The organism is Aequorivita xiaoshiensis, assembly GCF_022008395.1.
In the GTDB taxonomy this organism is placed as follows: Bacteria; Bacteroidota; Bacteroidia; order Flavobacteriales; family Flavobacteriaceae; genus Aequorivita; species Aequorivita xiaoshiensis.
Window position 1 is genome coordinate 1 of sequence record NZ_JAIRBB010000002.1, and the last position, 57,671, is coordinate 57,671.

Sequence of the window (57,671 nt, forward strand, 5' to 3'; positions counted from 1 at the left end):
TTGGAGGTGATCAAAACTTCTTTTGCCCTAAACTGACAGTGTGGGTGGTGATTGCAGCGTTACCCAAGTAACCCTGCAAGAACCGTTTTTAACTCTTTTAGCCGCTATCTTTTTTTGTAAACCTTTTAGTATTGGAGGTGATCAAAACTTCTTTTGCCCTAAACTGACAGTGTGGGTGGTGATTGCAGCGTTACCCAAGGAACCCTGCAAGAACCGTTTTTAACCCTCAAGCCGTTATACTTTTTTGCAAACCTTATAGTATTGGAGGTGATTAAAGCTTTTTTTGCCCTAAACTGACAGTGTGGGTGGTGATTGCAGCGTTACCCAAGTAACCCTGCAAGAACCGTTTTTACTCCTCCAGCCGCCTTCCTTTTTTGCAAACCTTATAGTATTAAAAGTGATTAAAACTTCTATTTGTTCTAAAATGACAGCGTGGGTGGTAATTGCAGCGTTACCCAAATAATCCTGTAAGAACCGTTTTTAACTCCTTAAGCCGCCTTTCTTTTTTGTAAACCTTTTAGTATTGGAGGTGATTAAAATTTTTTTGTTCTAATCTGAAATAACAGGAAGCATAATAGAGGTTGCAGCATAACCAAAATAGTTTAGGTGCTATTCTTAAGGTTCAAACCACTAGTTTATAAATAAAAAAGCCACTATAAAGATATATATTGGCCTCTTTTAAATATGTAAACTTTATCTTCTTATATATAATAAGCAGGAATAAAAGCTAGAATGAATTTGTCATAAATGAATACAATTTTAAAATATAGATTTCATGATTGTATTTATACCTTTGAAACATAGGAATATTGCTCCTACACATGTAATAAGAGCCACAGGAAGAATCATATAGATAATATTAGTGTCTTTATTCAAAAATGCTAAAGTAAGTAAATAAGGACCTAAAAAGAGCAATGGTAAGGCAATTGCCATATATTTTAATCCTTTTTTCAATAAATTAAAATCTGTGTGTCCTTTACTCATTGTGGTAATTATTTAAAACGTTTCTAACATTATTATATTTCGTTAAAAGTTTTTCAGCTTCTTCATTCGAGATATTTAGTTCAGCAGTAATCATCTTAATAGCGCGATTTACAAGTTTATTATTACTCAATTGCATATCTACCATTTTATTTCCCTTAACTCGTCCTAACTGAATCATTGTAGCAGTTGAAATCATATTTAAAACAAGTTTCTGGGCTGTACCAGCCTTCATACGTGAACTTCCTGTAACAAATTCTGGACCTACAGTAACAACTACTGGAAACTGTGCAGTTAAGGCTAATGGACTTCCTTCATTACAAGTGATACAACCTGTAGCAATATTATTTTTATTGCATTTTTCTAATGCACCAATAACATAAGGTGTGGTGCCAGAAGCAGCAATTCCTATCACTATATCTTTTTCATTAATGTTTTCTTTAGTAAGATCTTCCCAACCTTGGTTTTCAGAATCTTCAGCAAATTCAACAGCGTTTCGTATGGCTGAATCTCCTCCCGCGATTAACCCAATAACCAAGTCGGGAGATACTCCAAAGGTAGGAGGACATTCACTTGCATCTACAATTCCTAATCTACCGCTTGTTCCTGCTCCTATATAAAACAATCTACCACCAGTATTTAATTTTTCAACTATCTTTTCGGTTAAAGTTTCTATTTCAGGTAGCGCCTTCTCAACAGAAAAAGCTACTGTTTTGTCTTCGTTATTTATATTTTGAAGCAGTTCTTGTACCCCCATTTTTTCTAAATGATTGTATTTTGAATCTGATTCAGTGGTTTTTAAAAAATTCATCTATAAACTTAAGGCTAATATTAATGTTATTGAACTATATAATTGAGTGTTGATACTTCAGATATTCTAAAATATCCTAACGGATAGTTTTCAGGATTTGTTTCATTAATTATATTTCCTCTTACAGTCGCTGGTTGCGTGTCAAAAGGTCCACTCCCTCCACCGGTTTGTTGTAAAAGAACAAACATATAATTATAAAATTCTTCATCAACACCATAAAGATTAAAAATAACACTATCTCCAGGAGCTAAATCTTCTACTACAAAATATCCAAAATTTAAATTTCCGTTAGAAAACTCATCGTTGTAAACGCTACGTACAGTCCCTTTTTCTGTAATTCCGGTAAAATAATAAAAATTCTCTTCGTTTATAGGATCATTAAAAAAGACTTTTAGTTCGATATCCTCTCCACTAAAACCTCCGTCGTCACGCTGATTAACATATTCTAAGGTAGCTGTTGTTTGAAGTTGTGTTGTAGCTGTATAAACTTCGTTGTCGTAAATTATTTTAAGGGAATAGTCTATGTCTTCTTGTGGTAGAAAAGTTCCTTGATAAAGTCCTTCACCGCGGTATTCAAACGGATATTCAACGCCATTTTCATCAGTAATTAGAACAATTGCATCTTCAACTATAGGGACAACATTATCAAAAAATGGAGCTGTAGTTGTAAGTTTCACCAAACTACTCAATGAAGAGCCATCTTCTAGAATATTAATATTGGCTTCAATAACTAATCGGGGAGGAGCGTCATTAAGTTCAACTTCTATAACATCTTGACAAGAAGTAAGAATTCCGAAGAAAAAAACTAATAAATATATTTTTTTCATAGTATTAAAATTTGAAATTATAAGTAACTGACGGAATTATACCAAATATAGATAGTCTAACCGCTTCATTTTTTCCGATATCTGTATTTTCGCTAAATCTAATAGACGCTGCATTTTTACGATTGTAAGCGTTATAGACGCTAAACACCCATTCGCCTTTCCAGCGTTTTGTACTTTCAGGTTTTGGAGTCCAAGTGGCTGATAGATCTAAACGATGAAACGGAGATAGACGACTACTATTACGGGCTTCATAAACTGGAACAACCATTCCGTTATATACATATTGTCCTTCTGGATAAGTGGTTGGTATCCCTGTTTGGAAAATAAAATTGGCACCAAAAGACCATTTTTTTGAAAGTTCATATTGTCCTGTAACCGATATATCATGCGATTTATCCCACGGACTATTATACCATTCACCATTATTTATACCGCTTTCAAATTCCGTACGCCCAGGTGTTCTTTGTTCACTTTTAGACAATGTATAAGCTAGCCAACCTTGAAACCTACCAGTTGTTTTTTTGAATAAAACCTCTAATCCATAAGCTCTTGCTTCCCCGTTTAATACAATTTGCTCAATGGCATTATTTGCAATTAAATCGGCATCATCTATATAGTCTAGTCTGTTTTTTACTTCCTTATAAAAAGTTTCAACCTCTAAAGAATAATTTTTAAAATTTCTGAAATATCCCAAAGCTACCTGATCTGCCAATTGTGGGTCAATATACTTTCCACTTGGTGCATAAATATCAAAAGGAGTAGGAGAGGTAGTATTACTTATTAGGTGAATATATTGCGACATCCTGTTGTAACTCGCCTTTATAGAAGAATTTTCATTTAATAAATAGGAAATAGAAAATCGAGGTTCTAAGTTTATAAATGATTTAATAGTTTCACTTCTACTATATGATACTGTATCGATAGGTTTTGCTTTTCGGTATATCTTAAGATTAGAATCGTAATTTAAAGGATTGTTGTTTTCATAAAGAAACAATTCATCTTGTCCTAAACGATTAAATGTAGATAGTCGAAGTCCAGCCTGTAATGAAATTTTATCGGAAAATTCTATTTTAGCATCTACGTAAGCCGCGTTCTCCCATGCGTATTTATCGGTTAGCTTAAAAGGATTAATTCCTGAATCTTCAGTGGTTGGATTTACATCTCCTGGATTAAACTTGTAGTAAATACTATTTAGTCCGTAACGCAAATCGATATTATTTGATATATAATGTGTGAAATCGTATTTTAAGTTGAAATTACGAATACCACTATCAAAATCGAACTCAACAAATTTCAGCGCTAGGCCGTAATAATAATCTGAGTAGATTAAAGATAAATTTGAAAACAACTTATCGGAGTAAAGGTGATTCCAACGAAGATTTAAAGTTGTGTTTCCAAAGTTATTTGTAAAACTATCTGAAATTTCAAAAACATCTCTTCCAAAATATCCGGATAGGAAAAGACGATTATTGTCGTTTATATTATAGCTTAGTTTTGTATTTAGATCGTAGAAGTAAGCAATGTTATCGTTATCAAATAACGGAAGAAATAAGTGTGCATAACTACTTCGGCCACCAATCAAAAAAGAAGCTTTGTCTTTTTTTATTGGGCCTTCTAATAATAATCTGCTTGCAACTAAACCAATTCCTCCACTTGCGTGATATTCTCGTTTATTACCATCTTTTTGATAAATATCTAAAACTGAAGATGCTCTTCCTCCATATCGAGCAGGAATTCCCCCTTTATACAATGTAAGGTCTTTAATAGCATCTGGATTGAAGACAGAAAAGAAACCAAATAAATGTGAGGAATTATAAATGGTAGCTTCGTCTAATAGTATTAAATTTTGATCAGACGCACCACCTCTAACATTAAAACCGCTAGCTCCTTCACCCGCACTGGTAACTCCAGGAAGTAATGTAATGGCTTTTATAACGTCAACTTCACCTAGAACCACTGGGATTTTTTTAATTGTTCTCGATGAAAGAGTGTTTGCGCTCATTTGAGAACTGCGAACACTTAAGCTTTCTGCATTTGCTTTAATAACCACTTCATCTAAGTTTTCAGTATCTGTAGCAAGTTCTAAGTCTAACTTTATGTTTTCTGAAAGAGCAACATCAATAGTTTGGGATGCGAACCCTATATTACTGTAGGTAACATTATAATTCCCTTTAGGAAGTGTAATTGAATAATATCCATATTGATTAGTTATCGTCCCTGTTTGTAATTCGGGAATAATAACGTTTACTCCAAAAAGTGTTTCGCCAGAACTTGCTTCTGAAACAGTCCCACTAAGTGTAAATTTTTCTTGAGAAAAGATTACAACAGTTGTAAAAAAAAATAGGAATACGAGTATTTTTTTCAATTGAAATATTATTAGGTATAAAAAACCTCCAGCAATGCTGAAGGTTTTATAACGTTTTATAATCTTAATTTATTTTTGAAAGTATATTATTAAAAGTTTTGCTTGGTCGCATAGCTTCAAATACTAATTTTTCAGTTGGCTCGTAATAACCACCTATATCAACTAAATGCCCTTGAACCATTGTCAATTCTTCATTGATTTTGTTCTCGTTTTCTTTTAATTGTTCAGCAATTGGAGTGAATATATCTTTTAATTCTTGGTCCTTATCTTGCTTAGAAAGTGCTTCTGCCCAATACATAGCTAAATAGAAGTGACTTCCGCGATTGTCAATTTCCTTAACCTTACGTGAAGGAGACTTACTGTTGTCTAAATATTTTTCAGTTGCTTCATCTAAAGCTTCAGCTAAAACTATTGCTTTATGATTGTCATTCTTATTTCCAAGATGTTCTAAAGATACGGCTAAAGCTAAAAACTCTCCTAGAGAATCCCAACGTAAATGGTTTTCTTCTAAAAATTGGTCAACGTGTTTAGGTGCAGAACCTCCAGCTCCAGTTTCAAATAATCCTCCTCCGTTCATTAAAGGAACGATAGAAAGCATTTTAGCACTAGTTCCTAATTCTAAAATAGGGAAAAGGTCTGTTAAATAATCACGCAATACGTTTCCAGTTACTGAAATAGTATCTTCACCAGCTTTCACGCGCTCCAGAGTATATTCAGTTGCTTTTTCTGGAGAAAGAATTTTTATTTCTAAACCTTCAGTATCGTGATTTGGAAGGTAAGTATTTACTTTTTTAATTAATTCAGCATCGTGTGCACGATTTTCATCTAGCCAGAAAACAGCAGGACTTCCTGTTGCACTAGCACGAGAAACTGCTAATTTAATCCAATCTTGAATCGGTAAATCTTTTACTTGACACATTCTCCAAATATCACCTTCTTCAACAGTGTGTTCGATAATAACCTCACCGGAGTTATTAATAACTTGAACTTTTCCATTTGCTGGAATTTCAAAAGTTTTGTCGTGACTTCCGTACTCTTCAGCTTTTTGAGCCATTAATCCCACATTTGGTACTGTTCCCATTGTAGTAGGATCGAAAGCACCATGTTTTTTACAGAAATCTATAGTAGATTGATAAACACCTGCGTAACTACTATCAGGGATTACCGCTTTAGTATCGTGGCTTTTTCCATCGGGACCCCACATTTTACCAGAGTTACGAATCATAGCTGGCATAGATGCGTCTATAATAACATCGCTAGGAACGTGAAGGTTTGTAATTCCCTTGTCACTGTTTACCATTGCCAAATCAGGATTCTTGTCGATTATATTTTTAATATCGTTAAGAATCTCGTTTTTCTTATCTGTAGCTAATTCTGAAAGTTTATTTTCAAGATCTCCAAGACCATTGTTTGCATCGATACCTAACTCTTTAAAAGTTTGAGCGTGCTTTTCGAAAAGGTCCTTAAAGTAAACTTTTACAGCATACCCGAAAATAATAGGGTCGCTTACCTTCATCATGGTAGCTTTTAAATGCACAGAAAACAGAACGCTTTTCGCTTTTGCATCTTCAACTTGAGCTTCTAAGAATGAAATTAAAGCTTTTTTGCTCATCACCGTTGCATCGATGATTTCGTCTTTTAAAACTTTTAAGTTTTCTTTTAAGACAGTTTTATTACCGTCGTTTTCAACCAATTCAATTTTTAAAGTATCGTCTGAAGCTAAGGTTAGCGATTTTTCATTGTGAAAGAAGTCACCCTCTTGCATTGTTGCAACGTGGCTTTTGCTATCACTGCTCCAAGCGCCCATGCTGTGCGGATGTTTTTTAGCATAGTTTTTTACGGCTTTAGGAGCACGTCTGTCGCTATTACCCTCACGAAGAACTGGGTTTACAGCACTTCCTTTTACTTTATCGTATTTTGCTTTTATTTCTTTTTCTTCTGAAGTTTTTGGGTCTTCAGGATAATTTGGAATCTTAAATCCTTTCTTCTGTAATTCTTCAATTGCTTCTGTTAATTGTGGAATAGAAGCACTGATATTTGGAAGTTTAATAATATTTGCCTCTGGAGATTTGGCAAGTTTTCCTAAATAAGCAAGATCATCACTTACTCGTTGCTCTTCAGTAAGAACTTCTGGAAATACAGCTAAAATTCGAGCAGCAAGTGAAATGTCGCGACTTTCTATTTCTATATTTGCTGGAGAAGTGAATGCTTCAACTATTGGTAAAAACGAGTGTGTTGCCAAAGCCGGTGCTTCATCGGTTTTGGTGTATATAATTTTTGAAGAATTTGTCATTGAAATGTTTTTTATAAGAAATAAATATCTAAAATTTTCGGAATGCAAATATAGCGATTTGATGGTGGTTTTAAAAGAGAGTACAGTAGTTTAAAAGTTAAGGATTCACAAAATTTTAAAATCCAACTTTAAGATTGTCTACAGAAGAGGGTTTCTATAAATAAAAAAGCCATATCAAAGTATAAATACTAATGATATGGCTCCTTGTATGTAAACTTTTACCAACCAATATACTCTATGGTATATTATAAGCAAGGTTATTATATTCTTGCAGTTGTAGTTTACTTACACGGGTTTCGTTTTACCATTTTAATTTCCCCGAAGGTCAATTTAAATTTTAAAACTTACCCAACACTTTTTTTAATCTAAGTACTAATAATCTAAAGATCGTGAATACTTCAAACAATTAAAAAAAGCTAATAAAGTGTTTTCAGTTACTCTTTTAAAATTTAAAAACTAAACATCCATTAAGGTTGATAGCTTCATATTAAATTAGAAAAGAATAGTGTAAAAGAACGTTACTTTATATCAATAAAAAGTTTTTAAACTTTATTTGATATTGCTAATATAAGACTCTTTATCGGTATTGTAGCAATTTGTAACTCATTAAAAATTCACTGTTTACGAACAACAGTTGTTAACAATTGTTCATAATAAAAGCCCTGTTAAAACAGGGCTTTTGAGAGTTTTCAACAAAGAATACCTTATGAACGCTTTTCTTTGATACGGGCTTTTTTTCCAGTAAGGCCTCTAAAGTAGTAAATACGAGCTCTACGCACGCTACCTCTTTTATTAACCTCGATTTTTTGAAGTGCTGGCATATTGATTGGGAAAATACGCTCTACACCAATAGTTCCACTCATTTTACGGATTGTAAAAGTTTTTGTAGTTCCAGTTCCTTTTACTTGGATTACAACACCTCTAAAAAACTGAGTTCTTGTTTTTTCACCTTCACGGATTTCGTAGTACACAGTAATAGTGTCTCCAGCTCCGAATTCAGGAAATTCGTTTTTTGTAACAAATTCGTCTTCAACAAATTTAATTAACTCTTCCATTTTGTTAAATTGATAGGGTTTAATTTAAAGCAACATTCGCGGTTTTCGCCAGAGGTTGAATTAAGTGGGTGCAAAAGTAAGCAATTTATTATATGTGACAAGTTTTTTTGAGTTTAAAACAACATCTTTAATTAGTATTAAACGAGTTAAGTTGTCAAAAATTCAATCAGCATTATCGCTTTAAATATGAAAAGCTTAGTAAAGACTTCAAAGATACTTCTTATCTATTCACAAGTTTTATAATCTTATAATAGGACTCTTATTGTTAAAAGAAGTTTAGTGATGATAAATCTTTAACCGATTTGTTGTTTAGAAATATAGCTGATGTTAGTTTTAACAAAAAATTAATAACAATAAATCAAACTTAAATTTTATGATTAAAAACTCCCTTCTAACTCTAGTAACTTTTCTTGCTATATTTTGGCAAGCAAGTGCTCAACAATCCCCACATAATGTTGGTACTTGGAAAGACAAAGCTCCTACGTAACCTTTGGAAACGTTCAACTTTTAACAATTCTAAAGCGCTTTTATTAGATTTAAATATGTCTCCGTTTACAGCTCTTGTAATCAAATTACTTCTGTACCCCCAGTTATTGAGGAGGGTATTCCAATTATAGGAGAAGTATAAATTGCCAACAACTTAATGGTTCCGAACAATGGACTATTAAGCTGCAAATTTACTATTCCATCAAATCAGGATTTAGGAATTTTTTATATTGTAGAATTATCTATTTTTTTTCTTTTTCTCGTTCCTTTTTACGTTCGTAATAACTGCTTCTAAAGGATTTATTTCTGCGATTACGCAGTTTGGAAGCGTTGCTCTTATTCCAGAAATATAGCAATGCAAGTAAAAGTACACCTCCAACAATTAATACGATAGGATTTGAAAGATCAATCATATTGGTGATATTTAATAAATTATAGCTGTTCAGTTATAACTTCTTTTCTAGTGTCGCTTTCCACTTTTCCGTCACGAAGCCTAATAATTCTATGCGCATTATCGGCAATATCTTCTTCGTGCGTAACTAGTATAACAGTGTTTCCTGCTTTGTGAATTTCATTAAAGAGATTCATTATTTCCACAGATGTTTTAGAATCCAAATTTCCTGTTGGTTCATCAGCAAGAATAATAGAAGGTCTATTTACTAATGCTCTTCCAACAGCAACTCTTTGTCGTTGTCCACCCGAAAGCTGATTAGGTTTGTGGTCCATTCTGTCTGCTAAGCCTACATTGGTAAGCACTTCTTTAGCCCTTTCGGTACGTGCTGCTTTTGATGCTCCCGCATATATCATTGGCAAGGCTACATTTTCAAGGGCAGTTGTTCTAGGTAGTAAGTTAAAAGTTTGAAATACAAAACCAATTTCTTTGTTTCGAATTTCGGCAAGTTCATCATCACTCATACTGCTAACGTCTTTTCCGTTAAGCTCGTAGCTTCCAGAAGTAGGAGTGTCTAAACATCCAAGTAAATTCATTAATGTAGATTTTCCAGAACCAGATGGTCCCATTAACGCTACGTATTCACCACGTTCTATGTCTAAATCTATTCCTTTTAAAACTTTTACAGTTTCTGATCCTAAAGGAAAATCTCTAGTTATATTTCGAATTTTAATTACTAAACTCATATTTTATTAGTTCTAGATTTAGGAGCTATGTTTATCGCGACTATAGGACGCAAAGTTAAGATATCTGTTACAACTTCTGTTTTTAAATGTTTTGAGCGAGCTTTAGTGAGTCTATTTTATACTCTAATTACAAAATGTTGCTTAAGCTGTTCTTTTCTAAAAAACACTAATCCCCATTGAAAGGTGTCGATACTTACGGTAACCTTTTCATTCTTTATAATTTTTTCCCAAGCTTCGGTCATTCCTTTACTCCAATAAATATCATCAAAAACAATTACAGTGTCATTATGTGTAAAAGCTAATAACTTTTCAAAATACTTTAAAGTGCGTTCCCCATTATGATCACCATCAATAAAAATTAAGTCGTATTTATCTTGAGAAGGAGTTGATAAAAAATTAATAAAAGTGTTTTGCTCAAGTTGAATATTATTCAAATTAAATTCTTCAAATAAACCCTCTGCTTTTTTAGCAGTGTTTGGGCATCCTTCAACAGTTAAAATTTTTCCTTTTTTGGTTCCTAAAGCTAAGGCTGCTGTGCTAATCCCTAATGAGGTTCCTAGTTCTAAATTATTTTTAGTTTCTAAATAGGAAGCTAGGCGAAATAAAAGCTTTTGGCGCTTTAATTTCATTCCAGCTTGCTTTGCTACTCTTGAAGTTTTCCTCCTAGTTCCTTTAAAAACTCTTGAGCCTTGCCCGAAATCTGTCATGTTGAATTCAGACTTATCTTGTTTCAAAGTTTTTTTATACTGTCTTAAAATCTTGTATTCAGGATGCTTAGTTTTATCATTAAAACATTTCGTGATAAGGTCGAACACAAATGGGGAGTGAACCCCGTGCTTGTTCTTAGAACGTCTTAAAAACTCAAGATAGCTTTTTGATTGGTGAATCATTGTGGAAAAATAATCCGAATTAAGTTTCTGTTTAAATGAATTGGTAGATTTTTTCAAATTTAATCTAGGCTACAAAGTAATTCTAACCGTGGCATTGCGCCAAATTTTCTTGAAGAAGATTTATTTCAAGATTAAAAATGGCTGTTGTTTTTGCTTCATACTCTCGCCTGTTGCCATAGATTAATGATATTTTTTTGCTAATTTCCCCGATTCAAATTATACACGCTTTATTATGCAGTTTAACTACAAAAAGTTACTTCCACATTTAGTTGTCTTCGTGTTATTCATAGTGACTTCCTTGGCCTATTTTAACCCGGTTTTACAAGGTAAAAAAATATTCCAAAGTGATATTGTTCAATATACTGGAATGGCCAAACAGCAAAATGATTTTCGTAAAAATACCGGGGAAGAAACTTTTTGGACAGACGCTGCTTTTGGTGGAATGCCAACTTATCAACTTGGTGCAAAATACCCGAATAACTATATAAAAGAGCTAGATCTTGCTATTCGATTTTTGCCGAGACCTGCAGATTATCTATTCCTTTATTTTATAGGAATGTATATTCTTTTCCTAGTGTTGAAAGTAGATTACAAACTTGCTTTTCTAGGGGCTTTAGCCTTTGGGTTTTCAACGTATTTAATAATAATATTAGGTGTCGGGCATAATGCTAAAGCACACGCTATAGCTTATATGCCATTGGTATTAAGCGGTATATTTCTCACTTTCCAGAGTAAATATCTTTGGGGGTTTTTATTACTAACAGTTGCTATGGGATTGGAATTGACTGCAAATCACTTCCAAATGACATATTATTTAATGCTTCTGGTGATTATAATAGGTATTGTATATTTAATTGATGCTTATAAAAAGAAAGAACTACCTCATTTCTTTAAAGCTGTTGGGTTAATGTGTATTTCGGTTATAATAGCCATTGGATTAAATGCGACTAATATTCTAGCAACAAAAGAATATGCCGACACTTCAACTCGTGGAAAATCGGAATTAACTATCAATGCAAACGGTACTCCAAAAGATAATAAAACTGGTTTAGATTATGATTATATAACTGAATACAGCTACGGAAAGCTTGAAAGTTTCAATCTCTTTATCCCTCGTTTTATGGGAGGAAGTTCAACTGAAGACTTTCCTGAAGATTCGAAAACTGTCGAAACCCTTCTGCGAATGGGCGCTTCACCTCAAGAAGCAAATCAAATGTTAAGTCAGATACCTATGTATTGGGGAGATCAATCGTTTGTTGGTGCACCTGCATACATTGGGGCGGTTATAATATTTCTTGCTGTCTTGGCTCTGTTTTTAGTTAGAGGTAGATTAAAATGGTGGTCTGTTTCTGCTTTTATTTTAATCTTACTACTTTCATGGGGTAAGAACTTTAGTGGGCTAACCGAATTCTTTATAGATTACGTGCCGCTTTACAATAAGTTTAGAGCCGTTTCTTCTATTCAAGTAATACTAGAGCTTATAATTCCTATTCTTGCTGTAGTTGGGCTTCATCAATTTTTCAATAATTTTGAAAGAGAAGAAGAAAAGAAAAAGGCATTGTTGTATTCTACTGGAATCGTAGGAGGGCTTACCTTGATATTTATACTATTTAAATCGACGCTTTTTGATTTTGCAAGTCCATATGATAGTTATTTTAGGGAGGAAATGGGACTACCATTTTTAGAAGCAATTCGTGAAGATAGAATGTCGCTTTTTACTTCTGATGCTATCCGATCACTAATATTTGTTATTCTATCGGCTGCAGTTCTTTGGTTTTTTATGAAAGGAACCTTGAAAAAAGGAATTGCAATTGCAGGACTTTGCGTTTTGGTGTTAGTTGATTTAGTTGGCGTTGATAGACGATATGTAAACGAAGATGATTTTGTACAAGCTAGATTGGTTGAAGAACCATTTCAGAAAAATGGAGCCGATATTCAAATCTTAGAAGACGATGGTCATTTCAGGGTTTATGATGCTACTACAAATGCATTCAATAGTGCACGTGCAAGCTTTTATCACAATGCATTAGGAGGATATCACGCTGCAAAGCCGGGAAGAATTCAGGATTTGTTTGAGTTTTATATCAGCCAAGGAAATATTGGAATTCTGAATATGATGAATGTTCGTTACATCATTGCACAAAATAAAAATGGAGGTCCAGTAGCGCAACGAAATCCTTATGCAAATGGAAATGCTTGGTTTGTAGATAACGTACAACCGGCAGAAAATGCAGATCAGGAAATTCGACTTTTAGATAGTTTAGATACTAAAAAGACTGCTGTAATAAACAAGGAGTTCCTTTCTAAAATACCTGCTAAAAATGTAGCCAGAGATAGTACAGCTTCTATTGAACTTGTAAGCTATAAGCCAAATTACTTAGTGTATGAAGCTTCAACCAAAACCGAGCAACTAGCAGTATTTTCGGAGGTTTATTATTCTAAAGGATGGAATGCTTATATTAACGGGAAACCTGTAGAATATTTTAGAGCAAACTATGTTTTAAGAGCTATGATTGTACCTGAAGGTAATAATAAGATAGAGTTCAAATTTGAGCCTAAGGTAATCCAAACAGGTAGTACAATTTCTACCATAAGTAGCATTATTCTCCTATTAATTTTATTAAGCGGGTTATATTTTTCATTTCGAAAGAAGGAAATTAAGAATTAAATGAAACGCGCTCTTATCGTTACATATTATTGGCCTCCAGCAGGTGGTCCCGGTGTTCAGCGCTGGTTAAAATTCGTGAAATACTTCAAGGAATTCGGCGTAGCGCCAATTGTTTATATCCCGGAAAATCCGAATTATCCGTTAGTTGATGAAAACTTTTCTGCCGAGATACCTTCAGACACTGAGATTTTAAAACATCCTATAAAGGAACCCTATCGATTTGCTAAATTCTTTTCAAAAAAGAAAACTAAGCAGATGAGCAGTGGAATCATTCCTAAAAAAGATTCATCTGCAATTGAGAAGGTAATGCTATATGTGCGCGGTAATTTTTTTATTCCCGATGCAAGAGTAGGATGGGTGAAGCCTTCGGTTAAGTATTTAACAGATTACATTGAGAATAATTCAGTAGATGTTGTTATTACAACAGGGCCTCCACATAGTCTTCACTTAATTGGGATGAAGCTTCAGAAAGCGATGAATGTAAAATGGATTGCAGATTTTCGCGATCCTTGGACAACGATACATTACCATAAATCACTTCGGTTAAATAAATCTTCAGAAAAAAAGCACAAAGCATTAGAAGCCGCCGTGTTAAATGCTGCGGATGTTGTAACCGTTACAAGCCCTACCACCAAAAAGGAGTTTGAGGTAATTACAAATAGACCAATTGAAGTAATTACAAACGGATTCGATAGTTGGAAAGAGATGGAATACAATTTAGATATAAAGTTTTCTATTTCTCATATTGGTTCTTTATTAAGTGAGCGAAATCCAAAGAACTTATGGAATGTTCTTGCCGAAATTTGTAATGAAAACAGTTCATTTAAAAGAGATTTAGAACTGAAATTTGCTGGCGCCGTTAGCGATGAAGTAAAAGAAAGTCTATCTGAGTTTAATCTAGATGAAAACAGCAACTTTTTAGGATATGTATCACACTCGGAAGCTTTAAAACTGCAAAATGAAAGTCAGGTGCTACTTTTAGTTGAAATAAATAGTGCTGAAACTCGAGCTATAATTCCAGGAAAACTCTTCGAATACTTAGCTGCAAAACGTCCAATTATTGCTTTAGGACCAAATAAAAGTGATATAGAAGCGATAGTGGATGAAACAAAATCTGGAAAATTCTTTGATTACTCTGAAGACAAAGAATTAAAAAATGAAATTCTCCGACTTTATGAACAGTATAAAACAGGTGATTTAAAAGTTGCTTCCGAAGGAGTTGATAGGTTTAGTCGCAAACAACTTACCAAACAGATGTCGGCTTTGATAAAGGATGTTAGCTTATAAAGTTCTACTTATTAGTTCAAACTACTATTTCTTTCCTAAGTAATATACTAAAAATATATAGCGAATTGCCAAAGCAATTAGTAATGGCAATAGGCCAATTGCAAACACTTGTACGCCTGTAATCCAATGAAGGGTAAGTAGGCTTAAAAGCACTAATAGAAGCATAAAATAACGCTTCATATTTGGTGAAATATCCTTCTTTGCAACTGCTACAATTACGAAAATTGAAATAGGAAAAGCCCACAACAAATTGTAATTATTGGCAGTCGCACTATGGTCTGTAGCAAACCAAAGAAGGAAAAGTAGAATTCCTATAATACCTGTAGATAAAAAAATAATTAAGTCTAAGTAGCGGCTTCGTTTATTTGTTTTAAAGTCTCTATAGGTTATGAAAATGATTAAAGCTCCAATAAGCCCGAAAATAAATAGTGGACTTAAAAAGAAATTACTTTGTGATGGAGTAGGAGTGTTTTCGTATAAACTGTTGGTTGTTTTAACTAAAGAAACCTTTTCTCCATTTCTATTAATATATGCGTTAGCGGCTCCTTGGAATACATATTCTGGTAGGAACTGATATTCAATCGGTTTTGCTTTTGTGTCTATTATAGCACCAAGAGCTGTGTCTATTCCTAAACTTCCCCAAGAATTTGCTTCAAGGTTTAATTGAATGAGTTGCCTAAAAGTTAGTTCTTCGGTGATATGGTCATCATTAAACTCCAATTGTTTCCCGAGTACTATCCATAAAACATCGCGCATTTTAGTGGCGCAGTTGTCGTAAAAGAAATCGTATTTGTATTTTTTATTTTCAGGACGCGCATTATTCCATAGGAAGTCTGAGAGTTCTTGCTTTTCAGAATGCGTAAGGTTTAGAACTTGCTCTTTCATCCAGCGATTTTGCGCTACATAACGAGGATAGAAGTTTTTGTAATAATCTACGCCAAGTTGATAAAGTAATTTTCCTTGAGCGAACTTAAGGTAGAAATTCGGTGTATTAAAATCGTATTCACCGTAGTTGAACACTACATCCATTCCGTTAATACTATCTTGAATCCTAAAAGCGCTATGTCCAAACTTGTCGTAAAGTTCAGCTCCGGGACCAATTGTGATAATACTTATTTCGGAAGTTTCTGATAATTGCGCAAACTGGGCATTTACTGAAACTGAAAAAAATAAAAGAAGTAATACTATGTAATTTTTCACCACCTATAAACGATTATATGTTTTTTAAATATCTAATAAAAAGTTCAATTTTATTATCTGAAAATTTCCCAATCTAATTTCAGCGAGAACACATTTGAATACAGTGCTGCACTTTGATCACCAATATCAGTTAATGCGTAATCTACTTGTATCCCTTTATATCTAAATCCTACGCCAATATTAGGCTGAAACCCTACAGCGTCAGAATTATCAAGTTGCTTTATATTTTGAAAATTACCAACTCCACCTCGAACATAAATCATGTCAATATATGCGAATTCAAGTCCTAGAGAAGGGGTGATACTTGCAAATGAAGTGGAGATAATGTCGTTGGTTTCAGCAAATCTGAAATTTAAATCCACTTCAGCTAAAAGAGAAAAATCGTGGCGATAAACAAATTTTCGAGCTACCCCTAATTGAAGTTTTGGAATAGTAATTTCGGTGGTTTCAGGTAACTCTTGATTTTGACCTTCTACGGCTCCTTGAATTTCTGCAAACTTTTCTTCGTCTATGCTCCATGCGTTAAACGTTGTAGTAATATCTCGAGCCATAATTCCAAACATCCAATTTTCAGTTCTAAACTGCACAGCTGCATCCAAGCCAAATCCCCAAGATGATGCAAAATCACCTATAACTCTTCTAATAACTTTAGCATTAACACCATAGTTAAGACCATCTAAAGGGAGTCTTCGAGCGTATGAAAATGTAAACCCATAATCTGCTGTAGAGAATTTACTAATTCGATCGTATCTTATATTTCCTTCATCGTCAATAAGCTGAGTGGTGTTTAAAATATCGTCAACTCCAAAACGAATTGCAGAAAGTGCAACCGCGCTTCTGTCGTCTAGCGGCATTGCAAAGGCTGCGTAATCGTAATTAGCGATGTTTGCAAAGTACGATGCGTGCATTAAGGATAACTGTTTGTCGTTGAGGTTTACTAATCCAGCGGGGTTCCAGTATCCAGAATTTACGTCGTTAGTTGAAGCAACCACAGCGTTGGCCATACCAAATGCAGCAGCATCTACACCAATGTTCATGAATTCGTTGGAATATTTACGTGCGGTTTGTGCTTGAGCAAAAACCGAGATAAGTACGATAAGTAGGAATAATCTATCTTTCAAGCCTGGAAATTTGGGCAAATATGACACTATTTTATAAAATATTAAACTTAAAATTTATAGACATATTGCCTTAAATTAGCATAGGACGAAAATACTTTGTTATTTTTACACTTCCTACCAATAAATTATGATAAAACAAATACCAAATATCATCACATCTTTAAACATTTTGTGTGGATGTGTAGCAGTGCTTTTCGCTGTTTCAGGCGATTTAATAATAGCTTCAGTTTTTGCATTTCTAGGAATATTCTTTGATTTTTTTGACGGACTTGCAGCGCGTTTGCTAAAGGCGCAAAGTGAAATCGGACTTCAGTTAGATTCTCTTGCAGATGTTATTACAAGTGGAGTAGTACCAGGAGTTGTAATGTTTCAGTTATTGAATCTTTCTATCTTCGGACATATGCAAACGCTAACAGCGATTTTTTCGTTAGACGGGTGGAATGTAAGTTTTAATAATTACTTACCTCTTTTAGGGTTAATGATTGTAATTGCCTCTGCTTACCGCTTGGCTAAGTTTAATGTAGATACGCGCCAAACCTCTGGATTTATTGGATTGCCAACGCCTGCTAATACTTTATTGATTTTAAGCCTTCCGCTAATTTTACAGTTTCAATATTCAGATTTAGCTGAAACGATAATTCTTAATAAATGGTTTTTAATTGGGATGACATTATTAAGTTGTATTCTGCTAAATGCCGAAATACCACTTTTCGCTTTAAAGTTTAAAACTTGGGATTTTAAAAGCAATACAATTCGTTATGTGTTTTTAGTATTGTGTGTTGTGCTTTTAGTCTTTATGAAGTTTTTAGCAATACCTTTTATAATCTTAATTTATATATTGCTTTCAATGTTCAGGAAAAGCTAAAGTATTAGGGTAAAAAGATTTGATGTTTGCTATTGAACACTCCTGAGTTTACAATTGAACAATAGGCTGGTTATATTTTAAAATTATAATTGAAGTTTAAAATTCCATCTGAAAAGATTAATATAAGGTGGGTTGAAAAATTAGAATTCCAACTTCTTCTTTCTAAGCTCAAAGTTTTGACCTAGATATACTTTACGCACCATTTCATCAGCAGCTAATTCTTCTGGAACTCCATGTTTTAAAATACTTCCTTCAAACATAAGGTAGGTTCTGTCTGTAATAGCGAGCGTCTCTTGAACATTGTGGTCGGTAATAAGGATTCCGATGTTTTTGTTTTTAAGCTTCGCTACAATACGCTGTATGTCTTCTACAGCTACAGGGTCAACTCCTGCAAAAGGTTCATCTAGCAAAATAAAGTGAGGGTCGGTTGCTAGCGCTCTTGCAATTTCAGTTCTACGTCTTTCTCCACCACTTAAAAGATCACCGCGGTTTTTGCGTATATGTCCCAAACCGAATTCTTCGATTAAGGATTCCATTTTGGCATGTTGTTCTTTTTTAGAGAGTTTAGTGAGTTGTAAAACGCTTAAAATGTTATCTTCTACGCTTAGTTTTCTAAAAACTGAAGCTTCCTGCGCTAAATAACCAATACCATTTTGAGCACGTTTGTACATTGGATATTTGGTGATTTCTGTTCCTTCTAAATAAATATTACCGCCATTGGGTTTAATCAACCCTACTATCATATAAAACGAGGTGGTTTTACCGGCCCCATTGGGCCCCAGCAAACCTACAATTTCTCCTTGGTTTACTTCAACTGTGATGCCTTTAACAACCTTTCGGCCTTTATACGATTTTACTAAGTTTTCGGCTTTTAGTTTCATTTATTCTTTTTCTGAAGGTTCGACCACTCCCAAAGTTTCGGGATACGAAGATATTAATTATTTAAATTACGCTAGCGATTGCATCTCAACCAAATTGTAATAAACTCCTTTTTTCTCTAAAAGTTCTTGGTGTTTACCTTGTTCTACAATCTCACCTTTCGAAAGTACCACTATTTTATCTGCATTTTGAATGGTAGAAAGTCTATGCGCAATTACAATTGAAGTTCTATTTTGCATCATTTTTTCTAATGCATCTTGAACCAAACGCTCACTTTCTGTGTCTAGGGCAGAGGTAGCTTCATCCAATATCATAATTGGCGGATTTTTAAGTACAGCTCTAGCAATACTCAATCGTTGCTTTTGACCTCCACTTAATTTGTTCCCGCTATCACCAATATTTGTATTAAAGCCATCGGGTAGATTTTTAATGAATTCATACGAATTACTAATTTCAGCAGCTTCCATTAATTCTACATCAGTAGCTAAGGGTTTCCCAAGCTTTAAATTGTTGGCAACGGAATCATTAAAGAGAATAGAATCTTGTGATACAATTCCCATTAAACCGCGTAAAGATTTTTTCGAAATATTTTTAATATCAACACCATCAATCTCTATGCTCCCTTTGTTTACATCGTAAAAGCGTGTTAGCAAATTGGCGATGGTACTTTTTCCACTACCAGATTGCCCAACGAGCGCCACAGTTTTGCCTTTAGGGATTTCTAACGAAAAGTCTTTAAGTACGTATTGATCTTCGTACTTAAACGAAATATTCTTAATTGAAATTGTGCTGTCAAAACCTTCTTTTTGAACAGGATTTTCAATATCGGTAATTGTATTTTCGGCTTCTAACAATTCTAATATACGTTCCGCAGAACCATTTGCACGTTTTAAAGAGTAACTAGCTTTAGCGATCGCCTTTGCCGGGGTAAGAATATTATAAGCCAGCATTATATACCCAATAAAGAAACTAGCTTCTAAAGTTTCATCGATAAAAACTAAATACCCTCCGTAAACTAGCAAGATTCCGATTGTTATAATCCCTAGAAGTTCACTTAAAGGTGAAGCTAGGTTTTGCCTGTTCATTACCTGATTGGAGTGTTTGTAGAATCGCTCGTTGCTATCTTCAAATTTCTTTTGAAAAAGTTCTTCGGCATGAAATGCTTTAATAATGCGAAGTCCACCCATTGTTTCTTCCAAAATAGAAAGGAAAACACCTTGTTCTTGTTGAACTTTTAAAGATTTCTTTTTTAGGGATTTTCCAACTTTTGAAATTAAAAACCCTGAAATAGGTAAAAACAGAAATACAAAAAGCGTAAGCTTAGCGCTTATAAAAAGCATAAATATCAAGGCGGCAATGATAGTTAAAGGCTCTCGAACAATCATTTCTAATACAGAAAGCACCGAATTTTTTACTTCATCTACATCCCCGCTTAATCTTGAAATTGTATCTCCTTTTCTCTTTTCAGAATAAAATGCAAGTGGAAAACTAACAACTTTACTATAAAGTGCATTACGAAGGTCTTTTAATACGCCATTGCGAAGAAAAGTTGCATAAAAAAGTGCTAAATAGTTACTTAGGTTTTTTAATAGGAATAGCGAAATAATAACGCCTACCATATACATAAGCACCATAAACTCACCGTGATTATTGATACTTTCAATTATAAAATAATTGAGATATTCCTGCGCATAATCCTTTGCGCTAGTAATACCTTCATAAATAGGTTTTGGTCCTAGGCTACGCTCATTACTGAATATTATTTCCAAAACGGGAATTAATGCTACAAAAGAAAGTGTGCTAAACAATGCGTACAATATGTTAAAAAATATGTTCAGATATGCATATTTTTTATACGGGTAGGCGTAACGCAGTATTTTTTTGAAGTAATGATTCATTAACTTATGTTTAGTTGTGCTGCAATAGCCTCTATTTTCTTTTGAAGAATCCCTTCAAAATTTTCTTTCTCTGAAGTGTTTACGCTAATGTAGAACTTTATTTTTGGTTCAGTACCACTTGGTCTTGCTGCAATTTTACTTCCGTCTTCAGTATAGAAAATTAATACATTAGATTTTGGAAGGTTTAATTCTGAAGTTTCATTTTTAACGAAGTCTGTAGTTTCATTTTTAGAAACATCATCCATTCTTACAACCTTACTTCCAGCAATTTCTTTAAATGGATTAGCGCGGAGTTCTTTCATCATTTCAGAAATTTCCTCAGCACCTTGTTTCCCTTTTTTTGTAAGGGAAATTAAGTGTTCGCGATAATTTCCAAATTGGTTGTAAACGTCATTAAGGTATTGAAACATACTGTTTCCAGCGTGTTTTTTCTGGGCTGCAATTTCACAAGCTAAAAGGGTAGCGGTAACTGCATCTTTATCGCGAACAAAATCGCCAACTAAATACCCGAAACTTTCTTCCCCGCCGCCAATAAATTCCAACTCAGGATTGTCTTTAATCATTTTTGCTATCCATTTAAAGCCTGTTAGCCCTTCAAGATATTTCACATTATAGTGATTAGCAATTTTTTCAACCATTGGGGTGGAAACTATCGTAGAAGCTACAAACTGATTTCCGTTCAGCTTTCCTGCTTTTTGCCATTGTTCAATAAGGAAATGCGTCATTAAAACCATAGTTTGGTTTCCGTTTAAAAGAACCATTTCATTATTACTATTTCTAACCGCAATCCCTAATCGATCGCAATCTGGGTCCGTTCCAATAACAATATCTGCATTTTCTTTTTCAGCGAGTTCCAATGCCATTTTTAAGGCTGCAGGTTCTTCAGGGTTTGGAGATGTTACCGTAGGGAAATCTCCATTTGGTTCTGCCTGTTCTTCAACAATTAACACATTGTTATAGCCAGCTTGTTCCAAAACCTTTGGAATCATTGTGATTGAAGTTCCGTGAAGCGAAGTGAAAACGATTTTTAGGTTTTTACGAGCTTCTTCTGAAGTATTGAAAGTTCCATTTTCTACAGATGCCTTGGCGAAAGCCTCATCTACTTCTGAATCTATATTCTGAATCAAACTTTCATTTGCTTCAAACTTTATGTCTTCGTATTTAAGAGAATTAATTTCAGAAATGATTTCTCCGTCTTGTGGTGGCACTAATTGTCCTCCATCTTCCCAATAAACTTTGTAACCATTGTATTCAGGAGGGTTGTGTGAAGCTGTAAGTACAATTCCCGCTTGACATCCTAGGTGTTTTACTGCGAATGAAAGCTCTGGAGTAGGGCGTAGGTCTGAAAAAAGGAAAACTTTTATTCCATTAGCCGAAAAAACATTAGCAACAACTTTTGCAAAACTTTTGCTATTGTGCCTACAATCGTATGCAATGGCTACTTTTATATCTTGGTTAGGGAATTTTTCTTTCAGGTAATTAGAAAGACCTTGAGTGTTTTTTCCTAAGGTATATTTATTAATTCTATTGTCGCCAAGCCCCATAATGCCTCGCATTCCACCAGTTCCGAACTCAAGGTTCTTGTAGAAACTGTCTTCCAACCCCTCAGGATCGTTTGCGATCATTTCTTTAATATCGTGTTGAGTTTTCTCGTCGAAAAAAGGGGTGAGCCATTGGTTAACGCGGTCTAAAATTTTCGGATCTACGTAAATCATTTTCTTAAATTAAAAGTGCAAAAATAGGCATAAATATAGTGCCTAAAGTCTGCTAAAGTTAAAAAGTACTTAAAGTTGGATCTCTCCATACTCTAAGTACTTTGCCTTTTAGCAGATATTAAGTGTTTATAATTTCTTTAATTATATAGTTTTTTGATTCTTTTTTGCTTCTAAGAATCAACTCTCCTAAGAATCCTGCTAAGAAAAGTTGTGAACCTAGCACCATTGCAGTTAAGGCTATAAAAAACTCTGGACGTTCTGCTATTAATCTGCCAGTTGGGTTTAAGAACAGCTTGTCTACACCTAAATACAACGCAAAACAAAACCCGATGAATAACATTAAAGCTCCCCAAGCTCCAAATAAGTGCATTGGACGTTTGCCGAAGCGAGATAAAAACCAAATAGTTATTAAGTCTAAAAACCCACGAATAAAACGCTCAGCGCCAAACTTTGTAGTCCCGTATTTTCGGGCTTGGTGAATTACTGGTTTTTCTGAAATTTTAGTAAAACCTGCATTTTTAGCCAAAACTGGAATGTATCGATGCATTTCTCCAGTTACTTCTATACTCTTTACAACGTCTTTTTTATACGCTTTTAATCCACAATTAAAGTCGTGTAATTTTACGCCTGAAGTTTTTCGAGCAGCATAATTAAAAAGCTTTGAAGGTAAATTTTTACTAATTACAGAATCGTAGCGTTTCTTTTTCCATCCTGAAACTAAATCGTAACCTTCTTCGGTAACCATTTTGTATAATTCAGGAATTTCTTCAGGACTATCTTGTAAATCGGCATCCATGGTGATGACTACATCTCCTTTTGCCATTGCAAAGCCAGCGTGTAGCGCTTGTGATTTTCCGTAATTTTTTTGAAACCGAATACCTTTTACGTCCGGATCTTCAGATGAAATTTTATCGATTATATCCCAAGAACCATCAGTACTTCCGTCGTCGATAAAAATTAGCTCGTATGCGAAACTATTTGCTTGCATTACAGATGTAATCCAGCGATAAAGTTCATTAAGAGACTCTTCTTCGTTAAGAAGTGGGATGACTATGGAAATATTCATTTAGTAAATTAAAGTTGTGGAGGGTTTTTCTTTAAAATCATACCAGCAACAAGCGATATTATAAAACCGAAAAACAGTGTTGCTAAAATCCCCATAGCCGACATTATAGTAGGGGTCATAAATTTAGCTGAAATTTCAAGACTATTTTCCATTTGCTCCTCTGTCATGTTAGGAAAATCAGTAATCATTTGCTCTCTAGAGAAGTCTAATGTTTTCTGGATAAAATCAGGATCTATATAATTGATGAAAATATAATTGAAGATAACTGATATAATCCCTGCCACAAGGCTAATTGCTAGGCCTGTTTTTAGAGCCTGAGCGATTGTAAGAAACCCAGCATTGTCAGTTTTAAACGCTTTAATTCCATAAACTAGTACACCTATAGATATTACTAATTGTAAAATGGTAAGCCACCAAGGTCTATCTATGTGTGCGTCAAGAACAAACGATATAACTTGTAATACAATTGAAAGTAAAGCTAAAAGTACTCCGAAGTTAAGGGCGATTTTTTTTAATGATGCGGTTTGATTTTCCATAATTATAAATTGGTTTAATAATCTACCAAAATTGGTGGTAGAAAAGGTTCGGTTTGTTAGTAAACAAAGATAGTAAAACGTTACATTTGCAACTGAATTTATTGTGAATTAAAAAAGTGCAATATTTTGTTGCTATTTTCTAATTATTGATTAAATTTGCAAACTCAATTCCGAAAGGTCGGAAGAGTACATTTATAAAAAATAATATTACAGAGATGAAAAAAGGTATCCACCCAGATAATTATAGAGTAGTTGCTTTTAAGGATATGAGTAACGAAGAAATTTTCCTTACTAAGTCAACAGCTGATACTAAAGAAACTATTGAAGTTGATGGTGTTGAATATCCTTTAGTAAAAATGGAGATTTCACGTACATCACACCCTTTCTACACAGGAAAAGCAAAACTTATTGATACTGCTGGACGTATTGATAAATTCAAAAACAAATACGACAAGTTTAAAAAACCTGCAAAAGCAGCAGAAAAAACTGAAGAGTAGGTTTCGATTCAATTTTAATATTGATGCTGATACATATCAGAATCATTTATTGAAATTAGTCAATCCACTCTAAATAGATAATTTACAAAAGCCTTCGAGAAATCGAAGGCTTTTTTGATTTGTTATATTTAATTGACTCTTGCAGATTTTTAAGTAAAATTGGTTTTGTATTTTTACTGCTACGATTTTTAAAGAATCGCAAACCTAATATCGAAAATCTAAAATCAAAATGAACTATATTCTTTTCGACGGAAACGTCCGCAATCAACTTTTACCATTTACTTTTACCCGACCAGTAGCCGATATCCGAGTTGGAGTTTTAACCATTCGTGAAAAATGGGAACATTATTTAGGTTTTACTACAACAACAGTAACTGAAGATTATCTTTCAGATAAATATCCGTTTCTAGAATTAGACAAGAACATTTTTATAAACGCTTCTTTTCTGCCTTCACAAAATTTAGTGAATATTATTAAACATTTAGAGGAGAATCAAGCCGTATTTTTTGATGATGAACCGCTTGCTTTTTTCACTTCGGATGGTCAAGAAGTAGATTTTAATACCTATGACGTTATCCAATACGAGCACAAAGATGTGTTACGAATTGAAAACACTTGGGATATCTTTTCTAAAAATGGCGAAGCGATAAAACGCGATTTTGAAATGCTAACGGAAGGAAGACAATCACAACCAATCCCCGATGGCGTTTGGGCAAAAAATCCAGAGAATATTTTTATTGAAGAAGGAGCAAAAATTGAGTTTTGTACACTAAATGCATCTAATGGTCCTATATATATAGGTAAAGAAGCCGAAATCATGGAAGGTTCGTTAGTTCGTGGTCCCTTTGCACTTTGCGAAAACGCGACTTTAAAAATGGGCGCTAAAATATATTCAGATACAACTATAGGTCCACATAGTAAAGTGGGAGGTGAGGTGAATAACTCAGTAATTTTCGGTTTTTCAAATAAAGGTCACGACGGGTTTTTAGGTAATGCTGTTTTAGGAGAGTGGTGTAATTTGGGTGCCGATACTAATAATTCAAATTTAAAGAATAATTACGCTGAAGTTCGTCTATGGAATTACGAAACAGAAGGATTTGCAAAAACAGGGTTGCAATTTTGTGGTTTAATGATGGGGGATCACAGTAAATGTGGTATCAATACAATGTTTAACACAGGAACTGTTGTAGGTGTAAGCGCAAATATTTTTGGCAGTGGATTTCCACGAAATTTTGTGCCAAGTTTTAGTTGGGGTGGAAGCAGTGGTTTCACAACTTATAAAACAAGTAAAGCTTTTGAAGTAGCTAAAGTAGTAATGAGTCGTAGAAATATTGAGTTTACTGAAACAGATGAAAAAATATTAGAACACGTATTTGAAGAAACAGCAAAGTGGAGAAAGGATTAATAATAAAATAAGAAGTAAATAATTGCACTTAATATTATAGTCATTACGCCACCAAAGATCACAATTAATCGTTTTTGGCGGCGTAATTCGTTTTCTTTTAATTGCTGTTTAAAAGCCACAAACTGAGCAGGAGACATTTTTTTATGATCTACAATTTTCTTTGAGTTAGAACTTTTAGAATCAACATCTTTTTCAAAGTAACTTTTTCGTTTGACGAGCTGCTTCGCATTATTGCGAATAGATTGAATCATCCCTGAACTTCCAAATCCCATTTACTTTTCTTTTTTGACCTTTTTTAAAATTAAAAAATTCTGAGGATTAATGCCTAAGCCAGAAACTTTATTATTTACAAAACGTACTGCCATATCGTAAAACAAAGGCACTACAGGTGCTTCCTCAATTATAATGGAGTCCATTTTTGTGTAGAGTAGTTTGCGTTCGTCAATATTTGAAACGGAAAGTGAATTTACATAAAGACTATCGTATACCTCATTTTTAAAGTGCGTATAATTTGGCCCATTAGGTGTAAAATTTTGGCTGTAAAAAAGCGATAAATAGTTTTCAGCATCAGGATAATCTGCAATCCAGCTACCGCGAAAAATATCAAGTTCTCCGCTGCTTCTCATTTGTCTGAGTGTGGAAGGAGGCATCACATCTATGGTTACATTTATTCCAATTTTCTCTAATTCCCGTTGAACATATTCACATATATCTAGATATTGACTGTTTGTACCAATGGTAATTTCTGGTTTAGAATCGCCGGTTTCTGTTTGGTACTGTTCTATTAATTGCTTTGCTTTTTCCGGTTGGTAAGTATATCCGTTAATTTCTTCATAACCAGGCAGCCCTTTTGGGATGAAGCCGTGAATGGCAGGTATACCCATTCCGTTTCGTAAATAGGTAACCATTTTTTTACGGTCGAAACCGTAATTTATGGCTTGACGTAAGGTTTTGTTTTGTATTTCGGTTGTTTTACTCCCTAGAAAAATACCTAAGTATTCTGTATTTAAATATGGCCCCGTAATCATATAAGCCATATCGTTATATTTTGACTGCAGTTTGCCTTCGGTAGTTAATAACTCATCTTTATAACTACCATCTAAACCGGAGATAAAATCTAATTTACCTTGCGCAAATTGTAGAAATTCACTTTGCTTATCGGGAAGAAATGTAATTGCAACAGCTTCAAGATGAGGGAGTCTTTTTCCATTTTCATCACGCTCAAAATAAAGCGGGTTTTTAGTAAAAACTAATTTTACATTTTCTTCCCACATCTTAAATTGAAAAGGACCAGTACCTACAGGGTTTCTTCTAAATTCATTTCCGTAATACTCTACAGCTTCTTTAGGGACTACTGAACAATAGCGCATTGAAAGCAATCCTAGAAAGGCAGGGAATGGTTTTTTTAAATTTATTATTAGGGTTGAGTCGTTTACAGCTTTATAATTTTCTACGTTATTCATAACCCAGCTTCCAGAAGAAGCAACACCTTCGTCCAACAGTCTATCGAAGCTATAAACAAAATCTTCAGCTACTACCTTTCTTGTATATCTTTTTGAGTTTTGGGTTCCTTCTTGTGCAAAAGCTCTATTCTGATGAAAATAGACATCTGTACGAAGGTAGAAAGTATAGGTGTTAGTAGAATCGTCAATCGTCCAGCGCTTTGCAATGTCTGGCATAATATTTAACGAATCATCTAGTTGTACTAGGCCATTATAAAGTTGATTATCAGGCCAAATTGCTTGCGGATTACGAGCAAATGCAGGATCTAAAGTGGGGATGTTTCCGTGCTCATTGTAGTGAAAAACAAGATGATCACGTTCAGTTTCTGCTTTATTTTGGCAAGAAAGAAATGAAGATATAATTGTAAAAAATAAGATAATTCTAATCATAATTAAATGTCACCACGAATGCACGAATATAGATGTTTATTGCCTTTTTTTGAGAATAAAATGGAGGAAATCAAGGTGGTTTTTAAGATTTGATTGAAGAATAGAATTTTCTGATGTAATAAATGCGAGTGAGCCTACAACTCTTCTTAATTAAATAGTAAGGTAAAATTCCTCTTTTCTGCAAATGCTTATACTATTGTGTTCTTTTCTTCACCTAATGTAGTTGCTTTTTGCAAATATAACTCAGCTTTGTGTACAAAATAAAACCTAAAATCATCCTTTAACCCCCACATCTATCATCTACTAATTAAAAGAGAATACCGTATATTTGCCGTAATAATTTTCATGATGGAAAAAAATAAGAAAGTCGCCTTCTATACCCTAGGGTGTAAATTAAATTTCAGTGAAACTTCTACTATTGCGAGAGGTTTTGAAGGGGAAGGATTTGAACGTGTAGATTTTTCAGAAAAAGCTGATATATATGTGATTAATACTTGTAGTGTAACTGAAAATGCAGATAAGCGTTTTAAAACCATTGTAAAACAAGCGCAGAAGGTTAATCCGGCTGCATTTGTTGCTGCGATAGGCTGTTACGCACAACTTAAGCCACACGAATTGGCCGATGTTGATGGTGTGGATTTGGTTTTAGGAGCTACTGAAAAGTTTAAATTAACATCATATTTAAACGATCTTTTATCTCGTCCAGAGCGCGGTAGGGGTGCGGGGGTAGTGCATTCATGCGAAATTGAAGAAGCAGATTTTTATGTGGGTTCGTATTCTATTGGAGATAGAACACGTGCTTTTTTGAAAGTTCAAGATGGGTGTGATTATAAATGTACGTACTGTACAATTCCTTTAGCTAGAGGGATTTCAAGAAGTGATACTCTAGAAAACGTTTTAAAGAATGCCTTTGAAATTTCACAACAAGGAATTAAAGAAATTGTTTTAACTGGAGTAAATATAGGGGATTACGGGAAAGGTGAGTTTGGAAATAAAAAACACGAACACACATTTTTAGATCTCGTAAAAGCATTAGATGAGGTAGAAGGAATTGAGAGACTGCGAATTTCTTCTATAGAGCCGAACTTACTTAAGAATGAAACTATTGAGTTTGTTTCAAAATCGAGAACTTTTGTACCTCATTTTCATATCCCGCTTCAAAGTGGAAGCAATGATATTTTAAAGCTAATGCGTCGCAGGTATATGCGTGAGTTATATACTGAAAGAGTGGCAAAGATTCGTGAAGTTATGCCAGATGCTTGTATTGGTGTTGATGTTATTGTTGGTTTTCCAGGAGAAACAGATGAGCGATTTTTAGAAACGTACCACTTCCTCAACGAATTGGATATCTCGTATTTACACGTTTTTACTTATTCTGAAAGGGATAATACTCCTGCTGCCGAAATGGAAGGTGTAGTACCTAAAAAAGTGAGAAACAAGCGCAGTAAAATGTTTCGGGGGCTTTCAGCTAAGAAGAGAAGAGCGTTTTATGAAAGCCAACTTGGGACTACTCACACTGTACTTTTTGAAGGTGAAAATAAAGAAGGCTATATTCATGGGTTTACTGAAAATTACGTAAAAGTAAAAGCACCATGGAATCCTGAATTGGTAAATACGTTACAAGAAATCACACTAACAAAAATTGATGAAGATGGATTAGTGAGGTTTGAGAATGTTGTACATGAAGTTGCAAATACAACACTTTAAGACATTTAAACTCATAAATTAGAATATAATAAAAATAATTGCGCTAGCATTTTTTTAAAACGCTAGCGCAATTCTTTTTAATCGGGTTATATATTAATTCCTACAGGAAGTAATGATTTGTATTTTCTACGATTTTTACGCATAAATCCGACAATCTCAGGGCTTGTAGGCACTAAGCTAATTTCCCTGTCTTTTACTTCTTTAAAAACAGCTTCAATAAAAACTTCACGATAACCTTTTTCTTCCAACTCCTGAGGCATATCGTATTTTGTTAGGAATATTTTTCGGTCTTGAAGTGCGTATTCAATACGCGCCATTTTGCCTTCGATTTCAAGTTCAAATTGTCTTAAAAATTCGTTGTCGATAATTGCTACATCTTCAGTCATACAGAGTTATTTAAGTATTATATCAAGAATTGTTATGTTTGTTAAATGTCTTTGCCACCACACATCTCAGAATAGAATGAGGTTTAATAAAATCTTATTTAAGTTGATTAGAGTTGTTTTCAAAGTAACCTATTGTAAGAAATATAATTAGTTTAACAGATCCTTCGCAAGAATGATAAATTGGTATGTGTAAATTTACGAAATATCTTTGGGCTTTACCATTTTCTTCTTAAAAGACTTATGAGTTATCAAAAAAATCACATTTATTTTGTTCCAGGAATGGCCGCTGGAGCCGAAATCTTCAAGAATCTTACATTTCCGGATAATTATGAAACCCACGTATTAGAGTGGCTTATTCCTGAGAAAGAGGAATCGCTAGCAGATTATGCTAAAAGGATGGCTAGTCGTATTAAGGAGCCAGATGCGATTCTTATTGGTGTTTCTTTTGGAGGAGTAGTGGTGCAAGAAATGTGCAATTTCTACGCTCCTAAAAAGATAATAATAATATCTAGTGTGAAAACTAGCAAAGAACTTCCGCGTAGAATGAAATTGGCTAGTCTAACAAAAGCTTATAAATTGATTCCTACAAGTTTAGTGTTAAGTGTGGATGATTTAACAAAACTCTCTGTAGGTCCAAGATCTAAAAAACGATTAACGCTTTACCAAGAATATCTTCACGTTCGAGATAAGCGATATTTAGATTGGGCATTAGAAAAAATGATTACGTGGGATAACACAGAGGCAAAAGAAGGGATTATTCATATTCACGGTGAAAAAGACCCGGTATTTCCTATTAAATATATCAATGGCTCCATTATTATTAAGGGGGGGACTCATATTATGATATTAAATAAAGCAAGAAAAATATCAAAAATACTCTACGAGCTTATTGAAGAATAATAGATACTTATTTTTCGAAGGTTTCTTATTTCAGTATCTTTAGCGAAAATTATAACATTATGAAATTGATTAGTAAAATAGGTTTAGGAGTTGTGATTTTAGCAGTAAGTGCTGTTAGCATTAATGCTGTTCAAGATATCCAAACAGATGAAGTTGTAGAGAGAAAAATAATAAACGATTACAACGTTTATGCATTGCCAATTCCAGAAAAAATGGATTTTGCTGGAGAAGAAGTTCCTTTACACAATCCTGATATTCGAGAAAGAATAGATAGAGAGTTGCTTGTAAATGCATATTGGCAATCTAATGGTTTGTTGTTGTTTAAAAGAGCAAATAAATATTTCCCGTTACTAGAACCTTTATTGGAAAAGTATGGCCTACCTGATGATTTTAAATATTTAGCAGTTGCTGAAAGTGCTTTGGAATATAAGAGTTCTCCTGCTGGCGCTAGTGGCATTTGGCATTTTATGAAAGGTACAGGTTTGGAATATGGACTTGAAATTAACGATTACGTGGATGAGCGTTACAATTTAGAAAAGGCTACCATGGTTGCAGCAGAATATCTTAAAAAGTCTAAAAAACGTTTTGGAAGTTGGACTATGGCAGCTGCATCATATAATGCAGGAGTAGGAGGTATGAATAAGCAGATTAGAAGACAAAAACAAACAGATTATTACGATTTGCTTTTAAATAGTGAAACCAGTAGGTATGTTTTTAGAATTATTGCTATTAAAGAAATTATGAGTAATCCTAAAAAATACGGCTTTAATTTTAGAGAAAAAGATTTATACCAAACGATCCCTACTTACAAAGTGATGGTTGATACTCCAGTTGAAGATTGGGCTGAATGGGTAAAACCTTATGGTATCAATTATAAAATTTTGAAAATTCACAATCCCTGGCTTAGAGATACATATTTAAAAAATGCTTCAGGAAAAGAATATTTTGTTGAAATTCCCGAAAATGGTTATTATCAATAATATCAATAAGGAGTAAAACTAAAAGAAAACCCGTAAAATAACGTTACGGGTTTTCTTTTACCACTAATTGTTGATTGTCTTCAATATTAAAGTTTTTAAGTAGGGTAATTCCGTTTAAAAAGGAATTTAAATTTAGTTGATAGGAAATCTCATACTTTTCATTGTAAGGGTGGAGAATACCTCTACGAACATCGACTATGCGTTTATTTTTGTCCATAAAAAAAGAAGTAGGGAAGCCTAAACTGTGCTTCATAACTTCAATAATATGGTTGTTCGTATTTTCTCTTTCGTCTATATATATGATGTTTATGTTTTTTGAATAGGCTTTTGCAACCTTGCGTACGTTTTCTTTGGAATCCCAAAATAGAATAACAAAATCAATAGTGTTTTTGTTTTCTTCGGCGATTTCATTCAATGCAGGGATTTCTCCTGAACCAGGTGTGCACCAAGAGGCATAGGTCATTAAAAACATGGGTTTTTCAAACTTATGAAGTTGAGTTTTCCTTCCCGATAATTTTCTAACCTTAAAGTTGTCTAAATAGCTACCGGTAACTACGTGCTTTATGAGGGAGTCAAATAAAAAGTCCGCACGTTTAAAATCCTGATTGTAGTACGCTTTTTCAGAATTCTTCGTGTATTTCTTAATATTCTTTCCGATTGCTTCAGATAAATACGTGCGTTGCTCAACCTGTGATTGAGCTAAAAAAGAAAATAAAAAGAGGAGATATAGTAGATTTCTACCCATAAGCATTTGCTTTGCTTAAAGGTAGTGAAAAAATAAAGTTTTAACAATACAATTGAATTAAGTTCATTTAAATTGTTAAAACTTAAAAAAAAGGTTGTTTGCTTATGTGAGGCTAGAAGCGTCTTCCTCCTCTTCCACGACCACCTCCAAATTGTTGTCTTGGCTGCCCCATTTTTTTCATTTGCTGTTTCATCATTTTAATCTGATCGTCTAGCATATTGTGTTTATCAAGTCTTTTAGCTTCTTCCATAAGCTTTTCAGCGTCTCTCTTGCGGTTTTTTGTCATCGCTATTCCAGCGAGATTTAGCTTTGTCATTGCCATGTCGGCGTCCATATTTAAACCTAAAGTTTCAGCTCTTTTAAAGTATTTTTCAGCCTCAACCATATTGGTTTGAGAAATCATCAACCCATTTAAGTAGTTGTAGTAGCCTTCTTGTTTTGGAACTAAAGCGCTTGAAGGGTTTTTAATTTTATCTAGCCAATTTTTGGCACCCGCAAAATCTTGTTTACGCAGTCTGAGAAATGCAAGTAGGATAATTTCATTTTTAAAATATAGAAAAACGAATATTAAAGAGAGGAGAATAAGCATAATTCCATTCCCAATATTTGTTTCTGTAAATTGCCATACTGCTGCTCCTATAATTAATGCAGCTAAAACTAGTTTTATGTTTTTGTTGAACATTTTATAATGATTTGTAAGTTATCGTAGATTTTAGCGTTGTCGGTATTTTTATATTATTCATTTCTAGCGCAATAGATACTCCTTCTAGTTGCTGAGTAACGGTCATCGTTTCAATGAATCCAGTAGCTGTATTTGTAACGGCTTTTGTTTTTTGATTGCCAGATAATTCCATAATTACAGAATCCTCAGTGGTATTTAGTTTAATTATCGCATCAGATTTAAGGTTGATGTTTGTTTTTGAGTAATTCATCAACTTCCAAGTGTTCTTCGCTGTAAAATCACCAGTGTATGTGTTTTCCCAAGTTTCATTAGTTTTTACAGACTTTTCAGGGTAAATAAATGTAAACTGTTGCATGCTTTCAACCATATCGTGATTGTTAAACTCCTTTTCAACACTCTTTCTCATCATTGCTTTGGTGAAATCATCTATTTCTTCAACATTATTTATCATACCTTCAACAAGGTTTTCAGTTCCAGTAATAGATTCTATTTCACCGGTAGGCAATAATATCATTTGAAATTTTGGTCCCACTAAGCCCTCAAAAATTTTTGCTTCTACATTGCCTTCCGTTGCAGGAATACTAGTGTCAATATCCGTTAACACACCGTATAGATTAGAGTCTAGTTTTAATTTAAATTTTTCAAAGTTAACATCCAATACAAATTTGCTACCTAAAACGTTTACAACTTCCATCTTAAAAATTCCGTATAAGGTATTGGTCATAAGGTGTTCGTTATTGTCAATATTTTGAGTTATATTTTGAATAGCGTTTTGCTCAATCATAAATACATCTCCTTTTTTAAAGTTGTATTGGATTTTTTCTTGTGCAGCTACACTGTATAAGTTTGCAAAACTTAAAAAAAAGAATAAGTAGTAGATTGATTTCATTGATTGAAAGTATGAGAATTTGTAAAGGCCGACAAAGGTATGAAAAACAAATAAAAATAAATTGATATTTAGATTTGGGAAAATAAAAATTGATTGTATATTTGCACCCGCCTAAGCAGATAAAAAGCTATGGTAAACACGCCCACTTTAAGTAAAGTGGTATTTAAAAAAAAATATTACAGAAGTTAAAGCATATTAAAATGAGTAAAAGAACATTTCAGCCATCAAAGAGAAAAAGAAAGAACAAACACGGTTTTAGAGAGCGTATGGCTTCTGTAAACGGAAGAAAAGTATTAGCTGCCCGCAGAGCGAAAGGCAGAAAGAAACTTTCTGTTTCATCAGAAGGCCGTCACAAAAAATAATGTTTATAAGTTATAAATAAAAAGGTGTTGTTTATCTAAGCAACACCTTTTTTTATACCCAAGAGCGTCGTAATTTTGCGACACTAAAAAAAAACCTTTTAAAAAATGCCTAAAAATCCCTCCATTAAATCCGTTTTAATTATTGGTTCCGGGCCTATCGTAATTGGACAAGCTTGTGAGTTCGATTACTCTGGTTCGCAAGCCTTACGTTCTTTGCGTGAAGATGGTATAGAAACTATTTTAATCAATAGTAACCCAGCCACAATTATGACCGACCCTTCAATGGCCGATCATATTTATTTACTACCACTTACAACAAAATCACTTATAAAAATTCTAAAGGAGCATCCTCAAATTGATGCAGTATTGCCAACTATGGGTGGGCAAACAGCATTAAACTTGTGTATTGAAGCCGACGAAAAAGGAATTTGGAAAGATTTCAATGTAAAACTTATTGGTGTAGATATAGACGCTATAAATATTACTGAAGACAGAGAGCAGTTTAGAGAATTGATGGAGAAGATTGGAGTAGGTATGGCACCACAGGCTACTGCAACCTCTTATTTAGAAGGGAAGGAGATAGCTCAGGAATTTGGTTTTCCTTTAGTTATTAGAGCTTCATACACTCTTGGTGGGGCTGGAGCGTCAATTGTTCATAAAGAAGAAGATTTTGACGAACTATTATCGCAAGGTCTAGAAATATCTCCAATTCACGAGGTAATGATAGACAAAGCTTTAATAGGCTGGAAAGAATACGAATTAGAATTGTTACGTGATAATAACGACAACGTTGTAATTATCTGTACAATTGAAAATATGGATCCAATGGGAATCCATACGGGTGACTCTATTACAGTTGCACCTGCAATGACACTAAACGATCGCACTTTCCAAAAAATGCGTGATATGGCAATTCATATGATGCGTAGTATCGGTGATTTTGCCGGTGGTTGTAATGTGCAGTTTGCAGTTAGCCCAGATAATGATGAGGAAATTATTGCAATTGAAATCAACCCTCGTGTTTCACGTTCATCTGCCTTAGCTTCTAAAGCAACAGGTTATCCTATTGCTAAAATTGCTACAAAACTTGCGATTGGTTACCACTTAGACGAATTAAACAACCAGATTACTAAATCTACTTCAGCTTTATTTGAGCCTACTTTGGATTATGTAATTGTGAAAATACCACGTTGGAATTTCGATAAATTCGAAGGTTCTGACCGTACTCTAGGGCTTCAAATGAAATCTGTTGGAGAAGTTATGGGTATTGGCCGATCTTTCCAAGAAGCACTTCATAAAGCTACCCAATCTCTTGAGATTAAACGAAACGGAATTGGAGCTGACGGAAAAGGATATACCAATTACGAGCAGATTCTAGATAAGTTGAAAAATGCTAGCTGGGATCGTGTTTTTGTGATTTATGACGCTATTCAAATTGGAATTCCATTAAGTAGAATTCACGAGATCACTAAAATTGATATTTGGTTCCTTCGTCAATATGAAGAGCTATTCCTGCTTGAAAAAGAAATTTCTAGTTACACTTTAGATACACTTCCAAGAGAATTGTTATTGGAAGCTAAGCAAAAAGGTTATGGGGATCGTCAGATTGCTCATATGTTGAAATGCTTAGAAAGCCAAATCTATACAAAACGTGAGGAGATGAATATTCAACGCGTTTATAAATTAGTAGATACTTGTGCGGCAGAATTTAAAGCTGAAACTCCTTACTATTACTCAACTTTTGAGAATGATATGCAGCGTGAAGGCGAGAAGCCTTATGCTGAAAATGACAGTATAGTAACCGACAAAAAGAAAATTATTGTTCTTGGTTCAGGTCCAAATAGAATAGGGCAGGGTATTGAATTTGATTACTGCTGTGTGCATGGTGTTTTAGCTGCTGCAGAATGTGGATATGAAACAATAATGATTAACTGTAACCCAGAAACTGTATCTACAGATTTCGACGTTGCTGATAAATTGTATTTCGAACCAGTTTTCTGGGAACATATTTACGATATTATTCGTCATGAAAAACCTGAAGGTGTAATCGTTCAGTTAGGTGGGCAAACTGCACTGAAACTTGCTGAAAAACTTGACAGATATGGAATCAATATAATTGGAACAACATATCAATCACTTGATTTGGCTGAAGATCGTGGAAGTTTCTCAAAACTTTTACAAGAAAATGATATTCCTTATCCAAGGTTTGGAGTAGCTGAAACTACAGATCAAGCGCTAAAACTTGCTGATGAACTCGACTTCCCATTGTTAATTCGTCCTTCTTACGTGTTAGGAGGTCAAGGGATGAAAATTGTAATCAATAAACAAGAATTAGAAGAGCACGTTGTAGATTTACTTCGTACTATTCCAAATAATAAATTACTTCTAGATCATTATTTAGATGGTGCAATTGAAGCCGAAGCAGATGCAATCTGTGATGGTGAAAATGTATATATTATAGGGATAATGGAGCATATAGAGCCTTGTGGAGTTCACTCTGGAGATTCTAACGCAACATTGCCTCCGTTTAATATTGGAGAATTTGTGTTACAGCAAATAAAAGATCACACAATTAAAATTGCGAAATCTTTGAAGACTGTAGGACTTATAAATGTGCAGTTTGCAATAAAAGATGATGTAGTTTATATTATTGAAGCAAACCCACGTGCATCTAGAACGGTACCATTTATTGCGAAAGCTTACGGCGAACCTTATGTAAACTATGCTACCAAGGTAATGCTAGGCCATAAAAAAGTAACTGATTTTGACTTTAACCCAAAACTTGAAGGATTTGCTATTAAGCAACCTGTGTTTAGTTTCAATAAATTCCCGAACGTAAATAAGCAACTAGGGCCTGAAATGAAAAGTACAGGAGAGAGTATCTTGTTTATTGACAGCTTAAAAGACGATGCTTTTTACGATTTATACGCAAGAAGAAAAATGTATTTAAGTAAATAAAACCTATTTACTTTTATTAAACATCTATTTTTTATGTTAATTTTTTTGCTTAAATTAGATAGTTAACCCGTCATTTAAAGCTTTTATGAATAAAATTACTTTGTTCTTATGTTTTTTAATCATGAATGTTCTCACTGCGCAGAATGTTGTGGAAATTCCATGGGGACAAGGGATTAATGAATCTGTAGCAAGTCCTACTATAGAAGTTGGAGATACAGTGTTATGGACTTGGAAAGATAATTCTCAAAAAAGTGTTAGCAGTATTTACGGAGGAAGTGAAGATTTTGATAGTGGGTTGTTAACCGGTTCAAAAAGTCGATTTTCACATACCTTCAATAAAACAGGGGTAACCGAATATCAAAGTCACGGCAATTCGACATTACAGGGCAAAATAACGGTAGTAAATAAACTTTCAACTGAAGATAAGTTTATTAAAAATCTGAACTTTTATCCAAATCCAGTAAAATCAGATTTGACTATTGCCTCAATTTTTAAAGTAGATAGTTATCAAATTTACAATGTTTTAGGATCCTTAATTTCTGAAGGAAAAGGAGGGGGTAATTACGTTCAAGTGGATATGAGGAGACTAAACAGTGGATTTTATTTTCTGAAAATAATTTCAGGAAGTATGCAAACAACTTTGAAGATTGCTAAAAAATAGACAACTAAAGATTAAATAATTAAAATTCGCCTCAGTTTAATTTCGGTTAAAATGGGGCGAATTTTCTTTTTCTACTTTTGTGATGAAATATTTTGTGTCTCCCCATATAGCGAATGAAGCATAGCGTTCAATATAGGTAACTTTAACATAGCTACCTTGATATTCTTTAAGCTTTTCAATAACTTCTTTGTCTTTGTCTAAAACCGAAAAAGAAAATATTTGAGCACCGCTAATCCCCTGACTTATCTCACCTTCCCAGGTTTTTATCGCCACTCCTCGGTTGCTAAATTTTATTAATTCACCCGCACGAGTTCCTTCACTATAAGGTACATAGTACAAAAATGCAAAGTATAGTATAAACAATGCTGTTAGACTTCCTAGAATTATGAATAGAATTTTTTTCATTGAATAAATGTACATAAATTATATGTGGACTAAAAGAGGATATTTATCAAAAAAATATTGTTATTTAACATTTCCGCCTTATTTACTCCTCAGAATTTTTCAATAATTTTTGATCAATATTTTTACTTGTAATTGCCCCGAGCTTTTTTAACTTTTCAACTCTTCTCACTAAATTTCCTTTCCCTTCAAGTTTTACCAAGGCATTGTCAAAAGAGCCTTGAACGGTACCTAGTTGTCTCTTTATCTTGTTTAGCTCATCTAGTAAACTCACAAACGAATCATAAAGTCTACCAGCTTCTGTTGCTATTTCTAGGGTATTTTTCTTCTGGTTGTCGTTCTCCCATAAGTTTTCTACCAAGCGTAAGGCTGCTAAAAGCGTGGAAGGTGTAACAATCATAACTTTTCGTTTAAAAGCTTCTTGGTATAAATTTTTTTGATTGGCAACTGCAATTGCAAATGCTGGTTCAATAGGAACAAACATAAATATGGTATCTGGGCTATCATTAATAGCGTGATAATATTTTTTCTCGCTTAGAGTAAGGATGTGTTTTTTAATGGAATCAATATGTTTCTTAAGATAAACAGGCTTGATCTTTTCATCTTCCTCTGAAACGTATCTTTCAAAATCGGTAAGGGAAACTTTACTGTCGATTATCATTTTCTTACCATCGGGAAGATGAATAATTACATCGGTTTGTAATCTCCCGCCATCAGGATTATCATGACTATCTTGAATTGTATATTCGCGGCCTTTCTCTAACCCCGACTCTTCTAAAACCCTGGATAAAATCATTTCACCCCAATTCCCCTGAATCTTCGAATCGCCTTTTAATGCCTTAGTAAGATTATCGGCTTCTTGACTAATTTTAATGTTTTGCTCATTTAGTATTTGAAGTTGTTTCCCTAATTCTGCATGTGTTTTTACGAAATCGATATTGTTTTTCCCGACTTTCTCTTCAAACTCCTTAATTTTTTGATTTAATGGCTTGAGTATTCCTTCAATATTCTCTTTGTTGGTTTCAGTGAATTTTTCGGTTTTATCAATCAAAATTTTATCGGCTAAAACTGAAAATTTTGCTTCAAAGTCCTTCTCGAAATTTTTAAAACGTTCCTTCTCCTTATTTAATTCGGCATAGAGTGAATCATACTCAGCACTTTGACGAGATAGCTGAATATTCAGCTGTTCTTTTTCTTTTTGTAAGTTTTCTTTATCAGAAGTAAGCTTATTAAATCTTTCATTTAATTGATCTTCCAACTTCTTAGAATTAAGCAGTCTTTCTTCAAATTTACTAGTTTCAACTTTGTTTTTTAAGCGAGCAAAATAACCACCAATTAATGCTCCAATAAACAGGCAAGCTACTGCAATAAGTAAGAATACAAGGGTTTCGTTCAATTTTGTAGAATTAAGTTATGTTGTAAAGGAAGTTTCAGTTTTTTTTGATTGTGAATAAAGATAAGAAGTTAAAAGTAATCGGAAATATTAAAACTTATTAACTTTTAATAATGAAACGTCCTGTTTCTCTATCAAAATCAATGGTTTCTTTTGGAAATAAAGCATCGAATTTCCCTAACTCTATTAATTTACACGGACTTTCAAAATGGTTTTCATCATTTGCCATTACCAACATTTTATCTGTCAGCTGAATTGCCAAATCTATTTCGTGCGTAGAAAAGAATATCGTTTTTTGGGTTTCTGAAGCTAGTTTCTTTAATAATTTAAGAACATAGGCCCGATGATAAAGGTCGAGATGTGTTGTTGGTTCGTCTAGAATTATTATAGGAGTATCCTGCGCTATTGCTCGTGCTATAGCCACTCGTTGCATCTGTCCATCACTTAGTTCAAAACATTTTCGATGGGCTAGTGTAGTGGTTTCAGTTGCTTCTAAAGCGAAATTTATAGCATTTTTATCTTCTACTGTTATCGTGCCAATCCAGTTGGTGTAAGGTTGCCTTCCCAGGGATATCATTTCTAAAACTGATAAGTTTTTAGAGGCTGGGGCTTCAGTTAATACAACGCTTAATTCAGTTGCAAGTTCAAAAGAAGTATAGCTGTTAATGTATTTTTCCTTCAGAAGCACATCGCCTCTTAAAGGGGTTTGCATTCCAGTTAAAGTACGTAAAAGTGTAGATTTTCCAATGCCATTGGCACCTACAAGCCCGACTAATTCGCCTTTTTTAATTGAAAAGTTAATGTCTTTGGCAATTACAGAATCCCTCTTTTTGTTGGAGTAGCCAACAGCAAGATTTTTAGCTTCTAAAATGATATTTTTTTCTACCGAAGCCATTAAAAAAATAGTTTTCGTTTACGTACTAAAAGCCAAATTACCACCGGAGCGCCTATTAATGAGGTTATTGCATTAATTGGTAAAGTGAACTCGCTGAAGGGTAATTGAGCAATAGTGTCGCAGATTAGCATTAACAAACTCCCACAAAGTAAAACAGCCGGAAGTAAAATTAGGTGATTTGAAGTTTTGTAAAACTGTCGCACCAAATGCGGTACTGCTAAACCAACAAAGGCAATCGGACCAACAAATGCCGTAATTCCTCCTGCCAAAATACTTGTTGCTAATATGATTATAAAGGTTGTTTTTTTTATGTGAATTCCCATACTTTTCGCATAGTTTTCACCTAATAATAGCGCGTTTAAAGACTTACTGCTTATGATGCTTAAGATTAGCCCAGCGAAAAAACAAAGGCTTAATATAGTAACACCTTGCCAAGATTGATTTCCTAAGCTGCCAAACGACCAAAAGATATACTGCTGTAATTGTTCTGCATTACTAAAATATGAGAGTACCGAAACTACCGCTGTAGTAACACTCCCAAACATAAGTCCGATAATTAAAATAGCCATAGTATCCTTTATTTTGAATGTTACAGCTAACACTGCCAACAACACTAAAAAGCTACCTAAAGCAGAAGCGATAACTAAGCTCCATTGGCTTAGTAACATTGTTCCAAAAAAGCCTCCAAATGCACTTGCGCCTAAAATTAAAATAGCAACTCCTAAGCTTGCTCCACTGCTTAAACCTAAAACAAATGGACCTGCTAGAGGATTTCTAAATAAGGTTTGCATCAACAATCCCGAAATTGCTAATCCGCCTCCTGCTAGCATTGCTGTAATTGCTTTTGGGAGTCGATAATCAATTAATATATATTCCCAAGTAGTTTTTGTTGAGCCATTTCCAACGAATACTGAAATGATTTCTTTAAGTGGAATTGAAACAGAACCCATACTCAAATTAACCAAAAATGCAGCGAGCAGTATGAGTAGAAGTACCAAAAAATGAATTCGATATGATGGCGAAGTCTGCATTAATTTAGTTTATCGAAAAAATGAAATTTATGATTTGGCAACATTTCAGGATGTAGAATTTTAATCAAATCCTTTAGCACTAAGTCTGGTCTATTTGGAGCTAATTCGTAATAAATTACACCTCCCTTTTCACCTTTTTTCATACTATAGGAATATACTTCCCCAGTTTTATAGGCTTTGAATTGGGCGTAAGCTTTACTGCCTTCTTTTAACTCTTCTAGAGAATTAAACTGCGCTGGACCAATCCAAAAATCTGCTTCAATACCTCTGTCTAACACCGATTCTAAACTTAAAGAAAGGCTTCCAGTTCCTTCAGAATCTCTCCAGAGGTAATCTCCGTTAGCATCTTGTATAAACTGTGCTCCCCAACTATTTCCCTGTGGCATATACCAAACATCTTTGTACATAGCACCACTAATTACGGTGGGCTTGTTTTTGGCTTCAGAAGCTAAATTCTTAGCTGAGATATATTCCGATTCAATTTTATTGAAAATGCTGTCGGCTTCTTTTTCTTTGTTGTAAAGTGCTCCAAAAAACTTTATCCATTCAGCTTTTCCTAAAGGAGAAACCTCTGTCCAATCTGAATTATAAAGAACAGGAATTCTTGCATTTTGTATTGTTGAAAACGCAGAATTATTACCATCAACGGCAAAACCAATAACAGCATCGGGGGAAAGATCGATAAGAATTTCAGTGTTTATGTCTTCGTTTTTACCCAACTCCTTAATTTCATTGTTTGAAATTCGTTTTCTAGTCTCTTCAGAAGAAATATAATTTAAATTAGGAAAACCGATTAGAGAATTTGTTTCTCCTAACATTTCTAAGGAAGGAATGTGAGTAGTAGAAGTTACAACTATTTGCTTTATAGGAATTTCAACCACTGCATCATAGTTTTCTTGATTTGGAAGGGTGGCATTTCTTTCAACTAAAGCATAGGTGAAAGTTTTATCTGTTCCTGGCCAAGGATTTTTTAAAGTGATTGTCTTATAACCTTCGAATGCTTTAATTTCAAAGCCCTTAGCATATTTTACTTCCAGTTTTTTGCCTTCAACTGAAACACTTTCTATAGATTCTTTAGTTTCATTTTTACAAGAGATAAATACTAAAGTGAAAAAGAATAAAACAATAAGATTTTTAAAACTTGGCATTATTGGCTATTTAAAGTTTTCGAGATGCGCAAAGGTATCATAAAGTTGTAGAAAGAATCAATAGCTTATTTTTTAAAATAGTATTCAAAAATACCAATCTTTAATCTTTACAGTAATTTCTTTTCATCGCTGAAATTAACGACTATCTTTGCATCGAATTTTGGTGAGCATATTTAAAAGTGCTCTTAAAAGGGAAATAGGTAAACGATTTTAATGCTTTTTACTCGAATGTTTAATTCGGCATTATAAAGATAACAATAATCCTATGCTGTTCCCGCAACTGTGAGTCGGCCTTAATACAATTTAAGGCGTGCATACTTCAAAACCACTGTCTTGATAATTTTTAGGATGGGAAGGTAGCACAAAAGACAAGCCAGGAGACCTGCCAGATTCATAACATAAAAACATCAAACTTTCGGGATAAAGGTTGAATTATGAAAAATTTACATTACCATTTTATTTTGGCTATTTTTTTGTGCTCAACTTCAGTTGTGGCACAATTAGATTCTATTCAGCAGTTACCTGAAGTATTGCTTACCGACTCAAAACTTGTACACTTTTCTAAAGGATTCAAGGTAGAGAAGGTAAATGATTCAATTGTTGAACGAAACGCTACGTCGTTAACTGAAACTCTAACCTATAATTCTTTAATCTATTTTAAAGAAAATGGATTTGGGATGGTTTCATCTCCTTCCTTTAGAGGCACGAATGCATCACAAACAGCTGTAATTTGGAATGGAATTAATATAAATTCAATTTTTACAGGTCAAACTGATTTTAATGTGATTTCTCCTTTAAACTACGATAATATATCAATCCGAAGTGGTGGTGGTGGAGTTCAATATGGAAGTGGAGCAGTAGGTGGTAGTATTCATCTAAACAATACTTATACTTTTAAAAAAACAAATAAAACCAATGTAGGAATGCGCTACGGAAGCTTTTCTACGATAGCTGCAAATGCAAATACCACACAAACTTGGGATAATCATTATCTAAATGTAGGTGTAGATTTTTTACGTTCAGAAAATGATTATGATTATGTAGGAAAGGGTAAAATAAATAAACATGGACAGTTTTTACGTTTTTCTGCCAAAGTAAATGAAGCTCGACGTATAAGAAATGGTGTTGTTACTTGGAATTCGAAGTACGTATATAGCGATAGAAATTTTTCAGGTAGTTTAAATACCATTGGAAAGGATGCTTATAAAGATATTGCTACGAGAAACTTATGGCAGTTACAAAAACAAATAGGAATATTTAAAACAAAAGCTAGTTTCGCACACCTGTACGAACAGTTTAGGTATATTCCAGATAGTGAAAAATCAAATTACGACCAAGGACAAGCAAACAGCTTTATTGGTGGATTGCAAACAGAGGTTTTATTTAAAAATAAAATTCGTTTAAACGGAAAAGCTGAATACACTTTGATAAATGGAAATGGTGATAATGTTGGCGATAATTCTCGTAGAACTTTGGCTGCAGTTTTATTGCTAAATCATAAAGTTTCGGATGATTTTAATTATGGAGTAAACATTAGAAAAGAGTTTCTAAATGATTATGACAACCCCATTCTGTATTCAGCAGATGCAAAATTGAAGGTTTCCGACTTTTATTCACTTCGAATTAATGGTTCTAAAAACTACAGAATCCCAACCTTTAACGACCTTTATTGGTATGCTGGTGGAAATATTGATTTAAAACCAGAAACCTCGTATCAGGTAGCGTTTGGACAACAGTTTTCCACTGGAAATTTAAAGACTGATGTTGCTGTTTACTATATTACCTCTGAAGATTTGATTAAATGGGTTCCTAAAAACGGAGGTATTTGGGAACCTGAAAATATAAGTGAAACTAGAAATTTTGGAGCTGAAGTTACTTTTGATTATACTGTGGATATAGGCAAATCACAGATTTTAAATTTAAATGCCAACTATTCCTATACTAAGGCTGAAGATTTAAAAAAAGAGAAACAACTAATTTATGTACCTTTTCACAAAGCAACTGGATCGATATCATATAGCTATAAGAAGCTTTCAATTTATCTACAAGGATTGTTTAATGGGGAAGCTTACACAACTACCGATAACAGTGATGTTGTAGATGCTTATTCTTTATTGAATCTGGGTGTAGATTACACATTTCCTGTCAATCCGAATATAAAACTAGGCGGTCGAGTAAAAAATGTTTTCAACAAATATTATGAAAATGTAGCGTATAGACCAATGCCTTCACGAAGTGTCGAAATATTTTTAAACTTTAATATATAACTAAATGAAAACAATAAAAAGATCACTCTTAATTGCTTTATCAACATTATTTTTTGTCGCTTGTAGCAGTGATGATGACAATCAGCCAGTTTACGAACCTGCTGCATATGAGAATGGGGTTCTAGTTACTAATGAAGGTCCGTTTATGAACGGAAGCGGATCAATAACTTATATATCTAATGACTATGCAACTGTTTCTCAAAATATTTACAGAACTGTAAATGGTACAGAACTTGGAAATATTGTACAGTCTATGGGTTTTAATAACGAAAACGCTTACATAGTAGTAAATAATTCGAATAAAATTATGGTAGCCAACCGTTATAGTTTTGAAGCTATAGACTCTATTACAACAGGACTTGTTAATCCAAGATTTTTTGAAAGTATGGACGGGAATAAGGGGTACGTTACAAATTGGGGGGATCCAAACGACAACTCTGATGATTATGTAGCTGTTGTTGACTTGAGAACTAACGAAATTTCTGCAAATATTTCAGTAGGATTTGGACCAGAAAAAATGATTTCTCATAACAATAAAGTATATGTAGCTCACCAAGGAGGTTATGGACAAAATAATTTAATTTCTGTAATTTCTGGAACATCTGTAGAGAGTACTATTACTGTAGGTGATGTTCCAAATTCGATGGTAGTTAAAGACAATAATCTTTATGTACTTTGTGGAGGAATGCCTAGTTATGCGGGAACTGAAACTGCAGGTTCGTTAGTGAAAATAGACCTGTCATCGGGTCAGGTTTCAGAAACTTTTGCTTTTGAAACTATACAACACCCAAGTAACTTAACAATTGATGGTGATAACTTATTATACAGCTTAGATGGCAAAGTTTACAAAGTAAATACTTCATCAATAACATTACCAGGAACAGAAATTATTGAAGGATACTTTTATGCACTACAAGCCAATGATGGTAAGCTTTACGCTTCAGACGCGGGTGATTTTGCTAGTAAAGGTTCTTTATATATTTATGACCTTTCTACAAATCAACAAATACAAGATTTTCAAACAGGAATAGTTCCTGGCGGAATTTATTTCAACAATTAATTGTTTTTATATAGCCAAAAAGTCCATTTGATTAGTTTCAAATGGACTTTTTAGTTTAAAAGTGTTTGATATTATTTCTTTAAAGGACTAATTATCTTAACATCTTGAAATGCTATCGCACCACGAATTATACCTGAAATAACGTCGTATAGAACATTAGTGATTTGCATTTTAAGTTCACTTTTACTGTAAATTAAACTTACCTCACGAGCAGGAGATGGTTCTTTAAAGTATTTTAAATTTTTGGTTTGATTAGGGGAAACGTCTAATGTGTGAAGATAGGGTACAAGGGTCATTCCTAAACCTTCGTCAGCAAGTTTTACAAGCGTTTCAAAACTACCACTTTCAAGTTGGAATTTTTCGAAGCTACCATTTTTGGAAGCTTTACACAGGTTAATAATACCATCTCTGAAACAATGACCATCTTCTAATAACAATACATCTTCAATGTCTAAATCTTTCGCTTCTATAGTATCCTTAGGTGCTAATCGGTGATTTTCTGGGATGTAGGCTACAAACGGCTCGTAATAAATAGGGCGTTCTTTGATTCTTTCCTGTTTTAAAGGAGTTGCAGCAATAGCCGCATCCAAATATCCATCATTAATTTTAGTGATTATTTCATCTGTATTTAACTCCTCGATTTTTAATTGAACCTTAGGATAACGAGTTGAAAATGTTTTTAAAAACATTGGCAACAAGGTTGGCATAACAGTAGGAATAATACCAAGCTTGTAAGAACCACCAATAAAACCCTTTTCCTGATCTACAACATCCTGCATGCGCTCAGATTCATTAACGATATTTCGGGCTTGTTCTACTATTCTTTGACCTACAGTGGTAAGCTCAATCGGCTTTTTTGTACGATCAAAAATTTGAATTTCAAGTTCCTCCTCCAATTTTTGGATCTGCATACTAAGCGTAGGCTGAGTAACAAAGGTTTTTTCGGCGGCCTTTGTAAAATTTTGGCTCTCTGCTACAGCCAAGACATATTTTAATTGAGTAATTGTCATCGTAAACTTTATTTATACAAATATATATCTATTATCAAATATTTCTATTTCCACCTTGAGATAAAAGCAGGCTTAGTTATAATGAAGTGAATAAATATTCAAAATAGAAATTAATAATCAGATCATTCCTCGGGCTTTAATCTCTAAGTATTTGTTGATAGTATTTACCGTTAGGTTTTCAGGTGAAGTTAAAATTGATTGAATTCCGTATTTGAGAAGCTCATTTACAATAAGTTTCTTTTCAAAAATAAATTTTTCGGCAATTGTCTTTTCAAAAACTTGATGCGTGGTTTTCGCTTCTTTATTTAAAAATGATTTTAATTCAGTGTTTTCGAAGAAAATAACTACTAACAAATGTGTTTTGTTTATGGCCTGTAAATACGGTAACTGCCGATGAAGCGCATCCATGGTTTCAAAGTTTGTGTAGAGTAATAAAAGACTTCGCTGCTTAATGTTTCGCTTTACATCTACATATAAACGAGAAAAATCGCTTTCTGAAAAATCTGTTTCTATATTGTAAAGTGTTTCCAAAATTAAATGCATTTGCGCATTTCTACGTTGGGCTATAACTCTATCGCTTACTTTTCTTGAAAAAGTGAACATTCCGGCTTTGTCGTGCTTCTTTAATACAATGTTAGAAATTACAAGGGTCGAATTTATAGCGTAATCTAATAAACTTAAATTATTAAAAGGCATTTTCATTACCCTTCCCTTATCAATTACAGAATAAACTGGCTGCGATTTTTCATCTTGAAATTGATTAACCATTAGGTTATTGCGCTTGGCAGTAGCCTTCCAATTAATGTTTCTTATGTCGTCTCCAATACTATAGTCTTTAATTTGTTCAAATTCCATAGTGTGTCCAATTCTCCTAATCTTTTTAAGGCCAAACAACTTTAACTTATTGGAAAAAGCTATAAAATCATATTTTTTAAGCTGAAGAAACGACGGGTAGTTAGGAACCATACCTTCTGCCGAAAACTGCTGCTTTCGTACAACTAGCCCTAATACCGATGAAGTAAATACATTCAAGTTTCCAAAGTGATACTCGCCACGCTCTGTAGGTCTAACTTGATAGGTGAAAATTTTCTCATCTGAAGGATTTAATATCGCTTCAATTTTAAAGTCACGAATCTGCCATTGTACGGGTAATTCATCAATAATTTTAAGTGAAACTTTAAATTGATATCGATTAATAACCTTTATTTCAATCGGGTTTTCGTCGCCATTGGAAAGTTTTTCAGGTAAAACTCGAGTAGCTTGAATTCCGATTCTATTTCGATAGAGTAAGAAAATATCAAAAGCGACTGCTAGAATAAACAAATAGAAAAACAGCCTAATTACACCAAACAATTCCGGAAAGAAATACGCCCCCACAAACAAAACTGAAAGTGAGAACAACACGATAAAAAATCGCCGTTTTAAGTATAAGCTTTTAAGGAATTTTTTCAATTTATAAATTTAATCGGGGTTTCTATCTTATTATTTTCATTTTTCTTTCAACAGGCATTATGTGTTGGTAAGACTCAGCAAAATAGTTTTTAAGACTATCTAGGGATTTCAATAGTCTCTATAATCTGTTGTACCACTTTGTCTGCTGTAATTCCTTCCATTTCGCGCTCTGGGGTAAGCATAATTCTATGTCGAAGTACCGATGGAGCGATTTTCTTTATGTCGTCTGGAGTAACAAAATCACGCCCGTTAATAGCTGCAAGTGCCTTGGAAGCATTCATAATTGCTAGAGAAGCTCGTGGAGATGCCCCTAGGTATAAGTTTGAGTTAGAACGCGTATTATCAACGATAGCGGCAATATATTTCAGTAAATTACTCTCGATAATTATTTGCTTAATTGTGTCTTGATACTCGGCGATTTCTTGTGCATTGAGTATGGGTGAAATATTTTCTAAAACCAACCTATCCATACGATTGTGTTCGTTTTCTAAAATTCGAATTTCTTCTTCTAGACTAGGGTAAGGTACATTTATTTTAAAGAGAAAACGGTCTAATTGCGCTTCAGGTAGTGCGTATGTTCCTTCTTGCTCTACCGGGTTTTGAGTAGCGAAGACCAAAAAAGGAGGTTTCATTTCATACTTTATTCCGTCCATAGTAACTTGACGTTCTTCCATTACTTCAAAAAGGGCGGCTTGAGTTTTTGCAGGTGCACGGTTTATTTCGTCAATTAAAATAATATTGGAAAAAACGGGACCCTTCTTAAATTCAAATTCGTTGGTTTTTACATTGAATATTGATGTCCCTAAAATATCACTAGGCATTAAATCTGGTGTAAACTGAATTCTACTAAAGTCTACCGACATTGTTTTGGCTAAGAGTTTGGCAGTTAGAGTTTTTGCGACTCCTGGCACACCTTCAATTAATGAATGACCGTTGCTAAGTATCGAAATTATTAGCATTTCCAACATATCGTGTTGTCCAACTATAACTTTTCCCAGCTCGGTTTTTATTCTTTCGGTGGCTTCCTGTAGGTTTTTCAAATCAATTCGCGAGTTAAACTCTAACGGATTTTCCTGTGTATCTTCCATAATTTTACAATCTAAATTCTTCTATTTTTTTGTTCAGGGCAAGCAAGTCGGCCTCGCTATGAACAGTTTTTTCTTTTAAAATTTTAATAAGATGCATCAATTTTTGAGTGTCTTCTAGAGTGTTTCCACTTTTTAAAGCTAATTTCTTGATTAAGTCTTCTGTAATGTCAGTCGTATTCAAAAAGTATTTTGCTCTAAGTGTTTCAGAAAAGTACTTTATTTTTTTAGCAATTATATCGCTGTAATCTTTATGCTGAAAATATAAATCGGCAATAGTTTTGGTGAATTCTACTGAAGTGTTTTCTAGTGGTTCTATTACTTCTACAATGCGTTGTTCACGTTTACCTTTAAAGAGCACGAAAATTATTAACCCGCCAATCACAACGTAGTACGCCCAAGTAAGGGGTTCTTGATTTAACACAAATCGCATAGGTGAAGTAACAACTTTTCGACCCGACTTTAAATATTCATCTAAATATATATGGTCTGCTTCAATATACGATATCAAATTTGCAGCGTATTGCTCGTTTTTTTTAAGGAGGTAATAGTTGGTGAAAGCTTCAGGCAAAGTATGGAGTAAAAACGCACCGTTGCCATATTTTACTTTTATAAAGTTTAAGTCGTCTAATTTATCTTTATTTGAATCATAGTACCCTAAAGCTTTGGTTTTTAGGGTGTCTATTGCTGTAAAAGAAGTTTTGAATATTCCCTTTTTAAATTTTGGTAATTGCTTTTCTTTTAAAGAAGGTGAAAAGAATGTAGGAGTAACCTCTTCTTCTAAAACGCTGTAGCTTGTATGTAAATTAATTTTTAAAGTATCTTGTAAAATATTCCCATAACTACGTGAAGAAATAAAAACTGTATTACCTTTTTCAACGTATTTTAATAATATTTGAGTTTGTCTTTTATCAAAGTTCAGCTCTTCATTTATAAATATATATGCTGAGTTTTGGTTGTAAGTACTATCGACTAAAAACAAGTAAGGATCTTTGTCAATATTTTCTATTTCTGAATCTTTAAATAGTGAAGAAGCTTCTTCAAAAAACACAAAACTGCCAAAGGGGATTTTATCTATTGAGGTGTAACTCGGCCTCCAATCGATAGGTTTCGGCCTTACAATCTCTGTAACTAGGATTAACAATAATGTTAGCCCGAATATCCATAGTACCCTTTTAGAACGTTTATCTAGCATTATTTAAGTTTTGATTTAAACGTTCAAAATCTCTTTGGGCACTTAAAAATCCTGTTTTGTTAAGTGCAAACTCTCCATACCAAATATTGTCGTATAGGTAGGATGCTTTTTTAAAATCTTCCTTTAGGTTTTGATTTTCAATCTCTCGGTAATAGTCGCTGTTAGTTTTTTCATAGTGCCAATCGATAAAATTATTTTGCGAAAGCAGTTTTAAAGATTTTAAGTACATATATCGGATTGCCAATCGGTAATTTTCTTCTTGGAGAGCACTTTTAATATAGCTATCAAGATCGACGTTCTCTATATGCTGCTCTTTAATGTTTAAGGGTGCTATTACTTCCTTTTCTCTACTGAATAATGAAGAAGCGTTATTGCCAACAAGTAATTTAACAATAATATAAATAGCAAAAAATATTAGTAATCCATAAATGAAATTCTTTATTAGCTCGAACATTTCAGGTGAAAGTTCGAACCCAAAAATTTCGCCTAAAGTTTTGAAAAACCAATTAATTGCACGGCCTAAATAATTTTCTGCTTCTCCTTCAATTTTATCATAATCAAAATCTCTGCCTGAATATTTTTCGGATAAGCCTTCAGAAAATTGCTTACGGACAACATTTTCATTTTCGACAATTACCGATAGAGAATCTTTTACATATGCAGTTGCGGCAAATGAATTCAGTAAAAGAAATGATATGAAGATAAATCTATTCACTTGCTCCAATTTGATCTATACGTTCGCGAGTTGCTTCATTGTAGGTTTCTTCGTGAAGCGAATAATATAAAATACCGTTTATAAATTGAAGCATAGATTGATTAAGTGTATATAATATAAGTAAAATAGATAAGGCGATTGTCCAAACAATATTAGCTACAGCCGAATTTGCTAAATCTACACCTGAATCTAGCGAATGAAATGCGTAAAGGCTAATTAAAACACCTGGAATAATAAGTACAACCATCATTAGTAAACTAAGCAGAATACTAATTATTAAGTTTGATAATACACATTTCCAGAAATACAGTTTTAATAATTTCCAACCCTCACCAAAGGCATCAGTGACCTCTCGATTGTCGTTAATTAACGCCATAAAAGATAGTCCACTCCAGCTGGTGAATCCTAAAATCATAAGATAATATGCGAGGGTACCCAATAAAGGGATAAAAGAAATAATTAAACCTACCACTACTAGAACTATATACATCAACATCATTAATATAATGAAGAGTATAATTTTCCCGAGGTTATCCTTTACTACCTCCCAAACTTTTCTTTTTACAACTTCTTTTCCTTTATTTCCTTCATATTGAATAATATAAACTGCGGCTAAACTGTAGTTTAAAATTGCTGTGAGTAGAAATAGAAAAATAAAACCCAAAGCTCCTAGCGCTATATAGATGTTATAAATTGAAGAGTTAGCCCCAGTTGTATTAGCGGAAATACTTCCTGCAAAGCCCGTAACCATCAAGTAGCTCACACCTAAAAAACCAAGAATAAATATTCCATTGTAACTAATAAATATGTTTAAGAAGGGTTTAAAGTTCTGTTTAAAAAAATCGAAATATGTAGTTATAATTTCACCTACATCTCGTTGTTGTTTAAGTGGTATATAGTTTTTTAGCATTTGTTTTATGTAGGATAATTGGATATATAATGTAATAGTAAATAATTAGAATTAAAGACAAGAAAATAATAGTCAAAGCTAACCATACAGGCATATTGCTATAACGTGTAATAAAACCTTCAATAAATCCAGCTATAATAAAAAAAGGTATTGTGCTAACTACGATTTTAAGTCCGTCTTTTGCACCTTTTAAAAATGAAACTTTCCTAGAATACGTTTTTGGGAAAAGTATGCTATTTCCCATTACCATTCCTGCGCATCCAGCAATTACGATTACTGAAATTTCAATAGTTCCGTGGAGCCAAATGTTTTTTGACGCTTCAAAGAGTAAATCTCGGTTATAGAAAAAAGTAAAAAAAGCTCCTAGCATTACTCCATTGCTAAACAGCACATACGCAGTTCCCACCGAGGTGATAACTCCGAATGCATAAGCCAAAAACGCAACTCGAATATTATTGATGGTTATTCCTAAAAACGTGCCTATCTCGCTTCCGCTTTTGTAAATAGCAGTAGGATCGCCTTTTTCAATATTATTTATTGTTTCGTTTACATAGGAATCCCCGAGGATTAGTCGAACAAATGAATCGTCGTTTACTGCTGAAATCACTCCAATAGCCGTTGCTACTGCAAAAAGTAAAAACGAATAAAATAGCATTCGGTGGTGCTGGTAAAAGAATAAAGGAAACTCGTCCTTCCAAAAACTTACCAGCCGATTTTTGGATTCTTTTTTATTTTTATAAATCTTTTGATGCGCTTGTGAAGCTAATGAATTTAAGTACTGAAGTGTTTTGCTATCAGGGTAATATGTCTGCGCATAAGCAAGGTCGTTTGTAAGCTGAATATAGTCGTCGGCAAGCTGATCTGGATTTATTTTTGAATTAAGTGTAATTGCTTTTTCAAATGCAATCCATTTTGCCTTATTTTGCTTGACGAATGCTGCCTCGCGCATCTTTTAATTTTTTGATAAATATAACCACTTGCTTTTAAATGGCAAACCTAGAAATAAATACTTCTCAAAACGTAAATCTAGACTACAAGATTGTAAGTGTAGGGGAGAGGATTCTAGCCTTTTTGATAGATATCTTTCTGTTTTTTGTGTATTTCTATATTGTAGAATTAATTACTGAGGCAATGCATATGGCATTCAGTGATCAATGGACTGTATTTGGCCTACAACAACTATTGCTTTTACCAGTAATGTTTTACTCTTTGTATATGCATATTCTTTTTGATGGAAGAACAGTAGGGAAGATGGCAATGAAAATTAAGGTTGTAAAGGTTGATGGTAGTCCTGCTCATTGGAGTGATTACCTGATTCTATGGATGCTCAGATTGGTGGATTTATGGATATTTTTAGGTTCAATTGGTTTGTTATCTATAATTTTTTCAGACAAGCGACAAAGGGTAGGAGATCATGCAGCGGGCACCGTCGTAATAAGTACAAAAAATAAAGTAAATATTAGTCATACAATTTTAGAAGAAATTGAAGATAACCATCAGCCAATGTTCTTGAACGTTACTGATCTTACAGATAAGGATGTGAGATTAATAAAAGAAACCTATAATATCGCATTAAAATCTAATGATTTTAATACCTTGAAATTACTTCGAAATAAAGTTGAAAGCGTATTAGGGACATCATCAGATTTATACGATAAACAGTATATTGATACAGTACTAAAAGATTATAACCACTTTACACAAAACATGTGAGTTTAATATTAGTTTTAGATATAATAGGAACATTGGCCTTTGCAATTTCTGGGGTGCTTACAGCACTTCATAAAAGGCTAGATGCATTTGGGATTTTAATAATTGCTTTCGTTGCAGCCGTAGGTGGGGGGACATTGCGAGACGTTTTAATTGGCGCTCCAATTGCTTGGATGGTAGATTTAACCTATGTGTATGTTATTTTTGGAGCTACGGTTTTTTCGGTAATTTTCAGAAAAAGACTAGGTTATGTTCGAAGATCTTTGTTCTTATTCGATACGATTGGGATAGCACTTTATACAATTGTAGGTGTAGAAAAAGGTATAGCGGCAGGTTTTTCTCCAATTATATGTATTTCCTTAGGAACAATGACAGCGTGTTTTGGTGGAGTATTGCGAGATATTCTATGTAATGAAATCCCAATTATTTTTAGAAAAGAAATTTACGCAACTGCCTGTATTATAGGAGGAGTTGTATATTTTATATTGTTGAAAACAGTAATTCCATTAGACTTTATTGTAATAATATCAGGGTCGATCGTATTTATAGTTCGTTTGTTGGCAGTATACTTTAGACTTTCATTACCCAGCATCTATACAAAGGAAGAGTTGGAGCAGCAATAACGTTAGAATAAATTAAATTATAGGTATTTGACTCCGTTAGGTAAGGCTTATTCGATTTTTATAATTGTATATTTCATTCGAAATTTGTATAAACTCCATTTTTAATTTAATAAACGAGTTCAATACTTGACGTTATTTTTCTTCAAAACTTGGATTTAGTGCCAATTAAAATTTCTGATTAAGAATCCTTGTGGTTGGAATGTTTATAGAAAAATATTAGAAATGGTATTTGACCCCGTTGGGGTCGAGTGTTTTTTTTTGAAACCTATTGTTATAAATATGTAATCCCTTCGGGATTTAAACTGATTTCCTTTGTTTTTTTAATGAACTTGGGCTAATGATTATTAATTATTAAAAAGAACCCGTAGGGCTTAAATGTTTATAGAATATATGTTTTGTTTAGCTTTCGACCCCGTTGGGGTCTTATATTCACAACCTTGCTACTTGTTGTAATTAAATAAACCTTTTGCGGATTATTCGATAACCTTCGCAGAAATATAAATATTTTCTAATGGCCAATCGCCATCGTCGGCTTTTACATTTGAAATTTTTTCCACTACATCCATTCCTTGAATAACGTTTCCAAAAATGGTGTACTTTCCATTTAAATGTGAGGTTGAAGACCTAGGGCCGTGGAATATAAAAAATTCATAAGGCGCTGTTCTGTGATCAGGATTTTCACGGTATTCTTTAGCTCCAGAAACAGTTCCATATTGGTGAATTCTACCTGGAATAATTTCTGCGGGTAATAAATACTTGTTGCCTAAGGCAGCCCGTTTACGAGGTGTAGAAACTAAATCACTATTTCCACCCTGAATTATAAAATTAGGAACTACACGATGGAAAAAGGTTTCGTCAAAGTACTTTTGTTTTACCAAATAAATGAAATTTGCTCGATGTAAGGGAGTGTCTTTATACAACTCAATTACAATGTCACCAAATCTACTTGTAATTAAAACCTTCGTTTCGGGATTGATTTTTCCGTATTCGGTTAAAAACTCAACTACGTTTTCATTTGTTATTTTTGGATAATCTGTCTTTTTATCTTTTTCAACTTTAGTTTCATCTTCATCTTCATCTTCATCTTCAACTTCAACCTTTTTCTCGATTTTAGTTTCAACCACCGTTTCAGTAGTCTTTTTCTTATCCTCACAACTTATAAATATTACACAGCTAATAGCTAGATAGACGGAATAGACAATAAATTTCTTTTTCATTTAATTAAATATTTGATAAAATTGAAGATGTAATGTTCAAATTCTTCATCTTCGTAGTTTAATAATTAATAGGTTTTTTATAAATGAATTTCCGTGAGTTTGAAAAACGAATTGTAAAAGTAAGAAAAATGGAACTTCCAGGTGAAACAGTGCAGTTTAAAATGGCGCCTGAGGAGCGATTAAGGGAGCTAAAAGAATTCGCTAGACTTAAAAATACTGCAAAAAAAGCCGGAGTAATGTCGTTGTTTTATCCTACAGAAACGTTGGAAACACGTTTAATATTAATACTTCGGAAAACTTATAAGGGGGTGCATTCTGCACAAGTTGGTTTCCCTGGTGGAAAGATTGAAGCTGTAGACAATTCTTTGCAAGATGCTGCACTTCGCGAAACAGAAGAGGAGGTCGGGGTTTCGAGAAATACTATATCAGTATTAAAAGAACTTACAGAAATTTATATTCCTCCGAGTAATTATTTTGTGCAGCCCTTCTTAGGAATTACAAAGGAGCCTCCAAAATTTGTAGCTGAAGAAAAAGAGGTTGAAGCTTTGATCGAAGTAACTTTAAAAGATTTTATGAATGATGAAAATATAATTACTCAAACACTATCCACTTCTTACGCTACAAGCATCAATGTGCCAGCTTTTAATCTCAATGGTTATATAGTATGGGGTGCTACTGCAATGATGCTCAATGAGGTGCGAGAAATGCTTAAAAAAGCTCTATAAAAGCATATTTTAGTATATTTGCGTTTAATCAACTTGATTGTTAATAAGTGTATTGCAGCATAAAAGAAAACAGCCTATCAACTATTATCTGCAATAATTTATTGTTTGCATTTAACGAAACTGAACTGATAAATGAGTCTTTTTAAAAAGAATCCATTCGGGCATATAATTTTTTTTAAACTCTGGCTTATACGCATAGCTGGGGTTTTAACTCATAGACGTTTTAAAGGGTTTAATGAGCTAAAAATTCATGGAAGTGAAATTATAAAAGACCTTCCAGATACCAATGTTCTCTTTGTAAGTAATCACCAAACTTATTTTGCTGATGTTGCAGCGATGCTTCACGTCTTTAATGCTAGTTTAAGCGGAAGAGAGGATAGCATTAAAAACGTAGGTTATTTATGGCGTCCTAAACTCAATATTTATTTTGTTGCCGCAAAAGAAACGATGAAGGCTGGATTACTGCCTAAGATTCTTGCTTATGCTGGATCGATTAGTATTGAAAGAACTTGGCGGGAAAAAGGAAAGGAAGTAAAAAAACAAGTAAAAATGAGTGATGTTAGCAACATCACAAAGGCGCTAAATGATGGTTGGGTCATTACTTTTCCACAGGGAACAACAAAGCCTTGGAAGCCTATTCGCCGCGGTACAGCACATATTATCAAAAAGAACAAACCAATAGTAGTCCC

The 57,671-nt window shown here is 33.7% G+C and carries 52 protein-coding genes and 1 riboswitch (1 of these 53 running past the window's edge); of the genes, 17 read left to right on the forward strand and 35 right to left on the reverse strand.

The features are described 5' to 3' along the window. Positions 1 to 759 precede the first annotated feature (759 nt). The 9 genes from K8344_RS03275 to K8344_RS03315 all read right to left on the reverse strand — a co-directional run bounded on the left by K8344_RS03275 (position 760) and on the right by K8344_RS03315 (position 10,845). Complete coding sequence (locus tag K8344_RS03275; protein WP_139856424.1) at positions 760 to 984, reverse strand: DUF6095 family protein; 225 nt, start codon at positions 982 to 984, stop codon at positions 760 to 762. Then, positions 977 to 1,792, reverse strand: a complete 816-nt coding sequence (gene murQ / locus K8344_RS03280; protein ID WP_237606863.1) for an N-acetylmuramic acid 6-phosphate etherase — start codon at positions 1,790 to 1,792, stop codon at positions 977 to 979. Before murQ ends, K8344_RS03275 begins: the two co-directional genes overlap by 8 nt. 26 nt (positions 1,793 to 1,818) lie before the next feature. Continuing rightward, positions 1,819 to 2,619: a DUF4249 domain-containing protein gene (locus K8344_RS03285; protein WP_237606864.1), complete on the reverse strand. Its 801-nt coding sequence runs from the start codon at positions 2,617 to 2,619 to the stop codon at positions 1,819 to 1,821. 4 nt (positions 2,620 to 2,623) lie between these two features. Beyond that, complete coding sequence (locus K8344_RS03290) at positions 2,624 to 4,984, reverse strand: TonB-dependent receptor (protein ID WP_237606865.1); 2,361 nt, start codon at positions 4,982 to 4,984, stop codon at positions 2,624 to 2,626. A 64-nt stretch (positions 4,985 to 5,048) separates the two neighbouring features. Next, positions 5,049 to 7,277: an NADP-dependent isocitrate dehydrogenase gene (locus tag K8344_RS03295; protein ID WP_237606866.1), complete on the reverse strand. Its 2,229-nt coding sequence runs from the start codon at positions 7,275 to 7,277 to the stop codon at positions 5,049 to 5,051. A 704-nt stretch (positions 7,278 to 7,981) separates the two neighbouring features. After that, positions 7,982 to 8,332, reverse strand: coding sequence for a 50S ribosomal protein L19 (gene rplS / locus K8344_RS03300; RefSeq protein WP_237606867.1), 351 nt, complete (start codon positions 8,330 to 8,332; stop codon positions 7,982 to 7,984). Between the two features lie 728 nt (positions 8,333 to 9,060). Continuing rightward, positions 9,061 to 9,231 (reverse strand): hypothetical protein, encoded by a 171-nt coding sequence (locus tag K8344_RS03305; RefSeq protein WP_237606868.1) that lies wholly within the window; start codon positions 9,229 to 9,231, stop codon positions 9,061 to 9,063. 19 nt (positions 9,232 to 9,250) lie between these two features. Beyond that, positions 9,251 to 9,955, reverse strand: coding sequence for an ABC transporter ATP-binding protein (locus tag K8344_RS03310; RefSeq protein ID WP_237606869.1), 705 nt, complete (start codon positions 9,953 to 9,955; stop codon positions 9,251 to 9,253). Positions 9,956 to 10,071: 116 nt separating this feature from the next. Next, entirely contained in the window at positions 10,072 to 10,845 is a 774-nt protein-coding gene (locus K8344_RS03315) for an O-methyltransferase (RefSeq protein ID WP_237606870.1), read from the reverse strand. Between the two features lie 232 nt (positions 10,846 to 11,077). Between K8344_RS03315 and K8344_RS03320 the strand changes: the two genes are divergently transcribed. Together K8344_RS03320 and K8344_RS03325 are read left to right on the forward strand one after the other, a co-directional pair. Then, entirely contained in the window at positions 11,078 to 13,513 is a 2,436-nt protein-coding gene (locus K8344_RS03320) for a YfhO family protein (RefSeq protein ID WP_237606871.1), read from the forward strand. Then, complete coding sequence (locus tag K8344_RS03325; RefSeq protein WP_237606872.1) at positions 13,514 to 14,800, forward strand: glycosyltransferase family 4 protein; 1,287 nt, start codon at positions 13,514 to 13,516, stop codon at positions 14,798 to 14,800. 24 nt (positions 14,801 to 14,824) lie between these two features. Here the strand turns inward: K8344_RS03325 and K8344_RS03330 are convergent, their stop codons facing one another. Both K8344_RS03330 and K8344_RS03335 read right to left on the reverse strand, forming a co-directional pair. Beyond that, positions 14,825 to 16,000, reverse strand: a complete 1,176-nt coding sequence (locus K8344_RS03330) for a lipoprotein N-acyltransferase Lnb domain-containing protein (RefSeq protein WP_237606873.1) — start codon at positions 15,998 to 16,000, stop codon at positions 14,825 to 14,827. A gap of 53 nt (positions 16,001 to 16,053) precedes the next feature. Next, the gene (locus tag K8344_RS03335; RefSeq protein ID WP_237606874.1) at positions 16,054 to 17,121 is read right to left on the reverse strand and encodes a putative type IX sorting system protein PorV2; all 1,068 of its coding nucleotides are present in this window, start codon (positions 17,119 to 17,121) and stop codon (positions 16,054 to 16,056) included. A 127-nt stretch (positions 17,122 to 17,248) separates the two neighbouring features. Between K8344_RS03335 and K8344_RS03340 the strand changes: the two genes are divergently transcribed. Further along, on the forward strand, positions 17,249 to 17,986 hold the full coding sequence (locus tag K8344_RS03340; RefSeq protein ID WP_237606875.1) for a CDP-alcohol phosphatidyltransferase family protein: 738 nt from the start codon (positions 17,249 to 17,251) through the stop codon (positions 17,984 to 17,986). A 140-nt stretch (positions 17,987 to 18,126) separates the two neighbouring features. On the opposite strand, the gene lptB is transcribed toward K8344_RS03340, so the two are convergent. The 5 genes from lptB to K8344_RS03365 form a co-directional block, all read right to left on the reverse strand. Next, positions 18,127 to 18,867: an LPS export ABC transporter ATP-binding protein gene (gene lptB / locus K8344_RS03345; protein WP_237606876.1), complete on the reverse strand. Its 741-nt coding sequence runs from the start codon at positions 18,865 to 18,867 to the stop codon at positions 18,127 to 18,129. Positions 18,868 to 18,933: 66 nt separating this feature from the next. Further along, complete coding sequence (locus K8344_RS03350; protein ID WP_237606877.1) at positions 18,934 to 20,763, reverse strand: ABC transporter ATP-binding protein; 1,830 nt, start codon at positions 20,761 to 20,763, stop codon at positions 18,934 to 18,936. Then, entirely contained in the window at positions 20,763 to 22,478 is a 1,716-nt protein-coding gene (locus tag K8344_RS03355) for a phospho-sugar mutase (protein WP_237606878.1), read from the reverse strand. The genes K8344_RS03350 and K8344_RS03355 overlap by 1 nt, the downstream gene beginning before the upstream one ends. 118 nt (positions 22,479 to 22,596) lie before the next feature. Further along, positions 22,597 to 23,544, reverse strand: a complete 948-nt coding sequence (locus tag K8344_RS03360) for a glycosyltransferase family 2 protein (protein WP_237606879.1) — start codon at positions 23,542 to 23,544, stop codon at positions 22,597 to 22,599. An 8-nt stretch (positions 23,545 to 23,552) separates the two neighbouring features. Continuing rightward, entirely contained in the window at positions 23,553 to 24,080 is a 528-nt protein-coding gene (locus K8344_RS03365) for a DUF4199 domain-containing protein (protein ID WP_237606880.1), read from the reverse strand. A 215-nt stretch (positions 24,081 to 24,295) separates the two neighbouring features. Here K8344_RS03365 and K8344_RS03370 point away from each other — a divergent pair, with 215 nt between their 5' ends. Beyond that, complete coding sequence (locus K8344_RS03370; protein ID WP_139856443.1) at positions 24,296 to 24,577, forward strand: type B 50S ribosomal protein L31; 282 nt, start codon at positions 24,296 to 24,298, stop codon at positions 24,575 to 24,577. Between the two features lie 229 nt (positions 24,578 to 24,806). Next, a complete protein-coding gene (locus K8344_RS03375; protein ID WP_237606881.1) occupies positions 24,807 to 25,982 on the forward strand; it encodes a GlmU family protein in 1,176 nt (391 codons plus the stop codon). On the opposite strand, the gene K8344_RS03380 is transcribed toward K8344_RS03375, so the two are convergent. Continuing rightward, positions 25,979 to 26,254 (reverse strand): hypothetical protein, encoded by a 276-nt coding sequence (locus K8344_RS03380; protein ID WP_139856445.1) that lies wholly within the window; start codon positions 26,252 to 26,254, stop codon positions 25,979 to 25,981. The two genes, K8344_RS03375 and K8344_RS03380, sit on opposite strands and share 4 nt — an antisense overlap. Then, positions 26,255 to 27,874 carry an ABC transporter substrate-binding protein gene (locus K8344_RS03385; RefSeq protein WP_237606882.1) on the reverse strand — a complete coding sequence of 540 codons (1,620 nt, stop codon included), beginning with the start codon at positions 27,872 to 27,874 and terminating at the stop codon, positions 26,255 to 26,257. A 348-nt stretch (positions 27,875 to 28,222) separates the two neighbouring features. Here K8344_RS03385 and mtaB point away from each other — a divergent pair, with 348 nt between their 5' ends. Further along, positions 28,223 to 29,581, forward strand: a complete 1,359-nt coding sequence (mtaB, locus tag K8344_RS03390) for a tRNA (N(6)-L-threonylcarbamoyladenosine(37)-C(2))-methylthiotransferase MtaB (protein ID WP_237607534.1) — start codon at positions 28,223 to 28,225, stop codon at positions 29,579 to 29,581. 86 nt (positions 29,582 to 29,667) lie between these two features. On the opposite strand, the gene K8344_RS03395 is transcribed toward mtaB, so the two are convergent. Next, positions 29,668 to 29,967 carry an N-acetyltransferase gene (locus K8344_RS03395; protein ID WP_237606883.1) on the reverse strand — a complete coding sequence of 100 codons (300 nt, stop codon included), beginning with the start codon at positions 29,965 to 29,967 and terminating at the stop codon, positions 29,668 to 29,670. A gap of 240 nt (positions 29,968 to 30,207) precedes the next feature. Here K8344_RS03395 and K8344_RS03400 point away from each other — a divergent pair, with 240 nt between their 5' ends. Together K8344_RS03400 and K8344_RS03405 are read left to right on the forward strand one after the other, a co-directional pair. After that, positions 30,208 to 30,867: an alpha/beta hydrolase gene (locus K8344_RS03400; protein ID WP_237606884.1), complete on the forward strand. Its 660-nt coding sequence runs from the start codon at positions 30,208 to 30,210 to the stop codon at positions 30,865 to 30,867. A 59-nt stretch (positions 30,868 to 30,926) separates the two neighbouring features. Continuing rightward, positions 30,927 to 31,847: a lytic transglycosylase domain-containing protein gene (locus K8344_RS03405; protein ID WP_237606885.1), complete on the forward strand. Its 921-nt coding sequence runs from the start codon at positions 30,927 to 30,929 to the stop codon at positions 31,845 to 31,847. A gap of 43 nt (positions 31,848 to 31,890) precedes the next feature. On the opposite strand, the gene K8344_RS03410 is transcribed toward K8344_RS03405, so the two are convergent. From K8344_RS03410 to K8344_RS03420, 3 genes are all read right to left on the reverse strand, one after another. Continuing rightward, complete coding sequence (locus K8344_RS03410; protein WP_237606886.1) at positions 31,891 to 32,592, reverse strand: TlpA family protein disulfide reductase; 702 nt, start codon at positions 32,590 to 32,592, stop codon at positions 31,891 to 31,893. A 112-nt stretch (positions 32,593 to 32,704) separates the two neighbouring features. Then, positions 32,705 to 33,274, reverse strand: coding sequence for a DUF2892 domain-containing protein (locus K8344_RS03415; RefSeq protein ID WP_237606887.1), 570 nt, complete (start codon positions 33,272 to 33,274; stop codon positions 32,705 to 32,707). A gap of 1 nt (position 33,275) precedes the next feature. Next, positions 33,276 to 34,163: a DUF6263 family protein gene (locus tag K8344_RS03420; protein ID WP_237606888.1), complete on the reverse strand. Its 888-nt coding sequence runs from the start codon at positions 34,161 to 34,163 to the stop codon at positions 33,276 to 33,278. A 200-nt stretch (positions 34,164 to 34,363) separates the two neighbouring features. Between K8344_RS03420 and rpmH the strand changes: the two genes are divergently transcribed. From rpmH to K8344_RS03435, 3 genes are all read left to right on the forward strand, one after another. Further along, complete coding sequence (rpmH, locus tag K8344_RS03425; protein ID WP_139856453.1) at positions 34,364 to 34,525, forward strand: 50S ribosomal protein L34; 162 nt, start codon at positions 34,364 to 34,366, stop codon at positions 34,523 to 34,525. 105 nt (positions 34,526 to 34,630) lie between these two features. Continuing rightward, positions 34,631 to 37,483, forward strand: a complete 2,853-nt coding sequence (gene carB, locus K8344_RS03430) for a carbamoyl-phosphate synthase large subunit (RefSeq protein WP_237606889.1) — start codon at positions 34,631 to 34,633, stop codon at positions 37,481 to 37,483. A gap of 121 nt (positions 37,484 to 37,604) precedes the next feature. Next, complete coding sequence (locus K8344_RS03435) at positions 37,605 to 38,144, forward strand: T9SS type A sorting domain-containing protein (protein WP_237606890.1); 540 nt, start codon at positions 37,605 to 37,607, stop codon at positions 38,142 to 38,144. A 36-nt stretch (positions 38,145 to 38,180) separates the two neighbouring features. Here K8344_RS03435 and K8344_RS03440 read toward each other — a convergent pair whose 3' ends face one another. The 5 genes from K8344_RS03440 to K8344_RS03460 all read right to left on the reverse strand — a co-directional run bounded on the left by K8344_RS03440 (position 38,181) and on the right by K8344_RS03460 (position 43,013). Next, positions 38,181 to 38,549: a 6-phosphogluconate dehydrogenase gene (locus tag K8344_RS03440; RefSeq protein ID WP_165149914.1), complete on the reverse strand. Its 369-nt coding sequence runs from the start codon at positions 38,547 to 38,549 to the stop codon at positions 38,181 to 38,183. Positions 38,550 to 38,631: 82 nt separating this feature from the next. Beyond that, positions 38,632 to 39,942 carry a DNA recombination protein RmuC gene (locus K8344_RS03445; protein WP_237606891.1) on the reverse strand — a complete coding sequence of 437 codons (1,311 nt, stop codon included), beginning with the start codon at positions 39,940 to 39,942 and terminating at the stop codon, positions 38,632 to 38,634. 97 nt (positions 39,943 to 40,039) lie between these two features. Beyond that, the gene (locus K8344_RS03450; protein WP_237606892.1) at positions 40,040 to 40,834 is read right to left on the reverse strand and encodes an ABC transporter ATP-binding protein; all 795 of its coding nucleotides are present in this window, start codon (positions 40,832 to 40,834) and stop codon (positions 40,040 to 40,042) included. Continuing rightward, positions 40,834 to 41,865: a FecCD family ABC transporter permease gene (locus K8344_RS03455; RefSeq protein ID WP_237606893.1), complete on the reverse strand. Its 1,032-nt coding sequence runs from the start codon at positions 41,863 to 41,865 to the stop codon at positions 40,834 to 40,836. The genes K8344_RS03450 and K8344_RS03455 overlap by 1 nt, the downstream gene beginning before the upstream one ends. After that, positions 41,865 to 43,013: an ABC transporter substrate-binding protein gene (locus K8344_RS03460; protein WP_237606894.1), complete on the reverse strand. Its 1,149-nt coding sequence runs from the start codon at positions 43,011 to 43,013 to the stop codon at positions 41,865 to 41,867. The genes K8344_RS03455 and K8344_RS03460 overlap by 1 nt, the downstream gene beginning before the upstream one ends. A 144-nt stretch (positions 43,014 to 43,157) precedes the next feature. Beyond that, positions 43,158 to 43,417: riboswitch (cobalamin riboswitch) on the forward strand. 30 nt (positions 43,418 to 43,447) lie between these two features. Between K8344_RS03460 and K8344_RS03465 the strand changes: the two genes are divergently transcribed. Together K8344_RS03465 and K8344_RS03470 are read left to right on the forward strand one after the other, a co-directional pair. Continuing rightward, positions 43,448 to 45,280 (forward strand): TonB-dependent receptor, encoded by a 1,833-nt coding sequence (locus K8344_RS03465; RefSeq protein ID WP_237606895.1) that lies wholly within the window; start codon positions 43,448 to 43,450, stop codon positions 45,278 to 45,280. Between the two features lie 4 nt (positions 45,281 to 45,284). After that, positions 45,285 to 46,340, forward strand: coding sequence for a DUF5074 domain-containing protein (locus tag K8344_RS03470; protein ID WP_237606896.1), 1,056 nt, complete (start codon positions 45,285 to 45,287; stop codon positions 46,338 to 46,340). A gap of 71 nt (positions 46,341 to 46,411) precedes the next feature. On the opposite strand, the gene K8344_RS03475 is transcribed toward K8344_RS03470, so the two are convergent. From K8344_RS03475 to K8344_RS03505, 7 genes are all read right to left on the reverse strand, one after another. Then, the gene (locus tag K8344_RS03475) at positions 46,412 to 47,350 is read right to left on the reverse strand and encodes a hydrogen peroxide-inducible genes activator (protein ID WP_237606897.1); all 939 of its coding nucleotides are present in this window, start codon (positions 47,348 to 47,350) and stop codon (positions 46,412 to 46,414) included. Between the two features lie 117 nt (positions 47,351 to 47,467). Further along, on the reverse strand, positions 47,468 to 48,802 hold the full coding sequence (locus K8344_RS03480) for a DUF58 domain-containing protein (RefSeq protein ID WP_237606898.1): 1,335 nt from the start codon (positions 48,800 to 48,802) through the stop codon (positions 47,468 to 47,470). A gap of 95 nt (positions 48,803 to 48,897) precedes the next feature. After that, positions 48,898 to 49,890 carry an AAA family ATPase gene (locus tag K8344_RS03485; protein WP_237606899.1) on the reverse strand — a complete coding sequence of 331 codons (993 nt, stop codon included), beginning with the start codon at positions 49,888 to 49,890 and terminating at the stop codon, positions 48,898 to 48,900. 4 nt (positions 49,891 to 49,894) lie between these two features. Beyond that, entirely contained in the window at positions 49,895 to 51,082 is a 1,188-nt protein-coding gene (locus K8344_RS03490) for a DUF4350 domain-containing protein (RefSeq protein ID WP_237606900.1), read from the reverse strand. Beyond that, entirely contained in the window at positions 51,072 to 51,797 is a 726-nt protein-coding gene (locus K8344_RS03495; RefSeq protein ID WP_237606901.1) for a hypothetical protein, read from the reverse strand. The genes K8344_RS03490 and K8344_RS03495 overlap by 11 nt, the downstream gene beginning before the upstream one ends. Further along, entirely contained in the window at positions 51,790 to 52,707 is a 918-nt protein-coding gene (locus K8344_RS03500; protein WP_237606902.1) for a hypothetical protein, read from the reverse strand. The genes K8344_RS03495 and K8344_RS03500 overlap by 8 nt, the downstream gene beginning before the upstream one ends. Then, the gene (locus K8344_RS03505) at positions 52,682 to 53,656 is read right to left on the reverse strand and encodes a stage II sporulation protein M (RefSeq protein WP_237606903.1); all 975 of its coding nucleotides are present in this window, start codon (positions 53,654 to 53,656) and stop codon (positions 52,682 to 52,684) included. Before K8344_RS03505 ends, K8344_RS03500 begins: the two co-directional genes overlap by 26 nt. A 38-nt stretch (positions 53,657 to 53,694) precedes the next feature. On the opposite strand from K8344_RS03505, the gene K8344_RS03510 reads away from it, so the two are divergent. Next, positions 53,695 to 54,420: an RDD family protein gene (locus K8344_RS03510; RefSeq protein WP_237606904.1), complete on the forward strand. Its 726-nt coding sequence runs from the start codon at positions 53,695 to 53,697 to the stop codon at positions 54,418 to 54,420. Then, positions 54,417 to 55,040, forward strand: a complete 624-nt coding sequence (locus K8344_RS03515; protein ID WP_237606905.1) for a trimeric intracellular cation channel family protein — start codon at positions 54,417 to 54,419, stop codon at positions 55,038 to 55,040. Before K8344_RS03510 ends, K8344_RS03515 begins: the two co-directional genes overlap by 4 nt. 473 nt (positions 55,041 to 55,513) lie before the next feature. Here K8344_RS03515 and K8344_RS03520 read toward each other — a convergent pair whose 3' ends face one another. After that, positions 55,514 to 56,257 (reverse strand): peptidylprolyl isomerase, encoded by a 744-nt coding sequence (locus tag K8344_RS03520; RefSeq protein ID WP_237606906.1) that lies wholly within the window; start codon positions 56,255 to 56,257, stop codon positions 55,514 to 55,516. A gap of 83 nt (positions 56,258 to 56,340) precedes the next feature. Here K8344_RS03520 and K8344_RS03525 point away from each other — a divergent pair, with 83 nt between their 5' ends. Together K8344_RS03525 and K8344_RS03530 are read left to right on the forward strand one after the other, a co-directional pair. After that, positions 56,341 to 56,982, forward strand: coding sequence for an NUDIX hydrolase (locus K8344_RS03525; RefSeq protein ID WP_237606907.1), 642 nt, complete (start codon positions 56,341 to 56,343; stop codon positions 56,980 to 56,982). A gap of 132 nt (positions 56,983 to 57,114) precedes the next feature. Beyond that, positions 57,115 to 57,671: the 5' portion of a lysophospholipid acyltransferase family protein gene (locus tag K8344_RS03530; protein WP_237606908.1), read on the forward strand. The gene runs 247 nt beyond the window's last position; only the first 557 of its 804 coding nucleotides appear in the window; its start codon is at positions 57,115 to 57,117; its stop codon lies off the right edge, out of view.

Coding starts and splice junctions, on each gene's coding strand:
- K8344_RS03395 (WP_237606883.1), bottom strand. CDS start 29,967: ATGACTGAAGATGTAGCAATTATCGACAACGAATTTTTAAGACAATTT.
- K8344_RS03285 (WP_237606864.1), bottom strand. CDS start 2,619: ATGAAAAAAATATATTTATTAGTTTTTTTCTTCGGAATTCTTACTTCT.
- K8344_RS03460 (WP_237606894.1), bottom strand. CDS start 43,013: ATGCCAAGTTTTAAAAATCTTATTGTTTTATTCTTTTTCACTTTAGTA.
- K8344_RS03365 (WP_237606880.1), bottom strand. CDS start 24,080: ATGGAAAATCAAACCGCATCATTAAAAAAAATCGCCCTTAACTTCGGA.
- K8344_RS03525 (WP_237606907.1), top strand. CDS start 56,341: ATGAATTTCCGTGAGTTTGAAAAACGAATTGTAAAAGTAAGAAAAATG.
- rplS (WP_237606867.1), bottom strand. CDS start 8,332: ATGGAAGAGTTAATTAAATTTGTTGAAGACGAATTTGTTACAAAAAAC.
- mtaB (WP_237607534.1), top strand. CDS start 28,223: ATGGAAAAAAATAAGAAAGTCGCCTTCTATACCCTAGGGTGTAAATTA.
- K8344_RS03450 (WP_237606892.1), bottom strand. CDS start 40,834: ATGGCTTCGGTAGAAAAAAATATCATTTTAGAAGCTAAAAATCTTGCT.
- K8344_RS03340 (WP_237606875.1), top strand. CDS start 17,249: ATGATAAAACAAATACCAAATATCATCACATCTTTAAACATTTTGTGT.
- K8344_RS03455 (WP_237606893.1), bottom strand. CDS start 41,865: ATGCAGACTTCGCCATCATATCGAATTCATTTTTTGGTACTTCTACTC.
- K8344_RS03360 (WP_237606879.1), bottom strand. CDS start 23,544: ATGAATATTTCCATAGTCATCCCACTTCTTAACGAAGAAGAGTCTCTT.
- K8344_RS03295 (WP_237606866.1), bottom strand. CDS start 7,277: ATGACAAATTCTTCAAAAATTATATACACCAAAACCGATGAAGCACCG.
- K8344_RS03375 (WP_237606881.1), top strand. CDS start 24,807: ATGAACTATATTCTTTTCGACGGAAACGTCCGCAATCAACTTTTACCA.
- K8344_RS03485 (WP_237606899.1), bottom strand. CDS start 49,890: ATGGAAGATACACAGGAAAATCCGTTAGAGTTTAACTCGCGAATTGAT.
- K8344_RS03490 (WP_237606900.1), bottom strand. CDS start 51,082: ATGCTAGATAAACGTTCTAAAAGGGTACTATGGATATTCGGGCTAACA.
- K8344_RS03470 (WP_237606896.1), top strand. CDS start 45,285: ATGAAAACAATAAAAAGATCACTCTTAATTGCTTTATCAACATTATTT.
- K8344_RS03350 (WP_237606877.1), bottom strand. CDS start 20,763: ATGAATCATTACTTCAAAAAAATACTGCGTTACGCCTACCCGTATAAA.
- K8344_RS03440 (WP_165149914.1), bottom strand. CDS start 38,549: ATGAAAAAAATTCTATTCATAATTCTAGGAAGTCTAACAGCATTGTTT.
- K8344_RS03420 (WP_237606888.1), bottom strand. CDS start 34,163: ATGAAATCAATCTACTACTTATTCTTTTTTTTAAGTTTTGCAAACTTA.
- K8344_RS03410 (WP_237606886.1), bottom strand. CDS start 32,592: ATGGGTAGAAATCTACTATATCTCCTCTTTTTATTTTCTTTTTTAGCT.
- K8344_RS03370 (WP_139856443.1), top strand. CDS start 24,296: ATGAAAAAAGGTATCCACCCAGATAATTATAGAGTAGTTGCTTTTAAG.
- K8344_RS03405 (WP_237606885.1), top strand. CDS start 30,927: ATGAAATTGATTAGTAAAATAGGTTTAGGAGTTGTGATTTTAGCAGTA.
- K8344_RS03435 (WP_237606890.1), top strand. CDS start 37,605: ATGAATGTTCTCACTGCGCAGAATGTTGTGGAAATTCCATGGGGACAA.
- rpmH (WP_139856453.1), top strand. CDS start 34,364: ATGAGTAAAAGAACATTTCAGCCATCAAAGAGAAAAAGAAAGAACAAA.
- K8344_RS03500 (WP_237606902.1), bottom strand. CDS start 52,707: ATGCTAAAAAACTATATACCACTTAAACAACAACGAGATGTAGGTGAA.
- K8344_RS03520 (WP_237606906.1), bottom strand. CDS start 56,257: ATGAAAAAGAAATTTATTGTCTATTCCGTCTATCTAGCTATTAGCTGT.
- K8344_RS03315 (WP_237606870.1), bottom strand. CDS start 10,845: ATGATTCACCAATCAAAAAGCTATCTTGAGTTTTTAAGACGTTCTAAG.
- K8344_RS03385 (WP_237606882.1), bottom strand. CDS start 27,874: ATGATTAGAATTATCTTATTTTTTACAATTATATCTTCATTTCTTTCT.
- K8344_RS03380 (WP_139856445.1), bottom strand. CDS start 26,254: ATGGGATTTGGAAGTTCAGGGATGATTCAATCTATTCGCAATAATGCG.
- K8344_RS03320 (WP_237606871.1), top strand. CDS start 11,078: ATGCAGTTTAACTACAAAAAGTTACTTCCACATTTAGTTGTCTTCGTG.
- K8344_RS03415 (WP_237606887.1), bottom strand. CDS start 33,274: ATGTTCAACAAAAACATAAAACTAGTTTTAGCTGCATTAATTATAGGA.
- K8344_RS03355 (WP_237606878.1), bottom strand. CDS start 22,478: ATGATTTACGTAGATCCGAAAATTTTAGACCGCGTTAACCAATGGCTC.
- K8344_RS03510 (WP_237606904.1), top strand. CDS start 53,695: ATGGCAAACCTAGAAATAAATACTTCTCAAAACGTAAATCTAGACTAC.
- K8344_RS03465 (WP_237606895.1), top strand. CDS start 43,448: ATGAAAAATTTACATTACCATTTTATTTTGGCTATTTTTTTGTGCTCA.
- carB (WP_237606889.1), top strand. CDS start 34,631: ATGCCTAAAAATCCCTCCATTAAATCCGTTTTAATTATTGGTTCCGGG.
- K8344_RS03505 (WP_237606903.1), bottom strand. CDS start 53,656: ATGCGCGAGGCAGCATTCGTCAAGCAAAATAAGGCAAAATGGATTGCA.
- K8344_RS03305 (WP_237606868.1), bottom strand. CDS start 9,231: ATGATTGATCTTTCAAATCCTATCGTATTAATTGTTGGAGGTGTACTT.
- K8344_RS03400 (WP_237606884.1), top strand. CDS start 30,208: ATGAGTTATCAAAAAAATCACATTTATTTTGTTCCAGGAATGGCCGCT.
- K8344_RS03310 (WP_237606869.1), bottom strand. CDS start 9,955: ATGAGTTTAGTAATTAAAATTCGAAATATAACTAGAGATTTTCCTTTA.
- K8344_RS03475 (WP_237606897.1), bottom strand. CDS start 47,350: ATGACAATTACTCAATTAAAATATGTCTTGGCTGTAGCAGAGAGCCAA.
- K8344_RS03275 (WP_139856424.1), bottom strand. CDS start 984: ATGAGTAAAGGACACACAGATTTTAATTTATTGAAAAAAGGATTAAAA.
- murQ (WP_237606863.1), bottom strand. CDS start 1,792: ATGAATTTTTTAAAAACCACTGAATCAGATTCAAAATACAATCATTTA.
- K8344_RS03325 (WP_237606872.1), top strand. CDS start 13,514: ATGAAACGCGCTCTTATCGTTACATATTATTGGCCTCCAGCAGGTGGT.
- lptB (WP_237606876.1), bottom strand. CDS start 18,867: ATGAAACTAAAAGCCGAAAACTTAGTAAAATCGTATAAAGGCCGAAAG.